Source organism: Nocardia sp. NPDC046473 (genome assembly GCF_040645995.1).
Taxonomy (GTDB): domain Bacteria; phylum Actinomycetota; class Actinomycetes; order Mycobacteriales; family Mycobacteriaceae; genus Nocardia.
The window spans coordinates 284559-342229 of the sequence record NZ_JBEYZJ010000012.1 but is presented as its reverse complement, the minus strand read 5'-3'; the positions used below and the strand labels follow the sequence as shown (position 1 = coordinate 342229).

Annotated in this window: 46 protein-coding genes, 1 tRNA gene and 1 pseudogene (1 of these 48 only partly in view); 23 read left to right on the top strand and 25 right to left on the bottom strand. The window is 65.6% G+C overall.

Annotation, left to right across the window (positions count from 1 at the left end):
* Positions 1–36: 36 nt before the first annotated feature.
* Complete coding sequence (locus ABZ942_RS38690) at positions 37–1227, top strand: polysaccharide pyruvyl transferase family protein (protein ID WP_357391140.1); 1191 nt, start codon at positions 37–39, stop codon at positions 1225–1227.
* Between the two features lie 76 nt (positions 1228–1303).
* Here ABZ942_RS38690 and ABZ942_RS38685 read toward each other — a convergent pair whose 3' ends face one another.
* The 5 genes from ABZ942_RS38685 to ABZ942_RS38665 all read right to left on the bottom strand — a co-directional run bounded on the left by ABZ942_RS38685 (position 1304) and on the right by ABZ942_RS38665 (position 10620).
* On the bottom strand, positions 1304–3010 hold the full coding sequence (locus tag ABZ942_RS38685) for a thiamine pyrophosphate-binding protein (RefSeq protein WP_357391138.1): 1707 nt from the start codon (positions 3008–3010) through the stop codon (positions 1304–1306).
* Positions 3007–5718: an aldehyde dehydrogenase family protein gene (locus ABZ942_RS38680; RefSeq protein ID WP_357391136.1), complete on the bottom strand. Its 2712-nt coding sequence runs from the start codon at positions 5716–5718 to the stop codon at positions 3007–3009. The genes ABZ942_RS38685 and ABZ942_RS38680 overlap by 4 nt, the downstream gene beginning before the upstream one ends.
* A gap of 224 nt (positions 5719–5942) precedes the next feature.
* The gene (locus ABZ942_RS38675) at positions 5943–6602 is read right to left on the bottom strand and encodes a response regulator transcription factor (RefSeq protein ID WP_357391134.1); all 660 of its coding nucleotides are present in this window, start codon (positions 6600–6602) and stop codon (positions 5943–5945) included.
* Positions 6603–6742: 140 nt separating this feature from the next.
* Entirely contained in the window at positions 6743–9499 is a 2757-nt protein-coding gene (locus ABZ942_RS38670) for an AAA family ATPase (protein ID WP_357391132.1), read from the bottom strand.
* Between the two features lie 167 nt (positions 9500–9666).
* The gene (locus ABZ942_RS38665) at positions 9667–10620 is read right to left on the bottom strand and encodes a ParB N-terminal domain-containing protein (RefSeq protein WP_357391130.1); all 954 of its coding nucleotides are present in this window, start codon (positions 10618–10620) and stop codon (positions 9667–9669) included.
* A 664-nt stretch (positions 10621–11284) separates the two neighbouring features.
* Between ABZ942_RS38665 and ABZ942_RS38660 the strand changes: the two genes are divergently transcribed.
* Positions 11285–11743, top strand: a complete 459-nt coding sequence (locus ABZ942_RS38660; RefSeq protein WP_357391128.1) for a DUF3592 domain-containing protein — start codon at positions 11285–11287, stop codon at positions 11741–11743.
* A gap of 168 nt (positions 11744–11911) precedes the next feature.
* On the opposite strand, the gene ABZ942_RS38655 is transcribed toward ABZ942_RS38660, so the two are convergent.
* Positions 11912–12271: a chitin binding peritrophin-A domain-containing protein gene (locus ABZ942_RS38655; protein ID WP_357391126.1), complete on the bottom strand. Its 360-nt coding sequence runs from the start codon at positions 12269–12271 to the stop codon at positions 11912–11914.
* Between the two features lie 739 nt (positions 12272–13010).
* On the opposite strand from ABZ942_RS38655, the gene ABZ942_RS38650 reads away from it, so the two are divergent.
* The 3 genes from ABZ942_RS38650 (at position 13011) to ABZ942_RS38640 (ending at position 14614) form a co-directional block, all read left to right on the top strand.
* Positions 13011–13613, top strand: a complete 603-nt coding sequence (locus tag ABZ942_RS38650) for a transglycosylase SLT domain-containing protein (protein ID WP_357391123.1) — start codon at positions 13011–13013, stop codon at positions 13611–13613.
* A 105-nt stretch (positions 13614–13718) separates the two neighbouring features.
* On the top strand, positions 13719–14033 hold the full coding sequence (locus tag ABZ942_RS38645; protein WP_357391121.1) for a hypothetical protein: 315 nt from the start codon (positions 13719–13721) through the stop codon (positions 14031–14033).
* A gap of 86 nt (positions 14034–14119) precedes the next feature.
* A complete protein-coding gene (locus tag ABZ942_RS38640) occupies positions 14120–14614 on the top strand; it encodes a DUF1992 domain-containing protein (protein WP_357391119.1) in 495 nt (164 codons plus the stop codon).
* 232 nt (positions 14615–14846) lie between these two features.
* Here ABZ942_RS38640 and ABZ942_RS38635 read toward each other — a convergent pair whose 3' ends face one another.
* On the bottom strand, positions 14847–15314 hold the full coding sequence (locus tag ABZ942_RS38635; protein WP_357391117.1) for a MarR family winged helix-turn-helix transcriptional regulator: 468 nt from the start codon (positions 15312–15314) through the stop codon (positions 14847–14849).
* A 62-nt stretch (positions 15315–15376) separates the two neighbouring features.
* Here ABZ942_RS38635 and ABZ942_RS38630 point away from each other — a divergent pair, with 62 nt between their 5' ends.
* Both ABZ942_RS38630 and ABZ942_RS38625 read left to right on the top strand, forming a co-directional pair.
* Positions 15377–16354: a pirin family protein gene (locus tag ABZ942_RS38630; protein ID WP_357391115.1), complete on the top strand. Its 978-nt coding sequence runs from the start codon at positions 15377–15379 to the stop codon at positions 16352–16354.
* 123 nt (positions 16355–16477) lie between these two features.
* Entirely contained in the window at positions 16478–16774 is a 297-nt protein-coding gene (locus tag ABZ942_RS38625) for an excalibur calcium-binding domain-containing protein (RefSeq protein ID WP_357391113.1), read from the top strand.
* Between the two features lie 64 nt (positions 16775–16838).
* Here ABZ942_RS38625 and ABZ942_RS38620 read toward each other — a convergent pair whose 3' ends face one another.
* Positions 16839–17060, bottom strand: coding sequence for a DUF3618 domain-containing protein (locus ABZ942_RS38620; protein WP_218474887.1), 222 nt, complete (start codon positions 17058–17060; stop codon positions 16839–16841).
* A 244-nt stretch (positions 17061–17304) separates the two neighbouring features.
* Between ABZ942_RS38620 and bcp the strand changes: the two genes are divergently transcribed.
* Positions 17305–17778: a thioredoxin-dependent thiol peroxidase gene (gene bcp / locus ABZ942_RS38615; protein ID WP_357391111.1), complete on the top strand. Its 474-nt coding sequence runs from the start codon at positions 17305–17307 to the stop codon at positions 17776–17778.
* Here bcp and ABZ942_RS38610 read toward each other — a convergent pair.
* On the bottom strand, positions 17775–18524 hold the full coding sequence (locus ABZ942_RS38610) for a TetR/AcrR family transcriptional regulator (protein ID WP_357391110.1): 750 nt from the start codon (positions 18522–18524) through the stop codon (positions 17775–17777). The genes bcp and ABZ942_RS38610 overlap by 4 nt on opposite strands.
* 99 nt (positions 18525–18623) lie before the next feature.
* Between ABZ942_RS38610 and ABZ942_RS38605 the strand changes: the two genes are divergently transcribed.
* Together ABZ942_RS38605 and ABZ942_RS38600 are read left to right on the top strand one after the other, a co-directional pair.
* Complete coding sequence (locus tag ABZ942_RS38605) at positions 18624–19580, top strand: ATP-binding cassette domain-containing protein (RefSeq protein WP_357391109.1); 957 nt, start codon at positions 18624–18626, stop codon at positions 19578–19580.
* Positions 19581–19627: 47 nt separating this feature from the next.
* Positions 19628–20356: an ABC transporter permease gene (locus ABZ942_RS38600; RefSeq protein WP_357391190.1), complete on the top strand. Its 729-nt coding sequence runs from the start codon at positions 19628–19630 to the stop codon at positions 20354–20356.
* Positions 20357–20430: 74 nt separating this feature from the next.
* Here ABZ942_RS38600 and ABZ942_RS38595 read toward each other — a convergent pair whose 3' ends face one another.
* On the bottom strand, positions 20431–21723 hold the full coding sequence (locus tag ABZ942_RS38595; protein ID WP_357391107.1) for a hypothetical protein: 1293 nt from the start codon (positions 21721–21723) through the stop codon (positions 20431–20433).
* Positions 21724–21962: 239 nt separating this feature from the next.
* Here ABZ942_RS38595 and ABZ942_RS38590 point away from each other — a divergent pair, with 239 nt between their 5' ends.
* Entirely contained in the window at positions 21963–22583 is a 621-nt protein-coding gene (locus tag ABZ942_RS38590; protein ID WP_223885232.1) for a TetR/AcrR family transcriptional regulator, read from the top strand.
* Here the strand turns inward: ABZ942_RS38590 and ABZ942_RS38585 are convergent.
* Positions 22580–23392, bottom strand: coding sequence for an alpha/beta hydrolase (locus tag ABZ942_RS38585; RefSeq protein WP_357391105.1), 813 nt, complete (start codon positions 23390–23392; stop codon positions 22580–22582). The genes ABZ942_RS38590 and ABZ942_RS38585 overlap by 4 nt on opposite strands.
* 215 nt (positions 23393–23607) lie before the next feature.
* Here ABZ942_RS38585 and ABZ942_RS38580 point away from each other — a divergent pair, with 215 nt between their 5' ends.
* Complete coding sequence (locus ABZ942_RS38580) at positions 23608–24765, top strand: helix-turn-helix domain-containing protein (protein ID WP_357391103.1); 1158 nt, start codon at positions 23608–23610, stop codon at positions 24763–24765.
* A gap of 9 nt (positions 24766–24774) precedes the next feature.
* Here the strand turns inward: ABZ942_RS38580 and ABZ942_RS38575 are convergent, their stop codons facing one another.
* Together ABZ942_RS38575 and ABZ942_RS38570 are read right to left on the bottom strand one after the other, a co-directional pair.
* Positions 24775–25206 (bottom strand): holo-ACP synthase, encoded by a 432-nt coding sequence (locus tag ABZ942_RS38575; RefSeq protein WP_357391101.1) that lies wholly within the window; start codon positions 25204–25206, stop codon positions 24775–24777.
* An 11-nt stretch (positions 25207–25217) separates the two neighbouring features.
* Positions 25218–34580, bottom strand: coding sequence for a fatty acid synthase subunit beta domain-containing protein (locus tag ABZ942_RS38570; protein ID WP_357391099.1), 9363 nt, complete (start codon positions 34578–34580; stop codon positions 25218–25220).
* 388 nt (positions 34581–34968) lie between these two features.
* On the opposite strand from ABZ942_RS38570, the gene ABZ942_RS38565 reads away from it, so the two are divergent.
* From ABZ942_RS38565 to ABZ942_RS38550, 4 genes are all read left to right on the top strand, one after another.
* Positions 34969–35050 (top strand) — tRNA-Leu (locus tag ABZ942_RS38565).
* Between the two features lie 1094 nt (positions 35051–36144).
* On the top strand, positions 36145–36450 hold the full coding sequence (locus ABZ942_RS38560; RefSeq protein WP_357391097.1) for a hypothetical protein: 306 nt from the start codon (positions 36145–36147) through the stop codon (positions 36448–36450).
* An 882-nt stretch (positions 36451–37332) separates the two neighbouring features.
* Positions 37333–37752, top strand: coding sequence for a hypothetical protein (locus tag ABZ942_RS38555; RefSeq protein WP_357391095.1), 420 nt, complete (start codon positions 37333–37335; stop codon positions 37750–37752).
* 218 nt (positions 37753–37970) lie between these two features.
* Positions 37971–38219, top strand: coding sequence for a hypothetical protein (locus ABZ942_RS38550; RefSeq protein WP_357391093.1), 249 nt, complete (start codon positions 37971–37973; stop codon positions 38217–38219).
* A 25-nt stretch (positions 38220–38244) separates the two neighbouring features.
* Here ABZ942_RS38550 and ABZ942_RS38545 read toward each other — a convergent pair whose 3' ends face one another.
* From ABZ942_RS38545 to ABZ942_RS38510, 8 genes are all read right to left on the bottom strand, one after another.
* Entirely contained in the window at positions 38245–38451 is a 207-nt protein-coding gene (locus ABZ942_RS38545) for an acyl-CoA carboxylase epsilon subunit (RefSeq protein ID WP_357391091.1), read from the bottom strand.
* Positions 38452–38469: 18 nt separating this feature from the next.
* Positions 38470–40092 (bottom strand): acyl-CoA carboxylase subunit beta, encoded by a 1623-nt coding sequence (locus ABZ942_RS38540; RefSeq protein WP_357391089.1) that lies wholly within the window; start codon positions 40090–40092, stop codon positions 38470–38472.
* 15 nt (positions 40093–40107) lie between these two features.
* A complete protein-coding gene (locus ABZ942_RS38535) occupies positions 40108–41658 on the bottom strand; it encodes an acyl-CoA carboxylase subunit beta (RefSeq protein WP_357391188.1) in 1551 nt (516 codons plus the stop codon).
* A gap of 13 nt (positions 41659–41671) precedes the next feature.
* Positions 41672–42097 carry a VOC family protein gene (locus ABZ942_RS38530; RefSeq protein ID WP_357391088.1) on the bottom strand — a complete coding sequence of 142 codons (426 nt, stop codon included), beginning with the start codon at positions 42095–42097 and terminating at the stop codon, positions 41672–41674.
* A gap of 40 nt (positions 42098–42137) precedes the next feature.
* Positions 42138–42881: an SDR family NAD(P)-dependent oxidoreductase gene (locus ABZ942_RS38525; protein WP_357391086.1), complete on the bottom strand. Its 744-nt coding sequence runs from the start codon at positions 42879–42881 to the stop codon at positions 42138–42140.
* Positions 42882–42901: 20 nt separating this feature from the next.
* Positions 42902–43954 carry a ketoacyl-ACP synthase III gene (locus ABZ942_RS38520; RefSeq protein ID WP_357391084.1) on the bottom strand — a complete coding sequence of 351 codons (1053 nt, stop codon included), beginning with the start codon at positions 43952–43954 and terminating at the stop codon, positions 42902–42904.
* A 2-nt stretch (positions 43955–43956) separates the two neighbouring features.
* Positions 43957–44766 (bottom strand): enoyl-CoA hydratase/isomerase family protein, encoded by an 810-nt coding sequence (locus tag ABZ942_RS38515; protein WP_357391082.1) that lies wholly within the window; start codon positions 44764–44766, stop codon positions 43957–43959.
* A gap of 406 nt (positions 44767–45172) precedes the next feature.
* Positions 45173–45850, bottom strand: coding sequence for an alpha/beta fold hydrolase (locus ABZ942_RS38510; RefSeq protein ID WP_357391080.1), 678 nt, complete (start codon positions 45848–45850; stop codon positions 45173–45175).
* A gap of 376 nt (positions 45851–46226) precedes the next feature.
* Here ABZ942_RS38510 and ABZ942_RS38505 point away from each other — a divergent pair, with 376 nt between their 5' ends.
* Positions 46227–47741, top strand: coding sequence for an MFS transporter (locus ABZ942_RS38505; protein WP_357391078.1), 1515 nt, complete (start codon positions 46227–46229; stop codon positions 47739–47741).
* Between the two features lie 100 nt (positions 47742–47841).
* Here ABZ942_RS38505 and ABZ942_RS38500 read toward each other — a convergent pair whose 3' ends face one another.
* The 3 genes from ABZ942_RS38500 to ABZ942_RS38490 form a co-directional block, all read right to left on the bottom strand.
* Positions 47842–48810, bottom strand: coding sequence for an NADPH:quinone oxidoreductase family protein (locus ABZ942_RS38500; protein WP_357391077.1), 969 nt, complete (start codon positions 48808–48810; stop codon positions 47842–47844).
* Between the two features lie 314 nt (positions 48811–49124).
* Positions 49125–49313, bottom strand: a complete 189-nt coding sequence (locus tag ABZ942_RS38495) for a hypothetical protein (protein WP_357391075.1) — start codon at positions 49311–49313, stop codon at positions 49125–49127.
* Between the two features lie 430 nt (positions 49314–49743).
* Complete coding sequence (locus tag ABZ942_RS38490) at positions 49744–50004, bottom strand: hypothetical protein (protein ID WP_357391073.1); 261 nt, start codon at positions 50002–50004, stop codon at positions 49744–49746.
* 325 nt (positions 50005–50329) lie between these two features.
* On the opposite strand from ABZ942_RS38490, the gene ABZ942_RS38485 reads away from it, so the two are divergent.
* Positions 50330–50764, top strand: coding sequence for a cupin (locus ABZ942_RS38485; protein ID WP_357391071.1), 435 nt, complete (start codon positions 50330–50332; stop codon positions 50762–50764).
* A 166-nt stretch (positions 50765–50930) separates the two neighbouring features.
* Here ABZ942_RS38485 and ABZ942_RS38480 read toward each other — a convergent pair whose 3' ends face one another.
* Entirely contained in the window at positions 50931–51383 is a 453-nt protein-coding gene (locus ABZ942_RS38480; protein ID WP_357391070.1) for an SRPBCC family protein, read from the bottom strand.
* Between the two features lie 859 nt (positions 51384–52242).
* On the opposite strand from ABZ942_RS38480, the pseudogene ABZ942_RS38475 reads away from it, so the two are divergent.
* From ABZ942_RS38475 to ABZ942_RS38455, 5 genes and pseudogenes are all read left to right on the top strand, one after another.
* Positions 52243–53021 (top strand): annotated as a pseudogene (locus ABZ942_RS38475) (tRNA-dependent cyclodipeptide synthase).
* Positions 53022–53356: 335 nt separating this feature from the next.
* Positions 53357–54049: a helix-turn-helix domain-containing protein gene (locus ABZ942_RS38470; RefSeq protein ID WP_357391068.1), complete on the top strand. Its 693-nt coding sequence runs from the start codon at positions 53357–53359 to the stop codon at positions 54047–54049.
* 47 nt (positions 54050–54096) lie between these two features.
* Positions 54097–54852, top strand: coding sequence for an SDR family oxidoreductase (locus ABZ942_RS38465; protein ID WP_357391066.1), 756 nt, complete (start codon positions 54097–54099; stop codon positions 54850–54852).
* Positions 54853–55515: 663 nt separating this feature from the next.
* Positions 55516–56340, top strand: coding sequence for an SDR family NAD(P)-dependent oxidoreductase (locus ABZ942_RS38460; RefSeq protein ID WP_357391064.1), 825 nt, complete (start codon positions 55516–55518; stop codon positions 56338–56340).
* A gap of 830 nt (positions 56341–57170) precedes the next feature.
* Positions 57171–57671, top strand: partial view of an aldo/keto reductase gene (locus ABZ942_RS38455; RefSeq protein ID WP_357391063.1) — the 5' end (the start) only. Its footprint extends 543 nt past the window's final position; 501 of the gene's 1044 nt are visible here — the first part of the coding sequence; it begins with the start codon at positions 57171–57173; its stop codon lies off the right edge, out of view.

Sequence of the window (57671 nt, the reverse complement as noted above, 5' to 3'; positions counted from 1 at the left end):
CATCTACTGGAAACTGCAATTACTGGAGGATCAGATATGCGGATCGGCGTAGTAACCGCGGCGAATGCCGGCCTCGCGAACACCGGCATGCTTTCGGTCGACCTTGCTTTCTGGGCATTCAGCAGGCGCCTCAGCGATGCCGACATCACGTGGTACACGATCCAATCGCCGGACGTCGAGCCCATCCGTCGGTTTGCCCGCGACACCGAGCTACCGTTCAGTTTCCGGCCACTGCTCGGCGCGGAGACCGAATTGGCCGACTACGATGCCGTGGTGTTCTGGGGGGATTTCCTGCATGCGCGCCACTACCTGGAGCAGGATGCGCTGTACTGGTTGACCAGGCAGCAGGTGGTCGCCACCCGCGCCGAGGCGCGCGACCTGCTCGACCCGGCATTACTGCTGTCGACGGCACCGGACGAGGTCATTGCCAAGACCATTTCTTACGGCAGCACCGTGCTGCACAACACCCAGCATGACTACGCGGACGACAGCTACCGCAGCGCCTTCTTTCGGCTGGTATCCGGGTGCCGGATGATCTGGGTGCGCGACGCGATATCGGCCGCGACCGTGACACATATTCGGCGGGATTACGAAAAAAGCCACTTCGGCACTGATGCCGCCCTGCTGCTCCGTCCCGGCGATCTCGACTTCCTACCCCGATCGGGCTGGGCCGATGAATCGCGCGGCGGCGATACCATCGGCGTTTTCGTCGGCGCAAGGACACCGGTGCCGAACTGGCTGCCGGATTTCTGGAACGCAATATCGGATCGGCTCGGCGCACGACTGGAATGGTTTCCGTGGCTCGATGACAAGGTGCCGGCCGAAGCCGCGGACCTGGCCACGCGACCCGGCGATTACAGTGTCGGCGATCTATTCACCAGACTCGCGCAGTATCGTTTGGTGATCACCGATACATATCACCTGTGCATCAATGCGTGGCGGTCCGGGGTACCCGCCATATGCATCGGCGCGCCGGAACCCGGGCCCGCGCCGTACGGGTTTCTCTCGGTGAGCAATCTCAAAAAACACGTCTTCTACCTTGCCTACAACGCGACAGATTTCTATCTGTCCACGGTCGACGAAGGGGAGGCGGCCCGTGTCGAACAAATCAAACGGATCGCGACCCTGATCGAGGACGGCGGCGCCGCGTCGATCACGGAGCGAATGCGGCAGCACGCCGACGAGGCCGAGAAGCAACTCACCGGCGCCTTGCACGCACTGCGCTGAACCAACCGTCCGGCAGCGGTACCTCATCGCTGCCGGACGGTTCGTTTCAGGAAAGCTGTTGCGGCACAATCAATCGTCAGAACTCGCTCTTCGGTTGCGGGAACTCGCCCGCGAGCTCCTCCGGCGCGAACATGGCGTCCTCCAGCCGCGCCGGTACCGTCAATACGACCACATCACCGCGCTCGCACAGCGCCCAGGCGCGGGCAACGCAGTCACCGAGCGACTGTTTGTCGTCCGCCACGATCTGATGCACTCCCTCGATCGACGCGCCGCGTGGCCCGACCGCATCGGGATCGACAAAGCTGTACCGGGCGGACACACCTTCGTGCTTGCCCAACTGTGCCTGCAGCCAGCCGTACCCGCCGTTGCACAGCACGACGTACAGCAGGCCGCCGACCTCCCGTGCCGTCGGCAAGTCCGCGTCGAACATAGCGAAGGCTCCGTCGCCGACGAAGGCGACAACCGGCCGATCGGGAGCCGCCTTACGCACACCGACCGCCGCCGCGGCTCCATAACCGAGGCTGGTTTGTTCGGATGGCACGATCGAACCACCGTTGCCCGCGCAACGCCAGGCCGGAAACCGATAGGACCACATATCCTGTAATCCATTTTCCTGCACCAGGATTCGATCCGCTGGCAAGGTCTGATCCAAGGCGTGCAGCACTTCGAGGATGGACAACTCCGGCTGCGCGCTCAGCTTCTCCATGTTCGCCGCGTGTTCGTCGTGCAGCGCGGCGTTCAGCTCGCGGACTTTACCCGACCAGCCCGCGGCGGCAGGCACCTGCCGCAGCCAATCGGAGAGCACCGCACTCGCGTCACCGAGCACTACCGGACCGGCGAAATCGGTGTTGAACTCGACCGGGTCGACATTGACCTGAACGACGGCGCCCTCGGTCCGCAGTCGATCCGGCCAGCCGAACGTCGCCGTTTCCTCGAGTCTGCTGCCGAGCACGACCACACAGTCGGTGTCCTGCCACAGCGCCTGCACGGTGTCGGGACAGTACAGCCCCGACAGACCGATAAAGGACGACAGGGATTCGTCCACGCTGCCACGGCCGCTGGCCGTGCACGCCACCGCGGCCCCGATGTGTTCGGCGAACCGGCCGATTACCTCGCGGGCACCGCGTGTCCGCATTCCGCCGCCAACCAGTACCAGGGGTCGGTGCGCGGCACGGATGGCCGCAAGCGCGGCACTGTGCTCATCCATTCCGTTGGACACCGACCGCTCCACCGGATACCACCGGCCACCGAACGGGATATCCACCTCACGGAGATGATCGGGCAACTCGAGGTACACCGGGCCTGGCGCGCCGTGCCCGGCGACCCTCATCGCCCGGCGCAGCATCGGCAGTACGCGACCCGGATCGTCTACCCGCTCCGCCCATTTCGCCACCGACCTGGCCATCGTCAGCTGATCGAACTCCTGGAACGCGCCGGAACCGCGTGCGGCAGGCGCCGTGCCCGCGCACAGCAGCAGCACCGGCGCCGCCGAGTACCGCGCCTCGAGCAAGCCCGTCATCGTGTTCGTGACCGCAGGTCCCTTACCGACTACGGCGACCCCGAGCTCGCCGGACTGCATCGCGTAACCGGTCGCCATGAACACGGCGTTGCGCTGGTCCCGGCACACCGTGAAGTTCAGCCCCAGCTCATCGGCTACCACCAGGGCATCGAGATCGTCGGCGGGCAGTCCGAAGACCTCGCGTACGCCGGCCTCGAGCAAGCCGGTCAGCACGGCGCGCCAACCTCCATGCACCGTGCGACCGGCCGAGATGTCCGCGGTCATGAAACACGCCCGACCACACGGTCGGCGGCGCCGAGGTATTCGGCAACCACCTGGCTGAGCAAGAGCGGCTGCGCATACCGCTTCTTCCCGATTGCCACATAATTCGCCCTGATGCCGCGCCCGCCGAACGGCTCGTTGCCGCTTTCGATATCGAGAATGGTTTCGTTCACGCTGACGGCGTGTTTCTGGCCGAGCAGCTGCACCGTCTCCGGCATATCGCCGTAGACGGTCGCCGCCATCGCCCGTTCCTCGTAATACGGGTGGCGCAGCATGGTATGCAACCATTCCGTCGAGCTGAACGGGACGATATTGAAAATCGGCGCGAATAGTTCGACGGGCTTTATCTGCGTATCCGCCGGACGGATCAGCACGGTCGGCCGCAGGTGTCCTTCGGCCAGTTCCACCGTGCCGCCCGCGGCCACGTACTGCCGGTTCTTGCGCAGGTACTCCAAGGCCTGGTCGAACGCGTCCATGTAGAACATCGGACCGTAGTCGGCCGTCGCATCGTCGAAGCCACCGTATCGCAGGGCATCCACCCTGCGGCACAACAAGTTACAGAAGTGTGCGCTGATCGATGTGTGCACAAAGGCCACGTCCGGGCCGAAACAATCCTGCCCGGAGTTCAGCATCCGCGCCCGCAGCAGGCCATCGACTGCTTCCGAGACCTGGGTGTCGGCGCCGATCACGAACGGGTTCACGCCCTGTCCGAAGTAGATGAACAGCTGGTCCGGACGCAGACTCGACAGAATCTTTTGCGCGTTGTCGTATGTTCCGGTGAACACGACAGCGGCCGACTTCGCGCCTTCACCTTCCAGAAACGCATTCTGCTCGCTCTCGTCGAGCACGATCGGCAGGCCATGGGCGCCATCGAGTAGGTCGTGCAACTTCCGCGTGACGTCGGCGATGCGGCGCGACGGACGGAAGACGACCCGTCGGGTGTACAGGCTGGGAATCAGCAGGTACAGCACGTAGCTGTAGAGCGGGATATTCGACGGCATCAACACCGCAAGCTGATCGATCGACGGCGGCGCCGTCCGGCCGACTTCGGAAATCGCACCGTCCAATGCGCCGATGGCAGAGTCTATTTCGTCGCGCGCGGTCTTGCGGTTGCATACCTTCGTGAGCAGTTCCATCACCTCGCCGCTACGCTCGCGCAGCAGCCTGGCGACATCGGTCAGCGCGACGGCACGATCGGCGAACGGAATGTTCGCCAGGTCTCCGGTCGCGGTCATCAGCGAAGTGAGCGGGAACGACGATTTCGCGTCCAGCAGTGCGGTGGCCGAGCAGGCGGCGTCCGTCAAGGCCTGCCGATCGGTTTTACCCACATTGTTGAGCGGGAACTCGGGCAGCACGATGATCCGATTCGGCCGCTCGTGTTCGGCCAGCAGCGGACGGATGAGCTGACGCCAGTGCGCGACCGGCCGTTCCGCCGCGTCCGCGACGAAAAAGACCAGCTGCGTGCCACGCTCGGCACTGTCCACCGGGATCACCCGGACCGGGGCGCCACAAGCACTCGCCTTCTCCGCCAAGGCATCCGGATACAGCGTGTGCCCGAACCGGTGCACCGCGTTCTTCCGGCCGAGCACCCGCAGGTTGCCGTGCACGTCAAGGAAACCGACGTCGTCGGTGTGAAAGCGATGCCGCTTCACCGGTCGAACTCGACCGCCCGGCTCCAGCACACCGATCATCATGTCGGGGCTGTGCACCACGATCTCGCCGATCTCGCCTGCCGGCACGGGAGCACCGACGTTGCCGATCACCTCCACCTGGACGCGGTCGAGCGGCCGCCCGCTATGCACCGGATTGTCCACGGTGGCGAGTGCGATGTTGCCGACCTCGCTGCTGCCGTAGCCGTCCAGCAACGGCTTGCCGATCCGGTGCACGAAAGTCTCGGCCAGCTCGCTGCTCAGCGGTTCGCCCCCGACACACCACATACGCACCGAAGCCAGTTGTGGCACTAGCTCTTTGCGCTTCTCCAAGATCCGCAACATGGTGCGGTAGGTCGCGGGCACCGCATCCACCACCGTCACCCGCTCGGCGAGGATGGACTGCAGCGCGGCGTTGATGCTGCTGCCGTTGTGCGGCAGTAGCGTGCACCCGGTGCGCCACCACAACAGCAGTAGCGAAAAACCGTACTGGTGCGTGAATGGCAGTAGCGGCAGCAGTACGTCAGATTCGGTGTAGCCCATCGTGGCCAGCGTGCTGTCGATATTGCGAATCACCGAAGCAGCGCTGCGCACAATGCCTTTCGGCCTGCCGGTGCTGCCCGAGGACCAGATGATCAGTCCGTCGGTGCGTTTGCCCCACTCGGCCAGCGCGAGCGGCGCGGCCGTGGCCTCGTTGGCACCGGAAGCGCTACCGGCGGCTCGGGCTTGCGCAACCACGTCTCCGATGGACAGCCACCGTACCCGCACCCGGTCGTATTCCGCATCGAGGTCGCCGTGATCAGAGACGAACCATGTTGCGCCCGAATCGGAAAGCAACTCCACCGACATATCCGGCAGCAGCTTACGATCCAGCAAGCATATCGACACGCCGAGCTCGAGCAACGCGAACAGCGCTACCACGAACTCGACAGAGTTCTCGCCGCTCAGTACGACCCGGTCGTCCTGACGCATGCCGTGCGCACGGTACACATCGCCGAGGTCACGACATAACTTGGTGAATTGACTGATGGAAAGTTGTTCGTCACGTTCGTTCAAGAGCATGGTCGCCTCTGCCCCAATCTCGCAGTTGTTCGCAAGGCCTCGCGCTTTCAGCACAGCGCTGAACGCATCTGTATGCCGGTGCGGGCTGGGAAGCACTACTAGTGAGACGTTCCGGCCGCACCCGCAAAGCCAACCAGCCCAATCGTGGTCCCGGCCACCCCAGCAACGACACCCCTAGCGCCCCCGGACCTGTCCGCAGCTATTGTTGGTGCTTGATTTTTGTATTACCGGTGCATACTTTTGGCATTCTGAATAGCCTGCACACGGTCGCGACTGCCGGTCTTCGCGAAGATTTTGTTGATGTGACTCTTGACGGTGGCCGCACTGATGAAGAGCTGCTGTGCGATCTCCCGGTTGTTGTGTCCAGCGACCATCAGGTCGAGCACTTCTTGTTCGCGCGCGGTAAGCGCGCCGTCCTCCCCCTGCCGGACCGGCCGCGCAGGCTGGTTCCGGCTCGTCGCCGCGGCAAGCAGGGTGCCCTGCACCGCTGGGTCGAGGATCGCCTGCTCCGACGCGGCGGCGTGCACCGCCCGACCGATCTGGTGCCGGTCGGCGGATTTCGTCAGATAGCCGAGCGCACCGGCCTGCAGCGCCCGGATCACGAGATCGTCGTCCGCATAGGTCGTGAGCACAACCACCTGAGTCTCAGGGTGGTCCCGTCGAATGACGCTCGTCGCTTCGATGCCGTCACACCGTGGCATGTATAAATCCATGAGAACCACGTCGGGACGCAGACTCTCGACGAGTTCGATAACCTCGTGACCGTCCGCGGCCTCGCCGACGACTTCGATGCCGGGGACGAGGTTGACGAGCATTGCGAGTCCTTCTCGGACAACAGCCTGATCGTCGGCAACTACCAACCGGATTCGTCGCTCAGAGGTCACTCGACAATGATTGCCGAAGTTGTGCGCTCATGCCATGGACCGTCGGATAAGCCGCCCGGGTCCGGCCAGCGAGAAACCCTGCCCGCTGCCCGGCCTCGACCGCGTCCCGGCACCCACCTGACCGCGCTGTGCGCTCGATCTCAGGCAGGCGGAACGATACTCGCGGACCGCAGGTACATCGGCAGATCCCGTCTTCCTCGGACATGGAGCTTCCGGTAGACCCGGGTGAGATGCTGTTCGACGGTGCTGATGGTGACGCAGAGCTTGCTCGCGATCTCCCGGTTCGGGTAGCCCAATCCGGCGAGCATCGCCACCTTGCGCTCGGCCTCGCTCAAACCGCCGATGCCCGACAGGGTCTCGACGGTAGCGGTCCCGTTCGATTCGCTGTCGGCGGACTCGCGCGCGAAATGCCGGCTGATGCCGGCACCGTGGCTAGCTTGCGCGATATGCCAAGCCCGCCGGTCCAATTCGCGCGCTCTGCTCGGCTCGCCGAGCGCGTAGTAAGTCCGGCTGAGATCGTGCAACGCCACCGCCAGTTCCACCCGCGCACCGTTCGCCTGCAGTAGGTTGATCGCCTCGCCGAGCAACTGCCTGCGCCTGGAAAGTTCGGTCGTCGCCGCCTGCAACCTCAATCCGCGCCCGCGCACCACGGGATTATCGTCACCGGCCATCGCGAGCTGCTCGTCGAGTAGTTCGCGCGCCCGCCCCTGCTGCCCGATCCGCAGATAGGCATCGACTGCGCCGATCCGCCAGGCCACCACCGACGGTCTATCCCAATTACCTTTCTTGGCCAACTCGCCGCATGCGAGAAAATCACCGAGTGCGGTATGTGGCTGGTCGATCTCGAGGAAGTAGCAACCGCGGGCATACAGATAGTGGACCCCGAAACGGGTCTGCAGCATGAATTTCGGCACGGGTTGCCGCATGAGTTCCGCCGCGCGGTCGGTCTTCCCCATAGCGACCGTCACCAGGCACAGTGTCGCCAGTGGCACTCCGATGACAACGCCCCAACCCTGCGGCGACATCAGCGACAACGCCGCCTCCGCGTAGTGCTCCGCCTCGAGCATGTCATCCCGGCGAATCGCGATTTCCGCACGCGCCGCCGCCAATATCGCTTCCCAGCTCGGCGCCGCACGCTTACGCACCTGATGCAACAGACGCTCGCACCAATGCTCGGCCTTTTCCAGCTTCCCCAGATAAATCAGCGCGAACAGGGCGGACCGCACCGATTCCAGCAGTCGGTCGTTTTGCTGGTGGCTCTGCAGCACGTGCTCGGCCCTGGCGAGCGCCTCGTCGTCCGCGCCGGTGGCCATAATCCGGTCCAGTGCCAAGGCAACTGGATAATCCGATGTTTTCAGCACCGAAATCCACAGCCGTTGGAAGTCGTCACGTAGGTCGTCCGACAACCTGTTCAGGATCAGCGGATACGAGCATTGGATACTGAACGAGGTGATCGCCAGCTCGGTCACCGAGTGATTATCGGCGTCATGGCTACGCGCGATGATCACGGGGAGAACCTCGGCGGCATCCTCAGCTCGACCGTGCCACAGCAGATACCGGACGAGAACGGCAGCTTCGGCCAACGGCAAGTGCCCGTCCCGGAAGAGCTCCAGCAATTCGTCCAGATGCCGCGCGGCCGCGGCCGGGTCGACCCGCCACAGCAGGCCGGTGAGGTCGGCCGTCAGCTGAGCCATCAACGTTCGGTCACCGCAGTCACGGCGGGCGAGTTCCAGCGCCTGCACCCCGAATGACACCCGATCCCCGGCGTCGGCCTGGTGCGCGGCGGAACGCAACACCGAAACACCCCAGCTGAACTCGACGGCATCCGCCGCGATGAACTGCGCGGCCACCTCCGTCACCGCCGCCCCTGCCTCATATAGCGTGCGCGCGGCAGCGGCATGCCATTTCCGGCGCTCATCGCCACTGATATCGGCGAGCACCGCGGCGGCTATCGCCGGGTGGCAGTACTCGTAGTCGCGGACCAAGCCCGTCTCGCACAACGACACCAACGCATGACGGACGTCCGCCGGCGTGGCCCCGAGGAGCCCCGCGACCATGTCGATGGATGCCCGTCTCCCCAATACGGCCATCGCACGCATCGCGTGCTGCGCCAGTGGCGCCATCCGACTCAGACAAGTGGTCACCGCGATCGCGAAGTAGTCGCCGGGCTCCACGGAACCGACCGCACCTGCGCCGGTATCGGACATTCGATGGTCCGCCAGCAACGCCTTGACCAGCAACGGGTTTCCACCGCTGATTTCATAGCTCCGTTCACCGATCACCGATGCCAGCTGGGCCGATGTCTCTCCGGCGACAAGTTCGACAACCTCGGCCCGACTGAACGGGCCGACCTTCACCCGCACCGTTTTCACTTGACGAAGCAGTTCCGCGCAAAATCGCGGGTGCCGGGCCTGCGCCTCGGACGAACCGGCCGCGAGGACTACCACCGGAGCATTGCCGGCCTCGCGAAGCAGAACGGAGAGCCACTCCAGCGAACCGGTGTCGACATCCTGGAGGTCGTCGATCGCGATAAGCAACGGTCTCGACCCGGTACACCGCACGAGCATGCTCGCCAACTCCGTCATGGCCTGGATGCCGAGCCCGCCGGACCGGATGCCATCGGCAAGCAGTTGGCTTGCCGTGTTCGTCAGCTCGTCCCACACGGCAGAACCACGAACGAGTTGACCGAGCACGCCATAGGCCGAGTTTCGTTCCGCTTCGGCGCCGAATCCTCTGAGCACCACCGCGCCGGACTCCACCGCGCACGCTGCGACGTAGTCGACGATCGTGGATTTACCACTCGCCACCGGCCCGGTGACCAGAATCGCCGACAATTTACCGGGAGACAGAACTGCTTCGTCGAAGAAATTACCTAGATCGTATGCCGAACGTCGCATCACGTGAATTCTTTCACGATAATTCCTGGGTGCGGCAGATTTCGCCACACTGGCTAGCCCGAAACTCATGTGTCGCCCCCCAATAGGCGATTCCTTATGAAATGACTCGACCGGCACGCTAGCAACTCCTATAGCCGATATCCACGATTGATCCGGTAGCGGGAGAATTATTTGTGACGTTGTTCCAACAGTTGCGCCAATTGTTGCCACTCACGGGAGCGTTGGCGAGCAAGTCCGGCGATGCTGTTGGTGCAGTGATTCGGCAGACTGCCGGCCACCGTATGCCAATCGACGCCGTCCTCGAACGGGGTCTCGAGCCAGCGCAGCAGTTTCCGCCCGGTTTCCGAGAAGCGGAGCGAGGGGTCTCTACGCAACCGTTGCAACATCTCGGTAGTGTCGCCACGCTGCGGGCCGGACACCCGAAGGTTCCCGGCAGACTCACACACAGGTCGGGGGGTGACGGTCGCGCCTGCCGCAGACTCGCGAGAGGGCACCGGCGGCTCCCCCGCCCGCAGCCGCCTGCGGACATCCTTGGCAGTGGTCACCGAGATATCGGCCGCCAACGCCACCTTCCGCGCCGAGGCGTTCGGGTCGACACCGAATAGTTCGGCAGCACGTTGGCGACCCTGCCGTCCGGCTGACCGATGCAGCACACCGTTGCGTGCGATTCGCCCGGTCGACTGGGAATTCTCCCCAGTCGACCGGCTGCGGAGCACCCCGACAGTCTTATGCGAGATTCCGGCGATGGCCGCGATGGCCCGATCCGACCATTGCGGGTATAGCGACAGGATACGGAGCGCGGCCGCCTTGCGGTCCGCAAGCGACAACGGCAATCCGTGTACGGTATTGAGTTTCACCGCCAGCACGAACGCCTCGGCGGACCCGCCGTCGAAAAAGACCGCCGCGATGCTGGTTTCGCCACGCAGCCGAGCCGCACGCACCCGATGCCAGCCGTCGACCACCTGCATCGTCTCCCGATGAACCACAATCGGGGGATGCGCGATCGCTGATTCGGCGAGCATGCGTATATGACTCGCATTGGCGACTGCTGTTCGCGGCGGCGAATCCGACGGCAGCACATCGGAAATCGGAAGATCAACAATATTAGAGCAAACCGGCATTTCGTGGATCGCCCCCGGCACAGCGGGGATCCCCTCCGTGGATGAATCCAGATTCATAGCATTGCCCCCAAATCGGATACTGTACAACGCGGTTTTCCAGCGGTGCCGCGCTCGACCGGAATTGCGACAGTGCAACCGGAGACGGCCGGGATCACCGTTCGCGGCCCTCTCGGACCGGAAAGAGCCGGAGAGGCGAGCCGGCTACGAGCGCCGAACATCGACATGTGGGACACGATCGCCGACGACGCTTTCAGATCACTTTCGTCTACGCACCCCAGTTCCGTGGGCCTGACATACCAAGCAGATGGTGGCACACTGCCATTCGTTAGTGCCTGTGCCACAACGAAAGTGGCCCGGGCGTATTCGGCATGCACCCACCGAGCTGGGACCTGCGATGACGCACTCATCGACTCGATCGCTCGCTACGATCAGCGTCGGCGCGATGGTGGAGAACTACGACTGGATGCTCTAGGTTTCGTAGGTCGCTTGCCCCGTCGAGCCCACGTAGGGTTCACCGTGCCGATGTACAACCTGACGATGGTGCCCCACGCCCCTGCCATGGCCGCCCTGCTTCCGAAGCACAAGGCATCCATGGCCAGCGCCCACCACCGTGCCCGCGACTCGCCGCTAGGATTGCCAGTGCCAGGCTAGGGGAAGGACTGTCGTGCAACGTTCGCTCGCCGCCCACGTCGACTCCAACAGGCTCGCGATCTCATTGATGACAGTGGTAGCAATCCTGTTCGCCGCGGCACCGATCGGATACAACGCGCTGTTCCTGGCGAACTCGCAACTCGCGAGCGGCACCGCGGTCGAACAGGGAACCGAACTCAGCGACAACACCAAAGGCCGCCGTCCGGACGGTACCTCCGCGATCATCGAATTCACCACCGCCGCCGGGAAGACAGTCCGGTTCGACGGTGGCTCGCCGTCGCGGTATACCTCTCTCGGCCAACAGGTTTCGGTCCGCTACGACCCCGATGACCCCGACCACGCGATGGTCGACGAAGCCTTCCTTTTCCTTCGCCTCACTTATCTGCCGCTGACCGTCGCCGCCTTCGGTGTTGCCGTGCTCGTGGCCGTCGCCTGGTCGATGCGGCGGCCTGATACGTCAACGTCAGTCTGACTTTGCTCGCGCCCGACCCGGCATCCGGACCGGTTCCGCGGATGCGCTACCCGAAGCGGGAGTTCACTGCCGCCCGGCATCGAATCCCGGTGACCGCACGCGCCCGGAACGCGCCTGGGTCATAGCTCAGTGGCGGTTGAATCGCCTTGGTACCGACCAGTTCTCCCGTCAACGGGAGCGTCGCACGACGCAGGCCAAGCGTTCGTCGTCGTACCACGCGTCGTCGACGCAGCGGAACTGGTAGGTGACCATCTGGCGGGTTCGGGAGCTCAGGCAGCGATAGAAGGCGGCTCGGTCGAGGGGGTCGGCGTAGTAGCCCTCGCTCTTGCTCTGACAGAAGTCGGAGGGGGCCGCGATGGGGATGACGGCGTATTGGCGGGCGGCGATGTCGCGTCCGGTTCCGTCGGGCAGGTCCACGGCGGCCAGGGTGCCGAGCGTGAAGGCCGCGACGCCCAGGGAGGGCAGTACCGCGATCACAGTTCCGGTGGCGAGGGCGCCGGAACGACGCACCAGGCTGTTCGAGTTCATGGACGGGAGTTCCCTGTCTCCCCGTGCGGGGTGTTGGCGACTAACTGCTCCCTGTATTCGGTCCTGCGGACCGGTCGGATCGTTTCCGGGCGAAAACCGCCTGCTCGGGGCCGTCTCACGGGTCCCAATCCGGACCAACATCGCGCTCCGGCCACGGAAGTGGGGTGCGTTACCCGAAAAGTTCTGTGACGTGGCGCACATTCGGTTTAGCAGCAAACTCCCTGCGTAGGTAACGGTTCGGCAACTACCGGGGGCGGGTTCCAAGATCGGTAGCACTCTTCATTCACCACTCGTTCATCTCACGTTAACTTACTGTGACCATTCTGCGATCAGGTCATAAAGCGACCTGGAGTTTGGTAACACCGAGGAGTTTTTCACCCACATTCGGAAAACGACCGCAACGACAGGCCCTGTGCCCGCCGCGGTCGGCGGACCGGGATCCGGCAATGGACCCGCTAACCCTGACCTTCCGCCGAATGGGCGCGCCGAGAGGCCGCTTTCTCTCCGCATCGAGGATGCGGAGTCCCGCGCGACATCGCGGCCGGGCTCGCAGTTGAGCGCCCCGGCACCGCAGCACTGAACGTCGCGTTCCGGGGACCCAGAGCGTCCCCCACAACAAAACCCCACAACAGCACATCAGCCCGCACCGGCGAGCGCCCACCGCGCGCCCGCCCTGGATCCGTGCTGCCTGCGCGCGCCCGGATCGAAACCTGTCCCCGACAAAGGAACCGATTTCGTCATGCCTGACAGACGCTTTTCTACTCTCCGCCGCTCGACGCTTCGCGAGGGCGTAACTATCGCCATCGCCGCCGCAGGCGTCGTGGCCGTTGCCGCTTCTTCGGCGGTATCGGTGGCCGACGACAGCGTTCCGTCTCGCATCGCGATGGTGGCCGAGGTGCACAAGGCTGCCGCGCCCGCCGCCGAGGTGGCGGCCCCCGCGCCCATGCCTGCGCCGCTGCCGCTGCCGATTCCCGTGCCCGAGCCCGTTCCGGCGCCGATGCCCGCGCCGGCCCCGAGCTACCCGGACAACCTCGACGGCTGGATCCGCCAGGCCCTCGACATCATGCAGTCCAACAACATCCCCGGCAGCTACGACGGCATCCACCGCAACGTGATGCGCGAGTCGACCGGTAACCCGCACGCGATCAACCTGTGGGACTCCAACGCCGCCGCAGGCATCCCGTCCAAGGGCCTGCTCCAGGTGATCGACCCGACCTTCCGCTCGTACCACGTCGAGGGCACCTCCTGGGACATCTACGACCCGGTCGCCAACATCGTCGCCGCCTGCAACTACGCCGCGCGCACCTACGGCTCGATGGACAACGTCAACAGCGCATACTGAGCCACGCATCGACGACGCCTCCCCGCCCGATCGCGGGGAGGCGTCGTCGCATCCGGCCCGACCTCCGGCTAGGGTCGTTCACCACCGACCCTTTGGACTCCCGCGATGACCGATTACGCGCACAGCGATACGGCGGCCAAGAGCCGCGCCGAGAAGGCCCGGCGCCTCGCGAGCTATGTCTGGCACCTCGGTATCACCGGGCCCGAGCTGCTGGCGATGCCCGCGGCGACGCGGCGCAAGCTCGCCAGGGCCGCCGACACGAACCCGCCGAGCACCGAGGAGACCTGGGTAACGGTGGCGGACTTGCTCGCCGAGAAGGACGACTGGGCCGCCAGGCACCCCGATCATCCCGCCGCGCGGCGCACGCACACCGACGAGAAGCTGATGTGGGTGAAGCCGCCGATCACGCCCTGGTCGTGACCCGTTGCCGGACAGCGGGTTCGGCGCGCACACCGGCGCTTTCGGTAGCATGGTGGCACTGCACCCGCCCCGTCAAAGGTGACGAGATGACCGAGCGCAAACCAGCGAACCTGAACTTCGAATCGTGGATCGACAAGCAGATCCGCGAGGCAACCGATCGCGGTGAATTCGAGAATCTGCCCGGCGCGGGCAAACCCATCCCGCGCGGCAACGACGACGAGAACTGGTGGCTGAAGGGCTATCTCCGCAAAGAAGGCGTGAGCGGCGACGCCCTGCTGCCGCCGTCACTGCTACTGCGCCGGGATATCGAGCGGCTGCCGGAAACCGTGCGCGAGCTGAGCTCCGAGCGGGCGGTCCGGGAGACGGTGCGCGAACTCAACAAGCGGGTGGTCGAGTGGTTGCGCCTGCCGCACGGCCCGTACGTCCGGATCGCGCCGGTCGACGCCGAGGAGATCGTCGCCCAGTGGCGTGCCGAGCGGCAGCCGAAGCGATCAACTCCGCCGGCCGCAACCACCCCGTCACGGCCCAATCGAACCGTCGGCCGATGGCGCACCCTCTTCCGCGGACGCCGCACCACCTGACCGTCCGCCCCGGATACGTGCATCGAGCCGAGTCAAATGGTCGCTAGCCTCTCCACCAGCAGCCATTTGACTCGGCTCAATGAACCGCACCTCTCTGCGTGCGCGCGGAGTGGCCCGTGCGCAGGCTGGGCAGCGTGGTGAGCCCGTCGAGGGGTTCACAGAGCGCCCACACCTTTTATAAGGAGTACAGACTCGGTCGGCGGTACGGACGGTCTGTGAGATCAACTCAGGGTCAGGCGCCGATGGCCGATTGGGTTGACTCCTCCACTGCGACAACGACTTTGTCGGACAACGACTGCATTGCGTGCGCTTCGGCGGGGCTGATGCAGTCGATGAATACCTCACGCACCAGCCGGACGTGATTCGGGGCGGCGCGTTCGAGCAGGCGACGGCCTGCCGCGGTCAACTGGACCAGCACGCCGCGCGCGTCCTCGGCCACCGGCTGCCGGTCGACGAGTCCGCGCGCGTCCATCCTGGCCAGGTGCTTGGACAACCTGCTCTTCTCCCAGCACACCTCGGCCGCGAGATCCTTGGCCCGCAGGCAGTCGCCCGGTGCGGCCGACAACGCGACCATCAGCTCGTAGTCCGCCGCGGACAGGCCGTCCTTGGTCAGTCCGGCGGCGATCACCGCGTCCAGCCGCTGCCGTAGGCGGATATATGCGCCCCACGTCGCCTGTTCGTCGTCGCTCAGCCACTCCATGGGAATGAAGTCTACTCACGTTTGGTTGACATGGACACCAACTCCCCTCCCAGGAGGTTACGATGCCAGCCATCACCGTCCCCGACCTCATGGTGCTGCCGCGCCTGCCCAAGCCCACCGAGACCATGCGCGACCGCCCGGTGCGCACCGTGGTCAGCGCGCCGAAACAACGCGAGGGCGCGGGCTTCGAAGTGCGCAGGCCGTTCCCGAGCATGGACCTGCGTACCGCCGACCCGTTCATCCTGCTCGACCAGATGGGCCCGGTCGCCTACGAGCCGCACGAGGCCAAAGGCGCACCGTGGCATCCACATCGCGGATTCGAGACCGTCACCTACGTGATGGACGGCGCCATGGTGCACCACGACTCCAACGGCGGCGGTGGCGTGATCGGCGAGGGCGACACCCAGTGGATGACCGCGGGCTCCGGCATCCTGCACGACGAACTACCGACCGAGCAGCTGGTCATGACGGGCGGCTGGTTCCACGGCATTCAACTGTGGGTGAACCTGCCGCGCGCACTCAAGTTCGCCGCGCCGCGCTACCAAGATCTGCGCGGCAGCGAACTGACCCTGGTCAGCTCGCACGACGGCGGCGCTCTGGTCCGCCTCATCGCGGGCGCGGTCGGCGGCTTCGAAGGGCCCGGCTCGACCTACACGCCGATCGCCTACGCGCACGCCTCGATCAGCCCCGGCGGACAGCTGGAAACGCCATGGCCGCAACACTTCACGGCGATGGTGTACGTGCTGTCCGGCAGCGGGACGGTCGGCGCCGAGCGCAGGCCACTGCGCGAGGGACAACTGGCGGTTTTCGGCCCCGGCGACGCGATCACGGTGAGTGCCGATGTGCGCCAAGACAATCGGAGCGGCGATCTCGAAGTGCTGTTGCTCGGCGGACAACCGATTCAGGAACCCGTCGTCCAATACGGGCCGTTCGTTATGAATACTCGCGCCGAAATCATCCAGGCAATGGACGACTACCAGGCAGGACGCATGGGAAACATCCCCGCCGAGCACTTGGCGGGCCGTCGGCTCGGCGAGTGAACGCCATCCCCTAATGCCCTAGTTCTCCGGCGATCCGGTTGACAAGCGGGCTAGGCGTCACGACAGTGGATGCGGCGTCCGGTCGGACGCCCTATCCACCGCAGCAACTATCTAGAGGAATACATGAACGTTCGTCGGCTTACCTTCAGCGCTGCCGTCGCGGGACTGACCCTCCTTGCGGCGCCGACCGCGCTGGCCCAGCCCCCCTCAGGTTCCTCCGGGACCGGTTCGTCCGCCGTCGATACCGGCTCCGCCGCAACCGGTTCGGCCGGTCTGACGCAGACCGGTTCGGCGGGCGGTGCTTTCGCCAATTGCGACGACGCTCGCGCGGCCGGCCGGGCTCCGCTGTTTCGCGGAGAACCGGGCTACGGTCCGCACCTGGATCCGGACGGCGACGGGTTCGCCTGCCCCACGGTCTGATATTCGTGAAAAAAGAACACCCGGTGTGCCAGGCACACCGGGTGTTCTGCTGTTCGGCGCCGAGTCAGCGGAAGATCTTGAGCAGCACCAGCCCGACCACCAGGGCCGCCGCGCCGATCAGGCTGTACTTCACCTTGGGCTCGTTCAGCTTCCGCAGCACGATCTGCTTGCTGTCGCTCGCGATCCGCTGCGGATCCGCGCGCACCGCGAGTTCGTCGAGCGTGCTCGCCAGCCGCGTGCGCGCGGCCTCGATCTCCTGCTCGATCCGCTCGGTATCCTTCGCCACGTTCAGGCCTCCTGTGTTTGATGTGCCGCGCCAGGGCTCGAATCGCGGTGCGTGTTCGGCCTTCGCGGGTCACCCTCAGCTCCCGGACGAGTCTATCGGTCCGCGCGGAGTTGCCCCGGGGCGCGCGCTGTTCTGTCCTTCCGCACAGTGCTTCGGGCTGCTGCGCGGCGCCGGTCTTGTCGGTCCATACAGTGTCGTTCGGTCTATCCGCGCGATGTCCGAGCCGTCGGTTACGGTGCAGGACGTGACCGACAACCAACGACTCTCCCCCGGCGACACCGCCCCCGATTTCACGCTGCCCGACGCCGACGGCAAGGACGTGTCGCTCGCCGACTACCGCGGCCGCAAGGTGATCGTGTACTTCTACCCCGCCGCGAGCACGCCCGGCTGCACCAAAGAGGCCTGCGACTTCCGGGACAACCTCGCCGACCTCGACGGCGCGGGCATCGACGTCCTCGGCATCTCGCCGGACAAACCCGCCAAGCTGGCCAAGTTCCGCGACGCCGAGCAGCTGACCTTCCCGCTGCTCTCGGACCCGGACCGGGCCGTGCTCACCGCGTGGGGCGCATACGGCGAGAAGATGATGTACGGCAAGACCGTCACCGGCGTCATCCGCTCCACCTTCCTCGTCGACGAGGCAGGCAAGATCGAGGTCGCCCAATACAACGTGCGCGCCACCGGCCACGTCGCCAAGCTGCGCCGCGACCTGTCGGTCTAGGACTTCTTCTCGTACGAGCGGATGAACTGCTCGTAGCCGTCGAGCAGCCGGTCGAGGCCGAAGCGGAGGTCGGCGTCGTCCCAGTCGACGTCGTCGTCCTCGAAGGCCTGGGCCGAGAAGGCGCGGCTCAGTGCGGGGAACCGCTGCGGATCGAGTACCTGGCTCAACAGGGCCGGGTACTCGTCGGTCTCGCCGCCGTCGGCCATTTCCTTGGCGACGCGCATCCGGCCGATCATGTACAACGAAACGTTCAGTACGAGTTGCAGTTTGACCGGCTCGGGCACGGCGGTCTCGGCGAACATGGCCAGGCCCGCGTCCAGCCACGCCATGTTGCACGGCCCCATCGGGGGCGCGGCCAACGGCAGATCCAGATACCAGAGGTGCTGTCGCAGCGACCCGGCCACGCCCCACGCCCACGCCTCGATTCCGGCCCGCCAGCCGACGCCGGCGGGCAGCTCCGGCGGTAGGCCGATAGCCCGATCCGACACCAGGGTGAGCAGCGTGTCCTTGCTGTCGACGTATCGGTAGAGCGACATCGTGGTGAAGCCGAGATGCTTGGCCACCCGGCTCATCGACAGCGCCGTGACCCCTTCCGCGTCGGCCACCTCGATCGCCGCGTCGATCACCTGATCCAGACTCAGCCCGCGCTTCGGTCCGCGAGTTCCCGGCTCGTCCAGGCCCCACATCAGCGCGAACGACTTGACTGTCGCCGATGTGCCGCTGTCCGCCTCCGGCGTGTCCACCACTGTCGACCCCTCTGCTCGATTACCTCTTGCCTCGCACCGAAAACTGTGTACCATTTAAACAAAGTTTAAGTCATACACAGTTTCGATGCGAGGAACCCCATGACAGTCCCATCCATCTCCGCCGTCAGCATCAGCGGGTTGACGAAAACCTTTGGGGATCAGCCGGTGCTGGCCAGTATCGACCTGGAAGTCGCAGCGGGAACGGTCTTTTCGCTACTCGGCCCGAACGGGGCGGGCAAGACGACCATGGTGCGCATCCTGGCCACACTGTCCAGCGCCGACAGCGGCGAGATCCGGGTGGGCGGCCACGATCTCGCGCACGAACCCGATGCGGTACGCCGCATCATCGGCGTCACCGGCCAGTACTCGGCCGTGGACGACGTCTTGACCGGTGCGGAGAATCTGCGGTTGATGGGCAGGCTGCTGCATCTGGACAAGCCGGAGATCACCCGCCGCACCGACCGACTGCTCGCCCAGTTCGACCTCACCGCGGCAGGCGATGCCCGGGTCGCCACCTACTCCGGCGGCATGCGACGACGGCTCGATCTGGCCATGAGCATGATGGGCACGCCGCGGATCATCTTCCTCGACGAACCGACCACCGGACTCGACCCGCGCAGTCGCCACGAACTCTGGCAGGTGATCAGGGACCTGGTGGCCGACGGCGTGACGATCTTCCTCACCACGCAATACCTGGAGGAGGCCGATCAACTCGCCGATCGGATCGCGGTGTTGCACCACGGCAAGATCGTCGCCGAAGGCACGCCGGGCGACCTGAAGCAGCTCGCTCCCGGCGGGCATATCCAGCTGCGATTCGCCGATGCGCAAGGCCTGGCCGCCGCGGCGCTCGCCATCCCGGACGCCGAAATCGATGCCGAGCAACTGGCGCTGATGGTCCCCTCCGACGGCAGCGTCGGCACTCTCAAACAGCTGCTGGATCAGTTCGACGACCAGGCGATCACCATCGACCAGCTCGCCATCCATACCCCCGACCTCGATGACGTGTTCTTCGCACTCACCGGGCATCCCACCACGCAGAAAGCAGCGGCGCTGTGACCATCACGATCACCAATTCCCGCCTGGCCGTGCAGGATTCGGCCACCATGTTGAGCCGCAACCTGCGCCATACGGTGCGCAGCCCGGACATGATGCTCATGTCCATCCTGTTGCCGATCATGATCCTGTTGATGTTCGTGTACGTGTTCGGCGGTGCGATGAACGTCAACGGCGCGTATATCGACTATGTGGTGCCCGGCATCATCCTGTTGTGCGCCGGATCCGGTTCGGCGACAACGGCGGTGAGCCTGGCCACCGATCTGACCACCGGCATCATCGATCGCTTCCGCAGCATGGCCATCGCCCGCTCGTCGGTGGTGACCGCACATGTGGTGGAGAGCGTGTTGCGCAATCTGATCAGCACCACCGTGGTGATCCTGGTGGCCGTCGCGATCGGCTTCCGGCCGACCGGTGACCCGCTGCGCTGGCTGGCCGCCTACGGCATCATCACGATGTTCGTCCTCGCGATGTCCTGGCTCGCGGCCGCGTTCGGACTGCTGGTGAACAATCCCGAAGCGGCGAATTCCTGCCTGTTCTTCTTCATGTTCCTGCCGTACGTGAGCAGCGCGTTCGTGCCGACCGAGTCGATGCCGAGTGCGTTGCACTGGTTCGCCGAGAACCAGCCGGTCACGCCGGTGATCGAGACCATCCGAGGTCTGCTCATGGGCCCTCCGATCGGAAACAGTGCGCTGTTGGCCGTGCTCTGGTGCGCCGGGATCGCGCTGGCGGGATACCTCGCCGCGGGCGCGCTGTTCCGGCGCAGGACACGAGACTGACCTGATCGAGCAGACGATGTAAGGCCCGGCGCCAGAGGGGGGCGCCGAGTCTTACATCGCCGGGGGTTTCCTGCTCAGGCAGGCATGATCTGCTGGGCCGCCCACTGCAACATCATGCGGAAGTGGTTGTCCCACCAGTTGTACGAGTCCGTGGTGAAGGCCTCCGGTGGCGGCACCTCACCGGGGAAGAGCAACGCACCGTTCGGTGCGCCGACCTTGGTGGTGGCGGCCGGGATGCCCGATCCGGACAGTAGCGACGAGGACGCGTTCGTCTCGGCCTCGTGTGCGGGTTCGGCGGGCACCAACGACTCCGGCCGATCCTGCTGGCTGCCCCACCGCTGCACGGAGTACTCCGGCTTGGCATCGGCGGGATCGATGGTGACGATCGATATGTCCGAGTCCGACACGGCGACCGGTGCGCGGCGGTCTACCACCGGGCCGTCGACACTGTGCGGAGCGTTGCGTACCTGCTCGGGCTTGCCCGCGGCCGAGTCGCCACGGACGACCTTCGATTCCGCAGTGTTGTGTGCGTCTTTGAGGGCCGCACCCGGCAGCGTCCGCGCCGAACCGCCCGCCACGTACACACCGCCGACCACCAGCCCGCCCGCGAGCACGCTGGCCGCCGCGAACACCGCGGCACCACCACGCACCCGGCGCACCCGCTCTTCCGTCTCACCGACGCCGTCCACGTCGGCCATGGCGTACAGCGCGGCACCGGCCGCGGACGCGGCGGCCGAGGTCTTGCAGGGAATCACCGGCGCGCCGAAGGCATCCACCGCCGCGACCACCGCGGGCTTGCCCGCGGCCGAGCCGATCAGCACCACCGCGTCCGGCCGGACCGCCGCCGCCTCGAACTGATCCCAGGCCGCCGTCACCGCCGCACCCATCGACTCCGCGGTGGTGCCGCCCGACTGGCTGGTCGAGGCGAGAATCTTGCGACGGTCGCGATCGATCAGGGTGAACGCCTGATACCCGGGCACCACCTCGCAGATCAGCAGATCGTCGAATTCGTCGAGCCAGGTCATCATTCCGGCCACGCTGAGGTGCGCCGACTTGGACGACACCAGGGAGGCGGTGTGCCACCGGCCGGTCGCCAAGCGGGTGACGATGGCACGCCGCTCGGCGGCGTCCCGGTAAGCGACCGCCGCACCGGCGATCTCATGGTCCGGGCCGAGCTCGGTGGCGAGTTCGTCCATCGCCAGCTCGACCGCTTCGGCCAAGTCCGCCTTGGTGTCGCCGGGCGTCCGTTTCACCCGATGCAACAGCACGCGCTCGGGTAGCCGGGCGCCGGTGTCGGCGAAAGCTACCGCGTGCACGGCGCCGCGTTCGGTGGAAACGCCGAGAGTTACCACTGATCGAGCTACCACTGGTCGCGCCTTCCTGGTCCGTTCGCGCGTCAGAAGCCACGCGCGCTCGGTATGTGTTCGGTGCCGAATTCGATCCGGATGGGTGGTGAATTCGGACAGAAGATGAACACGCAGTAGCCGTGCGCGTGTCGTGTGCGTGTCCGTACCGTTAGCCTGGATACGTGGAAGTACGCGCGGAGGCCAGGTCGAAGCAACGGCTGGACCCTGCGTTGGAGCTGCAGGACGACCCACAGGAGCTCATGCCGCGGCGACGGCCGACGCAGGAACGCAGCAAAAGGAAGTTCGACGCGCTGTTGCAGGCGTCAAGGGAACTACTCGTAGAGGTGGGGTTCGAGTCGTTCACCTGTGAAGAAGTGGCGGCACGCGCCGAGGTTCCGATCGGCACGCTCTACCAGTTCTTCGCCAACAAGTACGTCATCGTCTGCGAACTGAATCGGCAAGACCTCGTTGCCGTTTCGCGGGAACTCGCCGATTTCCACGGCGAGATCCCGTCGCTGGACTGGCTGCGGCACATGAACCAGTTTGTCGACCATATGGCGAACCTGTGGATGACCGACCCGTCCCGGCGCGAGGTGTGGCTCGCTATGCAGTCCACGCCCTCGACGCGGGCGACGGGCGCGATCCACGAGAAGGAGTTCGCCGAGGTCGTCGCGCAGATGCTGCGCCCGCTCACGCCGCGCACCCCGCGGCCGCGGCGCACCATGATGGCCGAGGTGCTGGTGCACGTCGTCTATTCGATGCTGAACTTCTCCGTCCAGGACGAGCAGAGCAACGCCGAGGCGGTGTCCGAACTCAAGCGCCTGATGGTCGCGTATCTGCTGGTCGCGGAGAAGGAGTCGCGCTCGGCGAGCGGGCGCTAGGCGGTCTGCTCCCCGGTCGATCGGGTAGCCGAGACGCCGTCCAGAATGGTGTTCGCGACCAGTTCCGGGTTGTCCCACATGGGCATATGGCCGCAGTCGGGCAGCGTGACCCACTTGGTGTGTGCGGGTAGCTGATCACGGACCTGGCTGGTGCTCGGCGGCAGCATCCGGTCCAGCGTGCCGAACGCGATGGTGACCGGCACGGTGATGCCCTGCCCGCCCTCGAACCGCAGCTTCTTCGCGATCTTAAGCGCGCGGCGCAGCGTCGGCCCGGATCGGTCGAAGTCCTGCACGAAATCGACCGCCTCGGCGGCCGTCATTCGATCGGGATGACCGACCGGGAACCACAGGCCGACCGACCTGGTCTTGCCGACCACCGAACGCGCGGCGGTCCGGGTCACCAGCGCGGCGGCGAGTCCGACCTGGAACTGCGCCCGCAGCGCCAACGGCATCCGCTTGTGCCACAACGCAACCGGAGCGAGGCCGACGAACGAGCTGGCCATGCCACGCTTGGTCGCCTCCAGGCCGATCAGGCCGCCCATGGAGTTGCCGACCAGATCGACGGGGCCGTTGATCCCGAGCCGCTGCAGCTCGGCGGCCAGCCCGTCGACGATCCAGTCCATGCTGACGTGCACGTCAGCACCCGGTGCCGGGGTACGCCCGAAGCCGGGGAAATCCAGCGCGATTACGCGACGGTCCGCGCTCAGCCGGTCGAGCACAGGCAACCAACACCGTGCCGACGCGCCACCACCGTGCAACAGCACCAGCGGCCGTCCTTCGCCACGTTCGATGCGATTCCATTCGGTCATCGACAACCCCTTCGTCGTCCGATCGAGCGAAGCCTCGATCCGCCTGCGCTGCTCGACAACGACCGCCGCGTTTGTCCGAAAATACAACCGCACCACGTGGCATCATTGCCGACTCTTCAGTATTACGCGACAAACACCAGCTGACTATGGTGCAACCGTCGAAGTTGCCCACCATCCTTTGTTGCTGAATCCAATCGGGACTACCCTGCACAGTAATGGTCAACCGCCCACCACCCGCGGATCGCCGTGCCCTGTTGGCTCGGTTGTTCTCGCACGCCACCGAGCTGACCGCGAAAACCATCGACAAGATGCGCGCCGAGATACCGACCTACGCGCGGATCGATCCGACGGTATTGCTGCCGGACGCGGTGCGCACCGTCCAGCAGTTGTTGCGGACGCTTGCCGCGGAGCGCGACCTGACCGACAGCGAGTTGGCCGTCTTCACCGCACACGGCGAAACCCGTGGCCGCCAAGGGATTCCGGTGACCGAGATGTTGCGCGGCTGGCGGCTCGCGGTCCGGATCGCCGTGGACGAGGTGGTCACGACGGGCCGCGGCCTCGGTTTGTCGGACGGTCAGCTGCTGGAGCTGACCAATGACATCCTCGCGCTCACCGATACCGCGATTCTGGCGGTGGCCCGCGGCCACCTCGACGCCGAATTCCAGCAGACCCGTCACGATCAGCAGCACCGCACCGACCTGGTCCGCGGCATCCTGTTCGGCACGCTCGGTCCCGGCGAGATCCGCCTGCAGGTAGAACGCTACGGCTTGGATTCCTACCGGGAATTCCACGCGATCCGGGCCAGGCCCAGCGCCGACCTCGCCGCCGACCCGCTGACCAAGCTGCTCGAGCCGACCGGTGGCGACCGGCCGCACGGGCTGCTCGCGGTCATCGACGGCGACGTCGCCGGCATCGTCGACGCCGCCCCCTCGACCGACATCGAGACGGCGGTCGGCATCGGCCCGGCCGCCAGGCTGGACCGGATGGAGCCGTCCTTCCGCCGCGCCACCAGGGCGATGGCGACCGCAGACGCCTTCGAGCTGACCGGCGTGCACGAACTCGCCGATCTCGGCCTGCTGCCCGCGGTATTGGCCGACACCGAGGTCGGCGAGGAACTGTTCCATCGCTACATCACGCCGCTCGGCGAAAGTGACGGCGCCACAGCGCTACTCGACACCGCCCAGCAGTATCTGAGCAACGGCATGCGGGTGGATCACGTCGCCGAGGAGATGCAGCTGCACACCAACACGGTGCGCTACCGGCTGCGCCGCTACCAGGAGCTGGTCGGGATCGATCTCGCCGATCCCGACCGCGCTCTGGAAGCGTGGTGGGCGCTGCAGCGCAGGCGGCTGCGGCGCGCCCATCGAGAGTGACTGTCCGCCTTACCCTTCGCGGCCCTCGATCAGGTCGACCATCTCGCCCGGATCTTCCAGCACCACCATGGCGGCGGCCGTGTCACCGTCGTGCGTCAACGACAGGTGAACCCTTGCGCGCGGCAGGAATTCGGCGGCGAGGCCGTGCAGCTTGATGCTCGGCCTGCCCCATGCGTCGTTGACCACCTCGATCAGCGGGTAGGGGTTGTCGCCGATCTGCGGGCGGCGAGCGAAACGTGAGGAGGCCCAAGCCTTGATCACCGCTTCTTTCGCCGCCCACCGCACCGCGTAGCTGCGCGCCGGATCGGTCCCCTTGCTCTGACAGTAGCGTCGCTCGCCCGCGGTGAAACTCTCTCGGATCATGGTTGTTCCGGCGCGTTCGAGCTGTTCGGCGAACTCGGAGATGGTCACCAAGTCCAAGCCGATACCGAGGATCGTCATAGGCCCGGAGCCTACGACCTGGTCTGGCGGTCGGTGCGCGAACTGTCCGCAATGTGGCCTGCGCCGCAACCGAAGCCGTCGGCCCGGTAGGCGCCGTCGCCACCGAGGCGAGCCTCGGCCGACAGCAACACATCCGCTTCCAGCTGACGCGCCTGCTTGGCAGGCGTGCCGTCACCGCCCATCCGACGATCCGCCGGCCGCTCGTACAGCGGTGCCCCGCCGCACATGGCCTCGGTGAACCGCTGCCGCCCGGCGAGCTGACGCTGCTGGGCCCGCTCCTGGTACGCCTCGCGCCGCTCCGGGTCGATCGCCTGGATGAACGCCTCCGGATGCACCACCGCGAGCAGACCATTGACGTGCCCGAAGCCGAGCGAGGTCAGCAGACCGGCCTTCAGCGCGAACTTCTCGCCGAAGCGCAGCGGCTCGCGCGCCCACACCAGGTGCGGGTACGCCTGCATCTTCTCGTCGACACAGTCCAGGCTCCGGTTCGGCGGCACCACACCGTTTTCCAGCACCTGGCACAGGCCGATCAGCTGGAACGCGGCCGCACCGCCCTTGGCGTGTCCGGTCAGGCTCTTCTGCGAGACGACGAACAGCGGCGCCCCGTCGGAGCGGCCGATGGCCGTGGCCAGCCGGGTGTGCAGCTCGGACTCGTTCGGGTCGTTGGCCGCCGTCGAGGTGTCGTGCTTGGAGACGACCGCGATGTCGTCCGGCCCGACACCGAGCTTGCGCAGCTCCGCCGCGAACCGGGATTCGCGCCCGCCACGCCCCGCACCGAGCGCGCCGAGACCGGGCGCCGGGATGGAGGTGTGCACGCCGTCGGCGAAGGACTGGGCGAAGGCGACCACGCCGAGCACCGGCAGGCCCATCTCCACCGCCACGTCACCGCGGGCCAGCAGCACGGTGCCGCCGCCCTGCGATTCCACGAACCCGCCGCGACGACGGTCGTTGGCGCGGGAGAAGTACCGGTCGCTGATGCCCTTGGCGCTCATCGCCGCCGAGTCCGCGGTGGCCGACATGTCGCCGAAGCCGACGATGCCCTCGATGCCGAGATCGTCGAAGCCGCCGGCCACGACCAGCTCGGCCTTGCCGAGGCGGATCTTGTCGACGCCCTCTTCCACCGACACCGCGGCGGTGGCGCAGGCCGCCACCGGGTGCACCATCGCGCCGTAACTGCCGACATAGGACTGCACCACGTGGGCCAGCGCCACGTTGGGCAGCGCCTCCTGCAGGATGTCGTTGGGCCGCGACTCGCCGAGCAGGTTGTCGACGTAGAGCGAACGCATCGAGGACATGCCGCCCATGCCGGTGCCCTGGGTGTTGGCGACCAGGCTCGGGTGCACCCAGCTCATCAGTTCGGCCGGACTGAAGCCGGAGCTGACGAACGCGTCCACTGTGCAGACCACGTTCCAGAGGGCAACGCGGTCAACGGAATTCGCCATCTCCGCGGAGATGCCCCAGATGGTCGGATCCCAGCCGGTCGGGATCTGGCCGCCGACGGTGCGCGACAGCTTGGCCCGGCGCGGCACCCGAATCTCGGTGCCCGCCTTGCGCGTCACCGTCCAGTCGGCCGAATCCGCCACCGGCACAATGACCGTGTGCTCGGGGTCGGCCGCGTGGAAGGCGCGGGCTTCGGCCTCGCCGCCGACGGTGAACGTCAGGTCCTGATCGAGGAACACCGACGTCATCAGCGGCGCGCTGTTGTCGACCATGGCGCCGTCGTCGCCGTAGCGACGCACGCCGCAGCGGGCGACCACCGCGTCGTGGTACTTGTCGGCCAGCTCGGCCTCGGGGACGTAGTCACCGGATTCGGCGTCGTACCAGCCGGGCTTGGGATCGTTCTCCCAGGTGACCAGGCCGGTGGTCCAGGCGAGCTCGAGCACGCCCGCGGCCGAGAGCTGGTCCTCGACCTCCATCTCGAACCGGGTGCGCGCCGAGCCGTACGGGCCAAGCTCGCCGGCGCCGACGATCACGATCATGTCGGCGAGATCGGTGGTGACCGTGCCCCATTCGGGCACCGGCAGTACCGAGGACAGGGTCGGCGGCGCGGGCAGCGCCGAAATCGTCACCGCCGCATCGTCTTCCAGCGCTTCTTCAGCAGCAGCATCTTCCGCGGCCTGCTTGGCCAACGCGGGCAGATCGAGCTTGGCCCTGGCCAGTCCGCCGGTCAGGTCGATCTGCTGCGGGCCGGTCGCGGTGACCTGGCGCGCCCGCGAGGTGCACCACTTGAGCAGCTCGTCGGCCATCTCGGCGGTGGACCAGGTGGTCACGCCCGCCTTCTCCACGGCGGCGACCATCGGGTCGTTGTGGCCCATCAGGCCGGTGCCGCGCACCCAGCCGATCATCGCGTGCACCAGGGTGACCCGGGTCGACCACGACTTCTCGGCCCGCCACTTGGCGACCACCGCGTCGAGCGCGGCCTTCGACTCGCCATAGGCACCGTCGCCGCCGAAGAGGCCGCGGTTGGGCGAACCCGGCAGCACCACATGCAGTTTCGCGTCGACGTCGTGATCGGCGCCGACGGTGGACAGGCCACCGATCAGCCGCTCCACCGACCAGAGCAGCACGCGCATTTCCATTTCCGCGCGGGCGCCCGCGTCGGCGAGGTCACCGGCCACCCGCGGCGCCGCGAACGGCAGCAGCATGGTCGGCGTCATCGCGTCCTTGGTCTTGACCTTCGCGCCACCGGCATTGTCGACCTGTTCGGTGCCGACCCACTCGATCAGCGCGTCGATGTCCTGGTACGACGCCATGTTCGCGGGGACCACCCAGAGGGCGGCACCGTGGCGGGCGTTGTCCCGGTACAGCTTCCGGTAGAAGCTCAGGCGATCGTCGTTGAGGCTCGACGTGGTGACCACCACGGTCGCGCCGCCGCCGAGCAGCCGCCCGGTGACCGCCGCCGCGATGGAACCCTTACTGGCGCCGGTGATCACCGCGATGTCCGCGGACCAGATGCCACGGTCGTCGGTGCTCAGCGCGGCCTGCGCGATGCGCTCGTACACACCGGCCAGCACCGAACGGGCCTCGTGCTTGGCCCGCTCGCGCCACCAGTTGGCTTGGGTGGCAACGGCTTCGCCCGCACCGAGGTAACCGGCCACCGGCAGTTCCGCGGTCTCGGCGTCGTCGCCGAGCCACAGCCGGGCCAGGTCCTCGCGGGCCGTGGCCCACCGGTCGTCGAGCAGTACGGCCTTGCGGGGATCGAAGGCGGGCGCGACCAAACGCGGCCAGTCCGAGCCCAATTCGGCCGAGACCAGATCGACGAGGGAGTTGTCGGTCGCCTCCGGCGCGGTCACCTGCTCGGCCAAACCGAGCTGTTCGAGCACCACCCGGGCGGCCGTGGCGAGCACGCCGTCGCGGCCGGTGATCTGCTCGGTGAACTCACCCAGCGCGGCAGCGTCGACGGTGCCACCACCGCCGCCACCGGTGGCGGGCAGCGATACCGCGACGCCGCGGCGGGCCGCTACGGCCTGCACTGCGGTGTCGATGGCCGCGTCGACCGAGGCGGCATCGCCCAGCGCGCCGGAGACCAGCCCGCCGAGGTCGCCACCGCGGACGCTGGCGCCTTCGCGGGTGCCGAGGGAGACCTCGGCGGTGACGTGGTTGGCCCAGCCGTCGCCGAGCTCCCAGACCTTCTTCACCCGCTCGGCGATCGCGGCAGGCCGCTTGCCCGACGGTCCGAACACCTTGCGCAGGTGATCACCGATGGAATCGGAGAGCACCGAGCCGAAGGGCTTGTAGGTGCGGGCGAGCCGCTCGACGGTGACCGACAGCGCACCCATGTCCGCGTCGGCGGCACCGTCGATGGCGCCGAGCGAGAGCTCGGAGCCGAGGTCGACCAGCAGCTGGTTGCGCCGCGAGGAGACGCCGTCGCAGAGGCCCTCGATGGTGTCGACCGGGCCGATCTGGTCCAGCCGCAGCTTGGTCCACAGCGCGATGAGCACGCGGGTGGCGTCGGCGGCGGTGAACGCGATGTCGTCCGGACGCGGTCCGCCCGAGCTGGCCACCGGTGCGGCGGCCGCCACGGGGGCCGCGGCAGGCGTTGCGGCCGAGGCGGTTTCGACGGTCTCGTCGGCGGGCTCGTCGACCGGTGCGGGATCGGTGTCGGTCGAGTAAACCACCCCGGCCTCGCGCTCGATGTTGAGCACCTCCACCGTCGCGGCGCTGAACGCGGGCAGCTTCAGCGTCTGGGTGGCCAGGTTCGCCACGGTAGGCGTTGCGCCCAAACCGATTTCGACGAACCGCTCGACGCCGAGGCCGCCGTGCGCGGTGTCGGTGAACAGCAGGTCCTGGGTCTCGATCCAGCGCACCGGGCTGGCGAACTGCCACGCCAGCAGTTCGACCAGCACGACGCGGCACAGCTCGACGGGTCGCGCCGACCAACCCTCGAAGTCGGCGAGCACCGCGGCGAGCGGCTCGGACGGCACCAGATCCGCGATCTCCTGGACGAATTCACGTTCCAGCGAGAACGGCCTGGGCACCAGGTTCGGGATGTAGCGGCCGAGCAGGATCTCCGGGTGCAGGTCCTCGGGCAGCAGCTGCTCGAGCTTGTGCCGGAACTCCGGCACGCCCTTGCGCAGCACGGTGGAGTGGAACGGCACATCGATGCCGGGCACCAGGATGAACGCCCGCTTGCCGCCGAATTCCGCACGGCGCCGGTCGATCTCGGTCTCCAGCGCCTCGAGCCCGGCCACCGTGCCCGCGATCGCGTACTGCGAGCCACGCAGGTTCAGGTTGACGACCTCGAGGAACTCCCCCGCCGCCGCGCCGATGCCGGTGACGAAGTCGATCACCTCGTCGTCGGGCAGCCCGATCTGCGAGGGCCGGATGGCCGCCATCCGATAGTCGCTGCGGCCCTGCGCATCCCGCGGCACCAGCTCGTGCATCGCGGAGCCACGCTGGAACACCACCTCGAGCACCGCCTCCAGCGGCAGCACGCCGGCGACCGCGGCGAGCGCGTTGTACTCACCGACCGAGTGGCCGGCCAGCATCGAGCCCTCGACGAAGGCACCGGCCTCGCGCAGCTCGGCCACCTGGGCGACCCCGAGGACCGCCATCGCGACCTGAGTGAACTGGGTCAGGTGCAGCACGCCGTCCGGGTGCCGGTGTTCCACACCGCGCGCCTTGAGGAAGGTCGGGTTGTCCCGGACCACGGCCAGGATGGAGAAGCCGAGCGCGTCGCGGGTGTGCTTGTCGGCGCGGTCCCAGATCGCCTTGGCGGCCTTCGAGCGGGTCCGCGCGTCCAGGCCCATGCCCTTGCGCTGGATGCCCTGGCCGGGGAACGCGTAGACGGTCTTCGGCGCGGCGGTGCGACCGGTCGCGGTCATCACCAGATCGCCTGCGGCGCGGCACGATACCTCGACGATCTCGCTGCCCGCGTCCACCGCGATCCGCTCGACGCGCACGTCGATCTCCGCGCCGGGGCGGACCATGCCGAGGAAGCGGGTGGTCCACGCCGTCACGGTGCGGGCCGGAACCGCGCTGTCCGGGTCGACCGCCGAGACCGCGTGCTGCGCGGCGGCCGAGAGCCACATGCCGTGCACGATCGGGCTGCCGAGACCGGCCAGCTTGGCGGCGGAATCGCTGGTGTGGATCGGGTTGTGGTCGCCGGAGACCGCGGCGAACGCGTGCATGGTGCGCGGCGCGACGACCGTGACATCGCGGCGACGGCGGCGCGGGGTGTCGGTGGCGGCGTCGGACACCGTGCCCGCCGCCCGCGGCGGATCGGTGAGCTCGCCCGCCCCGTTGCGGCCGCGGATGGCGAACCGCTCGGTCAGCGTGGCGACGGTCGGCATGGACAGCCCGGTTTCCGGCCGGTCCAGCATGCCGGTGATGTGCACCCGCACCTCGACGACGCGGCCGAGGTCGGTGTCGAGGGTCTCGCCCGCCTGCGCCCGCACCACGAGAACGCTTGGGCTGGTGGGCAGTTCGCCCGCCAGCTCGATCTGGTGGTCCAGGTGAACCAGGTCCAGCATGCCTTCGATGACGCTCGCGCCATCGGCGGCACGCGACGAGCCGAGCACCGCGAACACGGCAGGCCAGCAGGCGCCGACCAGCACGTCGGGAACCGTGCGGCCGAGCGTGCTGAGCGCCGGGGGCAGACCCGAGCCGGTCACGCCGGCATGGTCGGCGACCAGATCCGGCGACCACGCGATGTTCAGGTGGGCGGTCTTGCCCTTCACCTCGGGCAGCTCCTGCCCGGCGGCGACGGCGAGCAGCGCGGCCATCGCCTCGTGCGCGTCGGCTTCGGTGACGACCGGAGCGCCGCCGTTGTAGGTGGCGGTGGGCACGGTGACGCGGATACGAACCGCCTTGCCGCCCAACAGTGGAACGGTCAGCTCGACGTAAGAGTTGTCGGCGTCCGGTCCGGTGGTCTCGGTGAGCGTGGCGCCGCTCGGCGGGTGCACCGCACCCTTGCCGTCCACGGTCCAGTCGGCGAGATCGCCGAGCCGGTGTACCGGGTTGACGGTGGTGCGACCGGACCATTCGATGTCCGGCGCGGCGATCACCGTGTCGATCGGGCCGGTGGTGACACCGGCGACGCGACGCGCGTCGATCGCCACCGGCACCACACCGGCGCGCACCAGCGAGTACGCCGTGTCCTGCTCGAACCGGTCGAGCAGCTCGCCGACGGGCTCGTCGACGCGGGTGATGCCCGCGACGGCGACGGTGCCGGGGATGACACACACCTGATCGGCCGAGTAGCGCGGATCATGGGCCTGCCACAGCGAATCCGAGCGCCACCAGCGACGCACGTCGCCGTCGACGACCGGCACGAAGTTGACCGGCTTGCCCGGGGTCTTGCACAGCGTCACGAAGAACGGGACGTCGGCCGGGTGCAGCAGCGTCTGCTCGGCGACCGGGTACCGCTCCTTCAGCGCGCACAGCGCGCCGACCGGGTTCTCGAACTCGGCGTCGGTGGCGAACAGCGTCGGGATCTCACCGCGATCGGCCGAGTGCAGCCGAGATTCGGTGCGCCGCATCATTTCCGCGAAACGGTCCCGCCAGGTGATGTCGAGCCACACCGAGCGGGTGGCGTCGGTGATCGCATCGCCGATATCGCTGCCGCAGTCGAAGTCCTTGCGGCGGTCCAGGCCGACCGCGAGCTCGACGTAGCGCTCCAGCCAGTCCAGGTAGGTCATCGCGGCCACATCGCCGAAATACGGCTTGGCCGTGGCGTTCAGCGCCTCGATGATCTCCTCGCGGCGGGCCGCGACGGCGTCGGCGTCACCGGCGACCTCGTCGAGCAGGCGGCCGGTGCGCGAGGCGGCGTTGTCGATCTCGTGGATGTCGGCGCCCAATTGGCTACGGCCGGAAGCCATTCCGCCGGACGCGGTGCCCGCGCCGACCCAGTCCGGGGTGCCGGGGGTATCGACGAGCAGCTGCTTCACCTCGGGCGCGGTGGTCGCCTCCAGCGTGGCCATCGCGGCCGTGCCGACCAGCACGCCGTCCAGCGGCATCACCGGGTAGCCGTGCGGGGTCGCCCACTCGCCGGTCAGGTATTCCGTTGCGCGCTCGGGTGTTCCGATGCCGCCGCCGACGCAGACCACCACGTTGTCGTGGTTGCGCAGTTCGGCGTAGGTCTCCAGCAGCAGGTCGTCCAGGTCTTCCCAGGAGTGGTGCCCGCCGGCCCGGCCGCCCTCGATGTGCATGATCACCGGGTAGTCCGGCACCTCGGCCGCGATCCGCAGCACCGCGCGGATCTGCGCGACGGTGCCCGGCTTGAACGCGACATGCGAGATGCCGACCTCGGTGAGTTCCTTGATGAGCGCGACGGATTCGTCGAGCTCCGGAATGCCCGCCGTGACGATGACGCCGTCGAACGGCGCGCCCGCGGCGCGTGCCTTCTGCACCAGCCGCTTGCCGCCCAGCTGCAGCTTCCACAGGTACGGGTCGAGGAACAGCGAGTTGAACTGGACCGCGCGGCCCGGCTGCAGCAGCGTCTTCAGCTCGGCGACGCGATCGGCGAAGATCTGCTCGGTCACCTGGCCGCCACCGGCCAGCTCCGCCCAATGGCCCGCATTCGCCGCCGCCGCAACGATTTTCGCGTCGACGGTGGTGGGCGTCATGCCCGCCAGCAGAATCGGCGAACGTCCGGTCAGCTTGGTGAACGCGGTCTCCACCACGATCCGGCCGTTCGGCAGCCGAACCGGCCGCGGCGCGAACGCCGTCCACGGTGCGGCCGTCTCCGGCGCGGCGCCCGGGGTGAGCAGGCTGCGCTGCCCCGCCCTGGTCGCGGCGGCGACCATGCCGACGCCGGTGCCCTTCAGCGAGCCGCCGGTCACCCTGGACAACAGGTCGCCGGGGCCGAGATCCAGAATCCATTGCGCGCCTGCGGCAACCACGCCGTCGACGATCTCCACCCAGTCGATCGGATCGACCAGGATCTCCTGCGCGAGCGAACCGGCCAGCGCCGCGTCCAGCCCGCACTGATTGGCCCACGAGGTCACCAGATCCACCGTGTCGGCCAGCGCCGGGTGGTGGAACGCGACATCGACGGCCACGTCCTCGAAGACCGGCGCGAAGATGGCGCCGCCACGGACCTTGGCGTCGCGCTCCCGCGCCTGCTCGTCATGAATCTGACTGCAGCGCTGGCGAACTCGCTCCAGCTGGGCGGGCGTACCGGACAGCACCGCGCGCCTGCGTCCGTTGCGAATCGACACCACCGCGGCCGCCGCCGGGTCGACGCCCTCGGCCACCTCGGCGACCACGGCGCGCAGCTGCTCGGGATCGACGTTCGACACCGCGACCATCGGCGAGCGCTCGCCGACCGGCATCAGCCCACGCCGCCGCGCCACCAGACCGGCGGCCGCGCCGATCAATTGCGCCAGCGCCAGGATCTCGGCGTCACGTTGCCCGCCGGACTCCACCGCGGTCGCCGCCAGGCGGCCCTGCGAGTGGCCCACGATCGCCACCGGCGCGTGTTCGGTCGGATCCAGTCCCTGCAGTCGCAGCGCGCGCATCGCGGCCACCTGAGAGAGCAGCACGCCCGGCATCGACACGGCCGCCGAACGCAACTCCAGCGCCGACGGCGCCTCGGACACCTCACCCTGGTCGGTATCGACCAGTTCGTCCTCGAGCATCCACCCGATCGGGTCGAAGCCGACGGGACGGACCACAAGCAGTTGTGCCGCAACGGGTTCCAGCAGCGCTTCCGCCTCGTTGACCAAAGCGGTCAATTCGGGCTCCAGCGCGCTGTCGCGGCCGATCTCTTCCAGTTCGTCGAGCCACTGGGCGCCTTGTCCGCCGAACGCGAGCGCATACGGCGTCCCGCTCAGCAGGCGATCCAACAGTGGCGATCGGGTCCCAGCCCCCTGGGCCGCACCGACCTTCGCGCTCTGTCCGGTACCGGTCTCAGTGCTCTCGTTGATCGTCAAGACGATTCGACTTCCTTCTCCTGGCGACGCGCCCTGGCGAGACACGCCGCTCCCTCCGGTGCGCAGGTGTTCCTCAGCGTTGGGGCCTGATACCGGCGAGGATAGCCAAAATCATGAGGAAATCCTCACGTTTACTAGGCCGCCGAACCGCATACTGCCGAGTATTCCTGTACGGCCGTACCAGAATCATGCCAAACATGACCCTTCCTCATGTTTGAACACGCTGGTCCATCGGGTTACTAACACGTACGAAACATGAGCGCTCCTCATGTTGACAGTTATCTAATCGTTATAATCCCTGGTAGAGTTACTGACCAGTACGCCACGCCCGCCCGGAGCTTCGCGAAGTCGGTCAAGCCCGGTAGAGTTTGCACGGTCGTACCATCACGCGCGAGTGGCGAAATTGGCAGACGCGCCAGATTTAGGTTCTGGTGTCCACGGACGTAGGGGTTCAAGTCCCCTCTCGCGCACAACTTGTGTCATCCGTGTCGCGTTCCAGGGTTCAAGAGCCCTCGAACGCGACACATATGCCCCCCACCAGGGCTCTTTTAACGCTTCCCCGCCATCGAAGCCAGCTACCGTGCTCAAGACACCTAGAACACGCGCCCGCGGCACACGCGAGAAGTTTGCCCGCCCCAGCCAGGAACCCGCCGAAAACCCGACCGTCTGGCCTCTTCGAGATAACAGGATGGTCGCTGGTCCAACACCGACGAAGACCGGACGTGTCGGCGTGTCTGATCGAGCACGTTTTCCCGAACGCATGCGAAGCCAGCAACCAAGGTGTAGTGGCCTGATAACCGCTTCTACCGCGAAGCAAAGCCGGTCAAACACCCCCGAACCGGACACCGCTACGCAGCAGCTAGCCCTCCGTCGGCGCGAGGAGCGAAAGCTCGTCCCGAGACTCCAGATCCCGCAACGGCGCCAGTGCCCGACCCAGGGCCTGTGGACCTAGAACCGCGACAAGACCCTCCTCGGGCATCGCGACCAACAGCACCGGATCCCCCGGCTCGATCCCCACCCAACGCCGCTTCTCCACCGGCAACCGCACATGACCCCGGCGATCGATCGCAGAACGCCCCCACCGCACCGCATCGCACCGCACCGCACCGCACCGCACCGCACCGCACCGCACCGATCACAATCACGTCCTCCACCACCACGAACCCGACCACCGTCCCCGCCCGCCACCCCATCGCCTCGAACACCCCGCGGCCCACACACCCGCGACCGATCATTGATGACCGACACCGCGAACTGCGGCAACCACAACCAATCCGACGCATCGGGACTGGCCGGCTCGAGCAAGGACTCCACGTCGTCCAGACAGCGGTCCATAAGGGCGTGGAACTGTTTACGATCGAATGTGGAAATCGGGCATCGGCTCCTGGCCCCGCCGCTGATCCTCGTCCAGCTCCATCAAAGCCGAACTTCACGAAACGTGCCACCCAAGGCTCGACTACCTGCAGACTTGCGTGCCGACCGATGCCGACGACAGGCCCAGAACCAGGGCCGAATCTCATTTGCATCCAGCACATTTCACCGAAATAACAAATGCCCATCAGCAGTGAGCCCCGATCACTCCCGACCAAGCGATACCGCACAGCCGATCCACACCGAAGCCACCAACCACACCAGCCGCCAGCGCCGCGCACCCATCCACCCCTGGCAAGCCACCGCCCGCACGGTCTTCGCCGTGCTTGTCGCACTCGCCTCGCTTATTCCCGTCGTCGCAGTCGCAGACGGTCTCGATACCGTGCCCGTCGTCGCGCAGCTGATCGCAGTGTGCGGCGCGGTGACTCGCGTCCTGGCGCTGCCCAGCGTCGACGAATTCCGTTCGCAATTCCTGCCGTTCCTAGCGGCCGGGCGCTGACCTATCCGTACCGGCTGTGGGTGCTGTCCGCGCCGGTGCCGTCAGGTCTCAAGCCGAGTCGCGCCAGCCTGGACAGGTCGACGGCGGTGACGGTCACGAGCGGGGTCGTGGATGAATGCCGCGGTGCGGGGATCGGTGATCGCTGTGCGAAATGGTCAAACGTAGAGCGGGTTGTCCTGGGTCGGGCAACGCCGAGACCGCGCGCCCGCCACGCGCCACCACCGATCCCGGTTCGAGACGGAGCGAGCCGGCAATCGGTTCGTTCCGTCGCGACTTCGAGATCGCAGATCGTGCAGACCAGATTCGGGCCGTGCATGCCCGCCGGTCGGCAGCATCCGGACAACCGGAGAAGGTCGGTGTGCTGCTCGACACCGCGTCTTCCGCAGAATCATCGGCACTGTCACCCCATCACCGTCTTCACTCTCCTTGTGGCATTCGAATCAACCCATGAGTCATGCCCCGCCTACAAGACCTTCATAGGGGTTGTCGCACGGCACAGCGGCCCGGACGTGCTCGAATGCTCGGGCAACATTCGTCTATGCACGCGGCGGTGCGGCTGATCGCACCCCGGGCCGGTCGAGTGCCTCACCCCGGAGGTACCACGCGAACAGGATCCGGTCGAGGACTCCGCTGCCGAGAACCCCTCTCGCCACGCCTCCGTCGCCGCCCCCGGGGCTTAGGCCCTAAACCGCTGCCGAAGTCTGTCGCGGTCGCTACCTCCGCAGTCGGCGCGACGGCGGCACAACGGCCCCTGGGATACCGGAACCACCCGGCGAGGTCGACACAACAGAAATGCCCGAATTCATACGAAACCCGTAGCGGGTCAGCCACTTCGAGCCGAGAATGGCGGCCTAAGCATGTGCGGATAGGAGGGTGGGCGCGGTGACTTCGCTGAAAGACTCTTTCCTCGAGGTGATCGAGGCTACGAGATACGCCCGGACCTGGGAAGAGGCGGCCGAGCTGCACGAGCGCACTAAAACCCTGGTCCACGACTTCGGCAAGAGCCAGGGGCTGTACTCCGCGAACGCGCGGTGGGAGCTGATGCAGCTTCGCAACGAGACGCTCACCAAAGTGTGTAACTTGCTGCACCGCACCAAGATCGCCCACGACGTCGCCGAGCTCGAAGCGACCCGGCGCAAGCGAGAAGTCGAACACATCGCACGTCTGGACGTCGCGGACCGGCAGCTCGAGGAACTCGGCGCCGAGCTCGAACGCGAACAGCGCGCACGCCCGATTCCCGGTCATGCCTTCGAGGGACTGGTCTGGCCAGACCAGCGCCGCGACATCGGCTACGAGCGATAGATCCCGCCGATGTTCCGGTACTAATGCACGAATCTGCGGTGCTCGCGGCTGTGGCACTACGCCATGGGCTGCCCGACCGAACCCATCCTCATCACCCAGGCCGATCTACGCTTCCGGGAGTTCCGGCGGGCTCGACAGCGGTCCCTGGTATCCCCGTTTCAAGATTCGCCTGGCACTGCCAAGGGATTCCGGGATTCGACACACTGTCACCGCGCGCTGTGGGACGGCCGATTCGGATCGGAATCGCCTTGGCGGCACTGGGATTGGCCGCCGGATGCGGAGCCGAAGGCGCGTTCGTCCACACCTGTTCGCCAACGGCCAGCGCCGATTCGAACGTCCTGCCCTACAACGTCGTCCTGCGAATCGCCCAGACGCAGTGCGTGATTCACGAGCAGACCGGTGTCAGCTGCGATACCGGCGACGGGCACGGATTCACCGTGTCCGATACCGCATACACGCTGAAGTAGCGGACCGCCTGACGACGCAGATCCGCTAGCGCATCCTCGGATCGACCGCGAACGACGTGGGCGCGAACGCCACCGAGCTTCGGTGCAGCTGGCGCGGGCTCCCCCAGGTACCCATGTCAGGCGCTTCGGCAATGCCGACTTCGATGACCTGCGCCAGTGCGGCCGCGATGGCGGCGAACTCGGCCGGGGACGGATTTCCCTTCAGGACGGACAGGTCGAGGGGTGTGCTCATTCGTTCTTTCTTCCGGTTTCACAGTGGGATGTTGCCGTGCTTCTTCGGCGGCAGCGTTACCATCTTGCGCTCGAGCAGGCGCAGCGCCGAGACGATCTGACCGCGGGTGTGCGAGGGCGGGATGACCGCGTCCACGTAACCGCGTTCGGCGGCGATGTAGGGGTTCACCAAGGTGTCCTCGTACTCGTTCTGCAGCTGAAGCCGCAGCGCATCGACGTCATCGCCGCCCTTGGCCGCGTCCGCCAGCTGCTTGCGGTAGACGAACCCGACGGCGCCGGAGGCACCCATCACAGCGATCTGCGCGGTCGGCCAGGCCAGGTTCACGTCGGCGCCCATGTGCTTGGAACCCATCACGTCGTAGGCGCCGCCGTAGGCCTTGCGGGTGATGACCGTGATCTTTCCCACAGTCGCCTCGCCGTAGGCGTAGAGCAGCTTCGCGCCGCGCCGGATGATGCCGTTGTACTCCTGGCCGGTGCCGGGCAGGAAGCCGGGCACGTCGACCAGGGTGAGGATCGGAATGTTGAACGCATCGCAGGTGCGCACGAACCGTGCGGCCTTCTCCGAGGCGTCGATGTCCAGGCAGCCGGCGAACTGGGTGGGCTGGTTGGCCACGATGCCGACGCTGCGGCCGTCGATCCGGCCGAAGCCGACGATGATGTTCATCGCGCGCTCGGCCTGCACCTCGAGGAACTCGTCGTCGTCGAGCAGGCGACGGATCACCTCGTGCATGTCGTAGGGCTGGTTCGGCGAGTCCGGGATGATCGAGTCCAGCTCGCGGTCCTCGTCGGTGAGCGAGTCCTCGATGGCGCCCTCGATCGGGTCGGTGGCCGGAAAGCGCGGCGCCTCGGCGCGGTTGTTGCTCGGCAGGTAGGACAGCAGGTCCTTGACGTAGTCGAGCGCGTCCTGCTCGCCGGACGCGACGTAGTGCGCCACACCGGATTTCACCATGTGCGTCTGCGCGCCACCCAGGTCCTCCATGGTGACGTCCTCGCCGGTGACGGTCTTGATGACGTCGGGTCCGGTGACGAACATCTGGCTGGTCCCGTCGACCATCACCACGAAGTCGGTGAGCGCCGGAGAGTACACGTGACCACCCGCGGCCGCGCCCATGATCAGCGAGATCTGCGGAATCACGCCGGAGGCCTGGATGTTGCGGTGGAAGATCTCGCCGTAGAGGCCGAGCGAGACGACACCCTCCTGGATGCGTGCGCCCGCGCCCTCGTTGATGCCGACCAGCGGACGACCGGTCTTGAGCGCCAGATCCATCACCTTGACGATCTTCTCGCCGTAGACCTCGCCGAGGCTGCCACCGAACACGGTGACGTCCTGGCTGAAGATGCACACGTCGCGGCCGTCGATGGTGCCGTACCCGGTCACCACGCCGTCGCCGAGCGGGCGGTTGTCGGCCAGGCCGAAGTTCACGCTGCGGTGCCGCGCCAACGCGTCGAGTTCGACGAAGGAGCCCTCGTCCAGCAGGGCCAGGATACGCTCGCGGGCGGTCATCTTGCCCTTGGCGTGCACCTTGTCGACCGCGGCCTCACCCATCGGGTGCTTGGCCTCATCCAGCCGATTCCGCAGGTCAGCCAGCTTCCCGTCCGTAGTGTGAACGTCGGGCACCGAGCTGAGTAATTCATTCTTCATGGGCGGTTTCCCTATTCACAGCGGGTGAATGATCTGTTTGCGAAGGTGCGATGTACTGACTTTGGCCTTATCCCCGAGCAGCCGAAGAGCTTTCCGGAGTTCGAGCCGAGTCCCGGAGGGCTCGATCACTCGATCGATATATCCGCGCTCGGCGGCAATCCAAGGCGTCGCGATAGTCGCATTGTAGAAGTCGATCATTTGCTGACGCACTTCGGCTGCGGCATCACCGGCGTCAGCGATCTTTTCCCGCCCGATGATGCCGATCGCACTCTCTGCGCCCATCACCGCGATACGCGCTGTCGGCCAGGCCAGGTTGATATCCGCGCCGAGTTGTTTGCAACCCATCACCGCGTAGGCACCGCCGTAGGCCTTTCGAACAACGACGGTGATGATCGGCACCGTTGCCGAGGCAACCCCGGAAAAGAATCTGCCGCCGCGTTTGATGACGCCGATCTTCTCTTCCTCCACGCCGGGCAGGACGCCAGGAGTATCGACGACGAAGATCAACGGAAGTTCGAACGCATTACAGATCTGGATGAAGTGCGCGGCTTTATCAGAGCTACGCGCATCGATCGCCCCGGCGAGGACCAGCGGTTGATTCGCGATGACACCGACCGGCCTGCCATCTATCCGGGCAAAACCCGTAATCATATTAAGCGCGCGCTGCCCACACACCTCGTGGAAGTCACCATCGTCGAACAGCCGAAGCAACACGTTGTGCATATCGTAGGACGCATTGTCGGAATCGGGAACGATGGAATCGAGTTCGATATCGCAGGCCGTGATCTCCGGCTCGATACCCGGATTCACAATCGGAGGTAACTCGCGGCAGCTCGACGGCAAGAACGACAGGTACTTTCGCACCCAGTCGAAGGCGGACTGCTCGTCGGCCGCGACATGATGCAGATTCCCGTACTCGGCCTGCTGGCGTGCGCCGCCGAGCTCATCGAGACTCACCTCATCGCCGGTCACCTCTTTGATGACGTCGGGGCCCGTCACGAACATATAGCTGTCCTCGGTGGCAACGAGGACATCGGTATTGATCGGCGCGTAGACGGCCCCGCCAGCGCATTTGCCGAGAATTACGGAGACGCGGGGCACCAGGCCCGCCAGCGGTTCCTGCCAGCGACTCATGGTCGCGTACCACGCCAACGACGTCACCGCGTCCTGCACTCGCGCTCCGCCGGAGTCGTTGATGCCGACGAACGGGCACCCTGTCCTCACCGCGAACTCCATCAGGCGCGTGACTTTCCGGCCGAACATCTCGCCGACACTCCCGCCGAACACGGTTTGGTCATGCGCGAGAACGGCTACCGGACGGCCATCTATCCGCCCGTGCCCGGTGACTACGCCGTCGCCGTACAGGGCACCCGGGTCGTTGGACTGCTTGGCAAGCGCTCCGATCTCGATGAACGACCCGGGGTCGAGCAACATATCGATCCGCTGCCGCGCACTCGGGATACCTTTTCGAGCCCGCTTGCGAATTCCGGCCTCGCCCGCCGGTTCCTTCGCCAACTCTATTCTCTTGCGTAGGTCCGCAAGCTTCTCCGCTGTGGTGTTCATTATCTGCCCCCTCCCATCAACCTTCCTGCTTGGACGTCACGAGTTCGACCAACACTCCACCGGAGCTCTTAGGGTGCACGAATGTCGCGCGCGAACCCATGGACGCAGGCTGCGGAAAAGGCCATACCGTTACCCCCCGACCGGCCATTGCCTGCGCTTCGAATTCGACGTCATCGCATCCGAAAGCGATATGATGGATCCCCTCGCCCCGCTTGTCGAGGAACTTGGCGATCGGCGAATCCGGCCGGGTCGCCGCAAGGAGTTGCACATAGCTCGCCTTGCCGTCATCGGTGCCATTGATGCGCAGCATGGCCTCGTCGACACCCTGACTGTCGTTGATCTCACGATGACATACAGAGAATCCGTAAAGCTCCTTGTACAGCCTGATTGTTTCGTCCAGGTCGAAGCAGGCTATTCCTACATGATCGATTCTGGTGATCATCTCGACTCCTCATTGCATGCCGTTCGATTCATAGTTCGATTCAGTCGAGGCCGTAGCCTCCGTCGATCGAGATAACTTGTCCCGTCAGATAACCGACCCGCGGACCAACCAGAAAGGCGACCAAATCCGCCACCTCTTCGGCATCGCCTACGCGCCTGAGCGGAACCTTGCTGGTCAGGGCTTCCCGCAGCTTTTCTATCGCCGGTGGCAATTCGGACATGCCGAGTACGGCGCCCATACCGGCTGCGATGAACCCGGGCGATATCGCGTTCACAGAAATACCATCACGCGCCCAGTCGACCGCGAGCGCTCGCGTGAGACCTTCGATGCCCGCCTTCGACGCCGCATAGGCGCTGACACCGCGCCGAGGGGTGCGCGCCATGACGGACGACACCAGCACCATTCGTCCGGAATTCGAGTTCTGTAGATGGCGGTGTGCCGTTTGCGCGGTGATGAAGGCGCCGGTCAGATTGACCTCGAGGGTTTGCTGCCAGGTCTCGACAGAGAGGTTTTGGGCACGGGAGGTGTCCAAGGTGACCCCGGCATTGGCTACCACCGCGTCGACACCGCCCAACGCGGTGGCGATTTCGTCGAAGGCAGCGGTCATCGAATCGGGTTCGGTGACATCGCATATCACCGGGTAGGTCTCGCCTTGGATATCGTCGGCCGCTTCGGCAACCCCGGCCTTGTCACGGGCCATCAGGGCCACCGTCGCCCCTTCTCTCGCACAGGCACGGGCAAACTCGCGTCCGAGCCCACGGCTGGCCCCGGTGATCGCGACCACCCGTCCGGTCAGGTCAGAACTCACGCGAGCACCTCCGTACCGACGACGGCTCGAGTCACGGCGTCCCTGTCCGCGAGCAAGGTGACCCCTGCCCAGCGCACCGCCAGTCCACCCCAGGTGACGCCACCACCGACCGCGAAGAGCATCACCAGATCACCCGGCGATATCATTCCTTGCCGCACAGTGTCGTCCAGGGTCAGCGGAACCGACGCCGCACCTGTATTGCCATAGCGCTCAACGGTTTTACGCAGCACGCCGGGGCGCAGCCCGACAGCGTCCGACCAGGCGGACAACATGACGCCGTTGGCCTGGTGCGGAACCACGTGGTCGACATCGGTCCAGCCGAAGCCGCCCAGTTCCATGATCCGGTCGGTCAAGCGAGGCAGGTTCTCGGCAACGGTCATTCGGGTTTCCCGACCGCGCATCGCGAAGTAGTGGTCTCCGGTACTCACTGTCTCGCAACTGGCCGGTCGTCGGCTGCCGCCGCCAGGTATCTGGATGTAGTCCGCCTTTGTACCGTCGGAGCCGAGGAAACTCGCGATCACATCGGAGTCGGTGTCGGTCTTCGTGATCACCACCGCACCGGCACCGTCACCGAAAAGCACAGCGGTGCTTCGGTCGTCGTAGTTGAGAATTCTCGAGTAGGTATCGGCGCCGATGACAAGTGCGTTGCGAATGCCCGGGTCCGCCAACAACATCGACCGTGCGACGCTGAAGCCATAGATGAAACCCGTACATACCGCGTTGACATCCATCGCGGTGGCCCGCGAGGCCCCGAGGTTCGCCTGAACGAGGCAGGCGGTGGCGGGCATCGGCTGGTCAGGCGTCGATGTCGCCAAGATGATCAGGTCGATATCGTCCGGCACGAGGCCTGCCGACGCCAGTGCTTGTTCCGCCGCCTTCGTCGCCAGATCCGATGTCGCCTCATCCGGTGCGGCGACTCGTCGCTCCCTGATCCCGGTCTTCTCGACTATCCAGTCCTCGGTAATCCCCAATCGCGTGGCGATTTCACCGTTGGAAAGCACTCGACTCGGTACGTATGATCCAGTGCCGGTAATTACTGAGCCTGGCATGGCTATCCATCACTTTCATCGAAGGGCTTGAAAACAGGAAGGCGCTTTTCCCGAAAAGCTGAAAGGCCTTCCTCAACGTCCCTGGTCTGCATATGGTCGACGAACCGCTCCCGCTCGAACTTCTGAGCGTCGACCGGAAACGACTGCCGAGTCGACTCGATCATTTTCTTCATGGTGGCCAATGCATAACTGCTCCGCGCGGCGGTTTGGGAGGCGATCCCCTCGACCATCGCAGTCAAGTTCGCTCGCTCCGTCACGAATGTGACCAATCCCCAATCCGCGGCTTGAGTTCCGGTGAGGAGCCCACCGACCAGGAGCAGATAGTTCGCTCTGGCCTGAGGAAGATGCCGAGGAAGCCGCACCGATCCACCGGCGGCCGGAACAAGTCCGAAATTCATGTGCCCATCGCCGATCAACGCGGAACTTTCGGCGATCACTATGTCGCACGCCAGTAGCAGTTCGCAGCCGCCCGCGACCGCGAAACCCTCGATGACAGCGATCGACACGAATCGACCGGTCTCGATGTCATCGAGTATCCGACAGAAGCGGTTACTGAACTCTTCCAGCATAGACCGATCACGTCGAATTCGGTCCGCCTCTACCAGATCCGCGCCGGTGCAGAAGTTGCCCCCGGCGCCTCGGATGACGAGAACCCGGGCACCGATTTCCTCCGCAGTTCTGGTTGCTGCTTCCAGCCCTATGAGGATGCCCTCGTTTATCGAGTTCTTGGCATTGGGCCGATCCAGCATCGCTGTTACCACGAGACCGTCGACCGAGATGGCGACGTCGCCCGCTCGAAACTCTTGATCCATCGAAAATCATCACCTTTTTGTTGTTCCGGATCGCCGAATAGACCTTCGTTCACGCACAACGAAAGCAGCCATCATTTGTGGCGCGGACATTCGAATTTGAACAGGACCGCAGCGGCGATCGTCGATTGATCGGCTATAGGAGAGAAGGTCGTCGGCGGGGCAGGTCGGTTGACTGATGCCCTCGGGCAGCGACGGCCGAGGCTTGCCTGTTCGAGGGCCCGATTCCAGAGATCGGCCGCAGTGTCGAACGGCGAGGACGAGGTTCCGGCAAGAGACTCTGCCGGACGAGGGCTTATTGTCCGTCGATCGTGCGGCGAACACCGACGTCACGCCGCACCGGGCAGTAGCCGCGACTCACCAGGCGGAGAGTCTGACTTCGAGGCTACCTACGGTTCAGGGGATTTCCCTACGCCCAATTCACAATAGTCTTGTCGAGCATTTCAGCAAGCAACGGCGAATTGTGCCGCATTATCTCGTGCGACTCGGCGATCTCGTACGTCTCCCACCGCTCATCGGACTGGAGACGCTCGTAGACCGACGTGAACGGGCTTCCGTTCCATGCCGTCGCATAGATGTATGCATGCTTTATCGAATCGTTGATTTTCCCCGCCCGGCTTGCCTGCATCAATGAAGTCACCGGGTGCGAAACAGAACGCGGATCGGATCGAGGCGGAGGTGCGATATACCTGCCATCGGATGTAACCAGGATGGTGAACCCGAATCTGATCTGTTCGGTCAGCAGCATCCAGCAGGACTGCCCCTCATCCGGGAGGAACGCGTCGACGAATATCGCGCCACGGCAGCGCTCCGGAATCGCGTCGCAAACCCCGCGGAGCACCATTCCACCATAACTGTGGGCGCACACGATAAGGTCGTCGAGATCATTCTTCGCGATATAGCTGACCACATGGTCGATATGGTCGTCCAGATTGGGTAGACGCCCCTCTCCTCGGACCGTATCAGCTTCCAGCCCTGGCAAGGTGAGAGAGTGCACCAGATGCCCGGAGTTCTCCAGACCCTTCACCACGTCCTCCCAGACCCAGGCGCCGTTGAAACCACCTGGAATCAGTACAACGTTACTCATGGAAATCTCCCCAAACCCATGTTCGATGACCCCCCAGTTCAGAGACCATACCGACTGGCACTGACGTACCCAAACGTTACCTCGGCAAAGTAGACGTCTCAACTCGGGCAGCTGTGATCACGGACACAAGAGTTCTTGTTCCCAACAAGATCTCTTATCGCTAACTTGAACATGGCGGGCTGGAATTGGTTCGCGGGGTCGATCGCGCTACTCAGCGCGGGATTTCGGCGGCGTCGATGCCGCGTTCTAGCGAGTGGGGTGGATTCGTGCAGGGTTCATCTCGGGACGGGGAAAAAAAATGTCGGATGATCCGATGATTGATCCGCAGAGTGACAATCCTTCACCACTTCGCTGGTGGGGCCTCGGAGCACTGGCGGTGGCAATCATCGTCGTAGGATTCGACGCGACAATTCTGAACGTGGCGCTGTCGACGCTGTCCACGCAACTCGATGCCAGCAACGATCAGCTGCAATGGATCGTTGATTCCTATCTGCTCGTGTTCGCGGCGGCGCTGTTGCCAGCTGGCCTACTCGGTGATCGGTTCGGCCGGAAAAGGCTGCTGATCCTCGGTATCGTCATATTTGCTGTTGCATCGCTGGTGGGTACGGTCGCCACGACGCCGGCGGCATTGATCGCGGCGCGAGCGCTGATGGGACTCGGCGCCGCCGTTCTGGTGCCAGCGTCGATGTCCCTGATTCCCGCGTTGTTTCCACCGGCCGAGCGGACGCGAGCGGTATCGATCTGGACGGCGGTCTTCGCCGCGGGCGTGCCCTTGGGTCCGGTTGTCGGCGGTTGGCTGCTCGACCACTACTGGTGGGGCTCAATCTTTTTGGTGAATATCCCGATGCTCGCGCTGGCGCTGATCGCAGCGGTCACGCTGCTGCCCGAGTCGCTCGATCCGACCGTCCCGCGGATCGACCTGCTCGGCGTCTTCCTTTCGACCATCGGACTATCCGCCCTCGTGTACGGCATCATCGAAGCACCGGTCGACGGATGGACGGACGCGGCAGTGTTGACCGCGTTGGGCCTCGGCGTCGTGGTTCTCGGCCTGTTCGCGTGGTGGCAGAGCAAGGCGGCGACTCCGATCATGGACGTCGATCTGCTGCGGCGCCCCAGCTTTCGATGGCCCGCGTTCACTGCGACCCTGGCAACGCTGGTGCTGTTCGGCCTCCTGTTTGTGGTACCGCAGTACTTGCAGGTGCTGCTCGAAAACGATGCCTTCGGAACCGGAATACGCCTGATGCCGTTGCTGCTCGGGTTGGTCGCGGGAGGTGTCGCCACAGACCGTCTTGCCCATAGATGCGGACACAAGCCCATCGTGGTCGTCGGACTCTTCGTTCTCGCTGCCGGTTGCGCGGTGGGAACAGCGACCGGCCCGTCGGACGGCTACGGTTTCACCGTCGGGTGGTTCATCCCCACCGGCATCGGCTTGGGCTTGGCCATCGTCCCGTCGATGGATCTGGTCTTGAAGGAACTTCCGGACGACGAGGCCGGCCGCGGCGGCGGTCTGGTGATGACGTTGCGCCAGGTTGGTGCCGCATTCGGCGTTGCCGTGCTCGGCAGCATCCTCTCGTCGATCTACCGAGGCCGCGTGCACACCGACACTCTGCCGCCCGTAATGGCCGATATCGCAAGGAGCTCCGTCGGCGGGGCAGCCCGAGTGGCCGAACAGTTCACTGCCGCTCCGGCGAAGGCCGACCTGCTGATGGCATCGGCGTCGGACGCCTATCTCGATGGGATGGCGGTGACGCTTGCCGTCTGTGCCATTTCGGCGCTGGTCGGTGGGCTGCTTGCCTGGTGGCGTCTGCCGGGTCGCCGGTCACCCGTGGCGACGAGCACCGCGACCGAGCCCCGTGGCGAGCTCACCGCCTCCGAAGATACGCAGTCATGACCACTTCGCGTAGTGCAACAACGCTGCGGGACAGCGGAATTCACCCAGGGCACCGTGCTCGCCGAAATCGGATAGCCGGAGGTCTCGATTCGACCTGGCGTCAACGAACTTCGAGGACGATCTTCCCGATCGCACGTCGTTCGTCCAGCTCTCGCAGAGCCTGGGCGGCATCCCGCAGCGGATAGGTCGAGCCGATGACGGTCTCGATCGCGCCGGACTCGATGTGCGGTAACAGCCGGTCCCACTGTGAACGCAGATACGCGGGCTCCAGCCACCACACTCGTCCGAAGGCCGATCCTCGAACGTCTATGTCGCGGTTGAGCAATCGGTTGACCTTGACGGTCGGAATCGCGCCGCCGGTGAATCCGAGAACCAGCAACCGTCCTTCGGATCTCAGGCAGCGCAGCGAGTCGGTGAAACGGTCCCCGCCCACCGGGTCGAGCACCATATCGACACCAAGCCCGCCGGTCAGTGTGGCGACACTGTCGCGGAATCCGTCGACCGCCACGACCTCATCGGCACCGGCCTTGCGTGCGATCTCGGCCTTCTCCGGTGTCGACACCACCGCGATCACCCGCGCGTCCATCGCGTGCGCCACTTGGATTCCCGCGGTTCCCACACCACCGGCGGCACCATGGATCAGAACCGTCTCGCCGGGTAACAGCCCGCCGCGACGAACGAACGCGTAATCGACGGTGAGATAGTTCAGCGACAGACCGGCACCAGCAACGAACGACACGTGGTCGGGTAGCGGAAACACAAGCCGAGCGTCAACGGACAACAGTTCCGCGTACCCGCCGAAAACAGGAATCGCCGCCACACGATCACCGGGCTCGAACCCGGCATCGGCCGACGCGACACGCACCACCCCAGCCACCTCGTAACCCGGAATGAACGGCAGTTCCGGCTTGAGCTGATACTCACCCCGAGTGAGCAGCACATCGGGAAACGTCACCCCGGCCGCGTGCACCTCGATCAAGACCTCGCCAGGGCCGGGCACCGGATCATCGAGCTCGCGGTACTCCACCGCCTGAGGACCCTCCAACCTGGTGATTTGAACTGCCCGCATACAACTCTCGCTCTCCCCCGCAACCACCCCGGGCACCGTCGCCATGACCACCAAAACGATACGGGCATGCCGGTCTCGACGGTGCGGATGGCCGCGGAGGATGTCGCGGCTGAGGTTCCTGATGTCGAGCCCGCGCCTGATCGTGCACAAACCGAACCTGCGCCGCGCGCCGATCGCGTCGTTGTTCGGACAGCTACCGACGTAGTTCCGTCCCGCAATACGCAGCGCGCGTCAGGCTCGGCCCGCCCTTCCAACGGCGCACCGTCGGATCTGGCGGTGACCTTCTGGAGACTTGGCATTCCCTGCCGCGATCGCTACCACCCCATCACCTCGAACACCCGCAGCCCACACACCCGCGACCGATCATTAATGATCGACACCGCGAACTGCGGCAACCACAACGGATCCAACGAATCACGACTGTCCGGCTCGAGCAAGGACTCCGCCTCGTCCAAACAGCGGTCCATAGGGGCTTGGAACTGTTTACGATCGAATTTGGACATAGGTCATCGGCTCCTGGCCCAGCCGCTGATCCTCGTCAAATTCCATCAAAGCCGAACTTCACCAAACGCGCCACCCAAGGCTCGACAACATGCAGACTCGCATGCCGACCGATGTCGACGAGAGTGCCCCGGATCAGGATCGGCGCCACCGCACTACCCGCGAAGAAGCAACTCTTCCACCCGACTCCAATTTGGCAACAGCTCGGAATCACCGACACGGTCGACCCTCGTGGGCCGGTTGAAGATCGCCCGCCGGTCCGCCGCTGGAGTAGCGGCGGTTGCGCTGGTCGTGGCTGGCCTGTTGGCGGTCCTATTCAGATCCGAACCGCCCACCTCGGTCAAGACGTTGCCACCGGCCTCATCTCCCTTGACCACGGTGCCGAACGTCGGGTCATCACCTCTTTCTCGCTGACCCACCCAACTCATGCAGTCAGGCCAAGGCGGGCTCCTCTTCCGCGTCCTCGAAGTTGAAGTAGACGGCCAGCATGAACGGCTCCGGCTCACGGTATGCCCAGGTCCACGAGACGTCTATCAGGAAGACATTGTGCTGACTGATCCACTGCTGCGCCTTCCCGAACACTTCTGCGGCGGTGTCGGCAGAGAACTGTCGGCAGGCTATGGGGTGAACCTGGGAGTCTTCGTTGGAGTCGTCGAAGCCGCGCGGGACATCGATGCAGTAGTCAGGATTCATGTTCTGCATTGTGTCGAGTGGGGAGCCGGATTGAGCGGAAAATTCCTTCCCTATCGACACGAAAAGACGTGAGCGGTGACCCATCCTGACGCGCGGGGTCACCGATTCAGCTGTCACGCGTCATCAGAGAAGCTCGGCCGACAGATGACCCAATCCGCGCCCGGCAACCCTGCGCCGCATCGTCCAACTTGACTGTGCCGCAGCGGCATGGACTGGACTGCCAGGCGCCCGGCACTCACGTGCCGTGACGTACCAAGCACTGCGTCCGGCGCACCGAAACCGGAGAAGCGCGCGAACGCGATTCCGATCATCGAGAAAGAGATTCATGAAATCCATTGCACGACAGCTCGTCATCGGCGCCTGCGCTATCGCCGTATGCCTGCTCGCCGCGCCCGTCGCAAGCGCCACACCGACCACCGGGGTCGAAGCGACGACGCTGGCCGAAACCACCGTCGCCGGCACGCACTACATCCTGCGCGAGCTGACACTGCAGCCCGGCGCGACCACCGGATGGCACTATCACGACGGCCCGCTGTACGCCGTCGTGCGCAACGGCATACTGAGCCATTACGATTCGAGTTGCACTGTCGACGGAACCCACGGACCAGGCCACACGATCATCGAGCCCAGCGGACCGGGGTACATCCACATCGGCAGGAATCAAGGCAGCCAACCGGTCGTGCTCGACGTCCTGTACACCTTGCCGGTCGGCGCCCCGCCGTCCCGGGACGTCCCGAATCCAGGCTGCTCATTCCAGTAGCCCGCGAACACTCCGGGCCGACGAAAGAGCGTCAATAGCCACTCGCCTGAGTAGCTTAGTCATCCAGACTAGTGACCGGGCAAGGTTTCTCAACGCACGAAGGTGCCGATGAGCGACGACTAGCTACTTGCCGCACATGTCGTGGCACCTTGCGGTGTTATTCGGGTCAGCGTTCCATGAACCGCGCCAACGCGGTCAGGGTCTGTTCCATCGTCCGCCGGTTGCGCATCGAACGACGTCCGTGGACGGTGGTGAGCACCGAGAACATCTTGAGGAACAAGCTGCGCTGGTCGACGGTCCGCTCGACGACCTCACACCAACCGGGTCGCGCCGTGATCTCGTACTCCCACGTCGCGACCGGCCGACCGGAGGCCCGGACGGCGAAGGCGAAGCGTTTTCCCGGGTCGGCCGCCGTGACCGTGCAGATCGTGCTCCACCTGATCCACGGGCGCCGGTTGTCCCCGCGGAAGGTCGATCCGACGGCGCCCGGATCGCCGGTGAGCCACTGCGCTCCCGCCGACTCCGGGCTCCACTCGTTCATCCGGGTCACGTCGGCGATGAGTTCATACACTTGCTGCGGGTCACCGGCCATCACGCGCCGGACCTCGACTGCGGCCACGAATAAACCTACCTAACAGTGTCGTTCGCTTCGATTCGAGGAAACACCGTGCCGCGACGGCGCGGTCAACACCAGATGCGAATTCACTTTTCCGGGGTAGGTTTTCAGCTCCGCTGAGCGTCACCATTTGCTGCTGGTCGAACGATTTCGATCAGCGAAATCGACTGCGGCGCAGAACGTCCAGCAATATCGATCGCCGGAGGTTCGGGACGGCCAAGCCCGCGACCCTTGCGCAAGGCTGCTGATTGTCGCGCGGGGGTCTCCTGCCCGACCACACTGTTAACCGGCCATGAGCCTCGAACACGTTCTGGGGCAGACTCTTCCGTGGACCGGGTGCCCGGGGGTGTTGGTCGGACAAAGCTGGTCCTGGTTCTGGCCTGATCCGGGGCTACAGCACCGGATCGCGGTCCCGCCACGGCGCCGCAGTCTCCAATTGCGTGGCGACCCGCAGCAACAAGTCCTCACGGCCGGGGCCGCCACCAGCTGCACACCGATCGGCAGACCGCCGGTTGGCGGTTGTCAATTCCCCGCAGCGGGAGTGGCGGTGAACGACATGACTGGAGCAGGGGGCATCGACGGACCACCGCTTCTGGACCCCGACCATCCGCTGCCGTCCGAAGCCTCACTCGATGCCGTGGAACGCACCTTCGCGCGGAAATGGCCTGACGAGCGGACGTCCCGGCCAGCTCCCCACTTGCAAGATCACGATCTCTGGCTGGAGTTGCCAGGGCTCGCGGGCCGGTGAGCTCGCCGATCCGATTCCGACTTGACCTTGCCGTGGCGGCAGGGGCTGGACTGTCGGGCGTTCGGCACGGAGGTGCCGTGATCGGTTTATTGCTCGTATGAGGAGGCTGCGTCGATGCAGCACGACCCGATAGTCCTGGGCACGTCCGGGGTCGACATTCGAAACGAATCCGCACGGATGCCGTGGGCGGCGGTGAACAACAGGGGTACCGCCGAGATCACCCGTGCACTGCGCGCTGTCCCGTACTCCGGTCGGTGTGCACAGATCCTGCACCGTGGTGACCACATCCTGCTGGGTGTGTCACCGTGCAACGCGTTCTTCTCCCAGCGCAACATCGCCGCGGCCATCCGGTGGGCCCGGCGGCACACCGACCGCATCGCGGTGATCACCACCGATGTGGAGCAGGGCGGATTGACGTATCTTGCGCGCGGGTACGACGGCAAACGCGCCACCGACCGTGCCGAACGCGACACCGCGCAGTTCCGTAACCGGATCCGCCGAGCCCTGCAGGCCGCGCGGACCGATCCCGACGCGGTGCCGGTCCATTACTGCGCCGATTCCGGGACGATCCTGGATACATCGCGGCCCGCAGGCATTTCGGGAACCTGCTCGACGACGCCGACTTCTTCCGCACCTGTATGCAGATGATCGGCACTGTGATCTGCCACCATCGCAAAGACGAGCAGGAACCCACCGCGCGCCACATCGACTACGGGCTGGAATATATGGCGATCGAGATGCCGATCTTCATCGACGCCCCGGCCATCCTCGACGTGCCGTCCTCGGTCTGGGCTTACAACAGCTTTCCCGGCTTCTGCCGACACTTCTACGGCGCCGGTGCCCCGTTCCAGCGCAACACCGGCCAGGGATTCGTCAAACTGGAACCCGCGTGACGCCGGGGGACGCCCCGCCGCTCACGGACTCTCATGCCGCCGGTGCCAGTGTCCGGCAAGCGGAGGTCCGGGTCAGCCGTCTGCTCATGAGGGTGATTACCGCAGGCAGCGAACGCAAAGCAACGCCGAGCGACTCGGCTGACCGAATACTGGCCGGATGCACAAGTCGAACGGGCTGAGCCCGCTCGCGCCAACACCAGAGTTGAGTGTGCCGTCGCGGCAAGGTGTCTGCTGGCAGGTACCAGTGCGGTTCACCGAGAGTCGCGGGCTGTGGCATGCCGCGCAGTCGCAGGCGGGACGGTAGCAGCCACAGGCCGAGCGGGAACGGAGCGATGATGACAGTTGACGACGGGCGTGGGCGCGAGGTGCTCGAAAGCGGTTTTCGCATACTCCGCGCGCTGCCGGATGCGGACGAGCACCGGCAAATGTCGAGCCTCGCCGAACTCACCTCGATCCCCCGCTCGACCGTCCACCGCCTGCTACACCAACTACACCGCAACAAAGCAGTCGACCTCCGTCCCGACGGCCGATGGACGGTCTCGCCGCACCTACTCGAAATCACCGGACACGCACAGCCATTCGCGACTCACCGCACCGACCTCAACCGGATCATCCAGACACTGCGGGACCAGACCGGCGCCACCGTCTCCCTCGTCGTCCCGGCCCGGACCTCACTGGTGGCAATCGAAATGATCCCCGGCCGCGAGACCCTGCCCATCGACGCCTACACAGGCATCGAAATGCCCGACCTCACCGCCGCAGCCCTGGTCCTCGACCCGAAACACCAACAGCCACACCGCCTCCGGCCGTTCGACGCCGCCGTGGACGACGAAGACCTGCTCGAGGGACTCAGCTGTTACGCACGGCGACTGACCCTGCCCCACGGACAGCGAGCCGCACTGCAGATCGCGACTTCCACCCGGGTACGGGCGGAAAACTTCGCCGCACACGTCCAGCGAGCAGCCAACATGATCGAAGGACTCACCGCACGCAATACCAGAACCGGCGAATCCTCCAGTGGCCGTTGAGTGGACACGTTGTGGCACGCACGCAGCAGCCCGCACACGATACAGCTGTGAACCATTCGAAGATCGCCCTGATCACCGGGGCAAGCCGAGGCTTTGGCCGCAGCATGACAACCCACCTGACCCAAGCCGGGATATCGGTCATCGGCACGTACCACCGCGGCGCCGACGAAGCGACGAAGTTGACGGCCGAGGTCGAGGGAAACGGCGGCAAGCTCACCTTTCTACATTTCGACGCCGCGCGCCACGACCTGATTCCCGCCTTCGCACAGAGCGTTTCGGGCGTGCTGTCCGACTGGGGCGCCCATCGGTTCGACTATCTGATCAACAACGCAGGCATCGGATATTTCACGCCGTTCGCCACGACGACCGAGGAGCAATTCGACGAGCTGGTGGCTGTGAACCTGAAAGCGCCCTACTTCCTCACCCAGCACCTGCTGCCGCTACTCAACGACGGAGGCCGCATCTTGAACCTGTCCACCGCGCTGACCAAACGCGTCGTCCCCACCGGATCCGCCTACGCGGCAACTAAAGGGGCGGTGGAGGTGCTGACCAGATATCTGGCGGTCGAACTGGCCGAGCGCGGAATCCGCGTGAACACCCTCCAGGGCGGCGCCACCGACGGTGATTTCGGCGGCGGCATCATGCGCACCGAGCACGTACGGGAACTGGCCGTCCAATCCATCGCGCTCGGCAGGATGGGAACCGCGAACGATCTCGCCGCGGCCGTGCCTGCCCTGCTCTCCGCCGAATTCGGCTGGGCGACCGGAGGTCTGATCGAGCTCAACGGCGGCCAGAGTCTCTAACGCACCGTGCGCGCCGACACCATCGGGCGGGACCCGAACGTTCACAAGACACCACCGGCCGCCCGGCGTTCTCGCAGATCGCTAGTGTTACGCAACCGGTGCCCGCGCCAACGCCACGCGGGCCGCTGTCATCGAACACGCGGACATGCCGCTGACCGCTCGGCGGCGCAGCCAACGGAAGTGCACGCACATGCCGATGAGGTTACGTTCAGCCGCTCCCTCACCAGCAAGATCACGGTCTATGGCTGGAGCGCTCGGGGCACGCTCCCAGCAGTTCGGTCCGCAGGGGGTTTCGGGTCGTGAGCGGCCCGGGTGCGGCTGGACGCGTGAGGCGGTGCCACTGATGATGCGGTGGATGGTGGCGACGACGCTGTCCACGCTGACAGCTTTCCCGGCCTCCTCGCAAGACGCAGCCGTCTGATGGCGACTTGACCGTGCCGTGGCGGCACGGTCTGAACTGTCGAGTATCCGGCGCGCGAGTGCGGTGACCGGTTACTGCTCAGGTAAGGAGGCCGCGTCGATGCAGCACGATCCGATAGTCCTGGACCGCGACGAGGACGACGGCTCCCGGCTCACAGCGAAGGAACTGCTCGACAGGCGCCGACTGCCCACCTACCGCTGCGCCACCGGCGACGGACACGCATATCGAACTAGAGGTCAAAAATGAGATTCCTCGTCACGGGTGCCTCCAGCGGCATCGGTCGAGCGATTGCCGTCAGACTTGCTGAGGGCGGGCATGAGGTTGTGGCTGGAGTGCGGCGAATTGCCGACGCGCCAGCCCACCCGCGCATCCGGCCGGTAGCGCTGGACGTCACAGACGCCGCACAGCTGGCTGCGGCGGCGAAGGATGTCGGGCCGCTGAGCGGCTTGATCAACAACGCTGGAGTCACCTTTTCCGGACCCATGGAGCACATACCGCTCGATCGCTTGCGCGAGCAGCTGGAGATCAACGTTGTCGGGGTCCTCGCCGTGACCCAGGCGTTCTTGCCGGCGATCAGGGCTGGACGCGGACGCATCGTCATGATCAGTTCGACCGCCGGTCTCGTCGCGGCACCCCTCCTCGGCGCCTACAGCGCCTCGAAGTTCGCCGTTGAAGCGATCGCGGACGTGCTGCGTCAGGAACTGGCGCCATGGGGTGTACCCGTCGTCGTGGTCAACCCCGGTAGCTTCAAATCGCGGAACCGGGCCAAAACCGAGGCAACGGTGCAGACAGACCGCGCGATCATGGGAGAGGCGGCAGAGCGCCGGTACGGCCAGGCCATGGATGCCGCCACTCAGTTCAACAAAAAGGTAGAGGCCGGGGCCGGCGCGCCAGAGCGGATTGCCACCGTCGTCGAGCGAGTGCTCACCGCGCGCCGTCCCCGACCGCGCTACCTCGTCGGTACCGACGCACGAATAGCTCTCGCGCTGAAGCGACTGCTGCCGACCCGAACCATGGACACGCTTCTGACCAGAACCATGCGCCTGCCACGGCGCTCCTCGGATTGATACTGAACCACTCATCGCCGATGTCGGCACGGCGACGAAAGCGGCACGTCGCTATTTCTTGACGCCTCCAATTGAACACCGACGTGTCGTGCTTTCGATACGCAGAAAGGGGTGGCGGGGCTGGCCCCAACTAAGTCCCAACTAAGCCTTCCGACGTCGTCTCAAGTCGAACACCTATTCGGTTGTCGCGGGTAATCGAGAATTGTCATATCGCCAGGTCAGATATGATTTCCTTCTCGCTGTTGGTAGTTCAGGATTGCTGACAGCAGTCCTCACTTCTCGTAATGGCTTGACCATGGATGCGAAACGGAGTGCCCCTCGAGTGACGCAGGCCCTGACGAATGCGGAGGCTTCCTGTCGATTGCGATCGTCGAGGGTGGGCTGAATATGTCCTGGGACGGGTGGTAGCCGATTGATGATCTCAGCCCAGGTGTCCTGGTGCAGGCTCCAGGTGCGGAGGGCATCGCGACGGTGCTGGTAGTTGATGAGCCCGGGGGTAGTGCCGAGTTCGGCGGCAAACTCTTTCAGGGCGGTGGTGTAGGCCGGACGTACTCGGGCACCGTCCAGCCAGTGGAGATGACGTGGAACATTCGGGGCAGATGTTGACTATGCCGTTGCGGCTGGGTGTGTCATGACATCCGACGGTTATCAACCGGAAGGACTGGAATGACAGTGCCCGTATTCATTTCTGTCGAAGACTGGCGCTCCCACGTATCCACCGCTCGACGGGTGTTCTCGTCGAGTCACTCCTAGTTTTCTGATGCCGGTCGGCTTCTGCCGATCCACTCGGCATACGCGCAATCGTCGGTATCGATCCGAAGGAAGAGAATATGCAGTACCAGAAGCTCGGTCGCACCGGCTTGGACATCTCCCCGATCTGCCTCGGCGGGATGGGCTTCGGGGAGCCCTCGCACGGCTACCCCACATGGTCACTCGGCGAAGAGGCCAGTCGCTCGCTGATCAAGCATGCGCTGGAAGCCGGTATCAATTTCTTCGACACTGCCAACACGTATTCGCAGGGTGCCAGTGAGGAGATCCTCGGCAAGGCGCTGCAGGATTTCGCCGATCGTGACAGCGTGGTCATCGCCACCAAGGTGCGTGCGCCGATGCGTTCGGGTCCCAACGGAAGCGGCTTGTCGCGCAAGGCGATCATGGCCGAAATCAACCATAGCCTGACGCGTCTCGGTACCGACTATGTCGACCTCTACCAGATCCACCGCGCCGACCCGGTGACACCGTGGGAGGAGACGCTCGAGGCCCTGCACGATCTGGTGAAGGCGGGCAAAGTGCGCTACCTCGGAGCGTCGTCGATGAAGGCATGGGAGTTCGGC

Coding starts and splice junctions, on each gene's coding strand:
- ABZ942_RS38690 (WP_357391140.1), top strand. CDS start 37: ATGCGGATCGGCGTAGTAACCGCGGCGAATGCCGGCCTCGCGAACACC.
- ABZ942_RS38685 (WP_357391138.1), bottom strand. CDS start 3,010: ATGACCGCGGACATCTCGGCCGGTCGCACGGTGCATGGAGGTTGGCGC.
- ABZ942_RS38680 (WP_357391136.1), bottom strand. CDS start 5,718: ATGCTCTTGAACGAACGTGACGAACAACTTTCCATCAGTCAATTCACC.
- ABZ942_RS38670 (WP_357391132.1), bottom strand. CDS start 9,499: ATGCGACGTTCGGCATACGATCTAGGTAATTTCTTCGACGAAGCAGTT.
- ABZ942_RS38665 (WP_357391130.1), bottom strand. CDS start 10,620: ATGCCGGTTTGCTCTAATATTGTTGATCTTCCGATTTCCGATGTGCTG.
- ABZ942_RS38655 (WP_357391126.1), bottom strand. CDS start 12,271: ATGAACTCGAACAGCCTGGTGCGTCGTTCCGGCGCCCTCGCCACCGGA.
- ABZ942_RS38650 (WP_357391123.1), top strand. CDS start 13,011: ATGCCTGACAGACGCTTTTCTACTCTCCGCCGCTCGACGCTTCGCGAG.
- ABZ942_RS38645 (WP_357391121.1), top strand. CDS start 13,719: ATGACCGATTACGCGCACAGCGATACGGCGGCCAAGAGCCGCGCCGAG.
- ABZ942_RS38640 (WP_357391119.1), top strand. CDS start 14,120: ATGACCGAGCGCAAACCAGCGAACCTGAACTTCGAATCGTGGATCGAC.
- ABZ942_RS38635 (WP_357391117.1), bottom strand. CDS start 15,314: ATGGAGTGGCTGAGCGACGACGAACAGGCGACGTGGGGCGCATATATC.
- ABZ942_RS38630 (WP_357391115.1), top strand. CDS start 15,377: ATGCCAGCCATCACCGTCCCCGACCTCATGGTGCTGCCGCGCCTGCCC.
- ABZ942_RS38625 (WP_357391113.1), top strand. CDS start 16,478: ATGAACGTTCGTCGGCTTACCTTCAGCGCTGCCGTCGCGGGACTGACC.
- ABZ942_RS38605 (WP_357391109.1), top strand. CDS start 18,624: ATGACAGTCCCATCCATCTCCGCCGTCAGCATCAGCGGGTTGACGAAA.
- ABZ942_RS38600 (WP_357391190.1), top strand. CDS start 19,628: ATGTTGAGCCGCAACCTGCGCCATACGGTGCGCAGCCCGGACATGATG.
- ABZ942_RS38590 (WP_223885232.1), top strand. CDS start 21,963: ATGCCGCGGCGACGGCCGACGCAGGAACGCAGCAAAAGGAAGTTCGAC.
- ABZ942_RS38585 (WP_357391105.1), bottom strand. CDS start 23,392: ATGACCGAATGGAATCGCATCGAACGTGGCGAAGGACGGCCGCTGGTG.
- ABZ942_RS38580 (WP_357391103.1), top strand. CDS start 23,608: ATGGTCAACCGCCCACCACCCGCGGATCGCCGTGCCCTGTTGGCTCGG.
- ABZ942_RS38575 (WP_357391101.1), bottom strand. CDS start 25,206: ATGACGATCCTCGGTATCGGCTTGGACTTGGTGACCATCTCCGAGTTC.
- ABZ942_RS38545 (WP_357391091.1), bottom strand. CDS start 38,451: ATGAGCACACCCCTCGACCTGTCCGTCCTGAAGGGAAATCCGTCCCCG.
- ABZ942_RS38540 (WP_357391089.1), bottom strand. CDS start 40,092: ATGAAGAATGAATTACTCAGCTCGGTGCCCGACGTTCACACTACGGAC.
- ABZ942_RS38530 (WP_357391088.1), bottom strand. CDS start 42,097: ATGATCACCAGAATCGATCATGTAGGAATAGCCTGCTTCGACCTGGAC.
- ABZ942_RS38520 (WP_357391084.1), bottom strand. CDS start 43,954: ATGCCAGGCTCAGTAATTACCGGCACTGGATCATACGTACCGAGTCGA.
- ABZ942_RS38515 (WP_357391082.1), bottom strand. CDS start 44,766: ATGGATCAAGAGTTTCGAGCGGGCGACGTCGCCATCTCGGTCGACGGT.
- ABZ942_RS38510 (WP_357391080.1), bottom strand. CDS start 45,850: ATGAGTAACGTTGTACTGATTCCAGGTGGTTTCAACGGCGCCTGGGTC.
- ABZ942_RS38500 (WP_357391077.1), bottom strand. CDS start 48,810: ATGCGGGCAGTTCAAATCACCAGGTTGGAGGGTCCTCAGGCGGTGGAG.
- ABZ942_RS38495 (WP_357391075.1), bottom strand. CDS start 49,313: ATGTCCAAATTCGATCGTAAACAGTTCCAAGCCCCTATGGACCGCTGT.
- ABZ942_RS38490 (WP_357391073.1), bottom strand. CDS start 50,004: ATGAATCCTGACTACTGCATCGATGTCCCGCGCGGCTTCGACGACTCC.
- ABZ942_RS38485 (WP_357391071.1), top strand. CDS start 50,330: ATGAAATCCATTGCACGACAGCTCGTCATCGGCGCCTGCGCTATCGCC.
- ABZ942_RS38470 (WP_357391068.1), top strand. CDS start 53,357: ATGACAGTTGACGACGGGCGTGGGCGCGAGGTGCTCGAAAGCGGTTTT.
- ABZ942_RS38460 (WP_357391064.1), top strand. CDS start 55,516: ATGAGATTCCTCGTCACGGGTGCCTCCAGCGGCATCGGTCGAGCGATT.